At 65.8% G+C, this 56,898-nt stretch carries 51 protein-coding genes and 1 tRNA gene (2 of these 52 cut by a window edge); 17 read left to right on the forward strand and 35 right to left on the reverse strand.

Annotated elements, in window-relative coordinates:
• From AX724_RS14160 to AX724_RS14195, 8 genes are all read right to left on the reverse strand, one after another.
• Positions 1–569, reverse strand: partial view of an XrtA system polysaccharide deacetylase gene (locus AX724_RS14160; protein ID WP_066767555.1) — the 5' portion only. It extends 277 nt beyond the left edge of the window; 569 of the gene's 846 nt are visible here — the first part of the coding sequence; it begins with the start codon at positions 567–569; its stop codon lies off the left edge, out of view.
• Positions 570–585: 16 nt separating this feature from the next.
• Complete coding sequence (locus AX724_RS14165; RefSeq protein WP_066767556.1) at positions 586–2,115, reverse strand: XrtA/PEP-CTERM system-associated ATPase; 1,530 nt, start codon at positions 2,113–2,115, stop codon at positions 586–588.
• A gap of 22 nt (positions 2,116–2,137) precedes the next feature.
• Complete coding sequence (locus AX724_RS14170) at positions 2,138–3,691, reverse strand: hypothetical protein (protein WP_066767752.1); 1,554 nt, start codon at positions 3,689–3,691, stop codon at positions 2,138–2,140.
• 41 nt (positions 3,692–3,732) lie between these two features.
• Positions 3,733–4,650: an AAA family ATPase gene (locus tag AX724_RS14175; protein ID WP_066767754.1), complete on the reverse strand. Its 918-nt coding sequence runs from the start codon at positions 4,648–4,650 to the stop codon at positions 3,733–3,735.
• A gap of 22 nt (positions 4,651–4,672) precedes the next feature.
• Positions 4,673–6,190, reverse strand: a complete 1,518-nt coding sequence (locus AX724_RS14180) for an XrtA system polysaccharide chain length determinant (protein ID WP_066767558.1) — start codon at positions 6,188–6,190, stop codon at positions 4,673–4,675.
• Positions 6,190–6,834: an XrtA/PEP-CTERM system exopolysaccharide export protein gene (locus AX724_RS14185; protein ID WP_066767559.1), complete on the reverse strand. Its 645-nt coding sequence runs from the start codon at positions 6,832–6,834 to the stop codon at positions 6,190–6,192. The genes AX724_RS14180 and AX724_RS14185 overlap by 1 nt, the downstream gene beginning before the upstream one ends.
• A 132-nt stretch (positions 6,835–6,966) precedes the next feature.
• Positions 6,967–8,199: a pyridoxal-dependent decarboxylase, exosortase A system-associated gene (locus AX724_RS14190; protein WP_066767561.1), complete on the reverse strand. Its 1,233-nt coding sequence runs from the start codon at positions 8,197–8,199 to the stop codon at positions 6,967–6,969.
• Entirely contained in the window at positions 8,196–9,725 is a 1,530-nt protein-coding gene (locus AX724_RS14195) for an acyl-CoA ligase (AMP-forming), exosortase A system-associated (protein ID WP_231736692.1), read from the reverse strand. Before AX724_RS14195 ends, AX724_RS14190 begins: the two co-directional genes overlap by 4 nt.
• A 67-nt stretch (positions 9,726–9,792) precedes the next feature.
• On the opposite strand from AX724_RS14195, the gene AX724_RS14200 reads away from it, so the two are divergent.
• Together AX724_RS14200 and AX724_RS14205 are read left to right on the forward strand one after the other, a co-directional pair.
• A complete protein-coding gene (locus AX724_RS14200) occupies positions 9,793–10,803 on the forward strand; it encodes a GNAT family N-acetyltransferase (protein ID WP_066767562.1) in 1,011 nt (336 codons plus the stop codon).
• Positions 10,804–10,830: 27 nt separating this feature from the next.
• Positions 10,831–11,130 carry an acyl carrier protein gene (locus tag AX724_RS14205; RefSeq protein ID WP_066767563.1) on the forward strand — a complete coding sequence of 100 codons (300 nt, stop codon included), beginning with the start codon at positions 10,831–10,833 and terminating at the stop codon, positions 11,128–11,130.
• Positions 11,131–11,153: 23 nt separating this feature from the next.
• Here the strand turns inward: AX724_RS14205 and trxB are convergent, their stop codons facing one another.
• Both trxB and bla read right to left on the reverse strand, forming a co-directional pair.
• The gene (trxB, locus tag AX724_RS14210) at positions 11,154–12,116 is read right to left on the reverse strand and encodes a thioredoxin-disulfide reductase (RefSeq protein ID WP_066767564.1); all 963 of its coding nucleotides are present in this window, start codon (positions 12,114–12,116) and stop codon (positions 11,154–11,156) included.
• A gap of 316 nt (positions 12,117–12,432) precedes the next feature.
• Entirely contained in the window at positions 12,433–13,293 is an 861-nt protein-coding gene (bla, locus tag AX724_RS14215; protein WP_156448087.1) for a subclass B3 metallo-beta-lactamase, read from the reverse strand.
• Positions 13,294–13,447: 154 nt separating this feature from the next.
• Here bla and AX724_RS14220 point away from each other — a divergent pair, with 154 nt between their 5' ends.
• Positions 13,448–14,329, forward strand: a complete 882-nt coding sequence (locus AX724_RS14220; protein WP_066767568.1) for a LysR family transcriptional regulator — start codon at positions 13,448–13,450, stop codon at positions 14,327–14,329.
• Positions 14,330–14,353: 24 nt separating this feature from the next.
• Here AX724_RS14220 and AX724_RS14225 read toward each other — a convergent pair whose 3' ends face one another.
• Together AX724_RS14225 and AX724_RS14230 are read right to left on the reverse strand one after the other, a co-directional pair.
• Positions 14,354–15,970, reverse strand: coding sequence for an FAD-dependent oxidoreductase (locus tag AX724_RS14225; RefSeq protein ID WP_066767570.1), 1,617 nt, complete (start codon positions 15,968–15,970; stop codon positions 14,354–14,356).
• A 134-nt stretch (positions 15,971–16,104) separates the two neighbouring features.
• A complete protein-coding gene (locus AX724_RS14230; protein WP_066767572.1) occupies positions 16,105–17,118 on the reverse strand; it encodes a fatty acid desaturase family protein in 1,014 nt (337 codons plus the stop codon).
• A 280-nt stretch (positions 17,119–17,398) separates the two neighbouring features.
• Between AX724_RS14230 and AX724_RS14235 the strand changes: the two genes are divergently transcribed.
• Positions 17,399–19,675 (forward strand): FdhF/YdeP family oxidoreductase, encoded by a 2,277-nt coding sequence (locus AX724_RS14235; protein WP_082733540.1) that lies wholly within the window; start codon positions 17,399–17,401, stop codon positions 19,673–19,675.
• Between the two features lie 146 nt (positions 19,676–19,821).
• Here AX724_RS14235 and AX724_RS14240 read toward each other — a convergent pair whose 3' ends face one another.
• Complete coding sequence (locus AX724_RS14240) at positions 19,822–20,136, reverse strand: hypothetical protein (protein ID WP_066767577.1); 315 nt, start codon at positions 20,134–20,136, stop codon at positions 19,822–19,824.
• A 74-nt stretch (positions 20,137–20,210) separates the two neighbouring features.
• Positions 20,211–20,720, reverse strand: coding sequence for a MarR family winged helix-turn-helix transcriptional regulator (locus AX724_RS14245; RefSeq protein WP_066767756.1), 510 nt, complete (start codon positions 20,718–20,720; stop codon positions 20,211–20,213).
• Between the two features lie 124 nt (positions 20,721–20,844).
• Here AX724_RS14245 and AX724_RS14250 point away from each other — a divergent pair.
• A tRNA-Gln gene (locus tag AX724_RS14250) sits at positions 20,845–20,919 on the forward strand.
• Positions 20,920–20,980: 61 nt separating this feature from the next.
• Here AX724_RS14250 and AX724_RS14255 read toward each other — a convergent pair.
• Positions 20,981–21,739, reverse strand: a complete 759-nt coding sequence (locus AX724_RS14255) for an enoyl-CoA hydratase-related protein (protein WP_066767581.1) — start codon at positions 21,737–21,739, stop codon at positions 20,981–20,983.
• Positions 21,740–21,840: 101 nt separating this feature from the next.
• Between AX724_RS14255 and AX724_RS14260 the strand changes: the two genes are divergently transcribed.
• From AX724_RS14260 to AX724_RS14275, 4 genes are all read left to right on the forward strand, one after another.
• On the forward strand, positions 21,841–22,830 hold the full coding sequence (locus tag AX724_RS14260) for a bile acid:sodium symporter family protein (protein ID WP_066767761.1): 990 nt from the start codon (positions 21,841–21,843) through the stop codon (positions 22,828–22,830).
• 59 nt (positions 22,831–22,889) lie between these two features.
• The gene (locus AX724_RS14265; RefSeq protein WP_066767582.1) at positions 22,890–24,500 is read left to right on the forward strand and encodes a phytoene desaturase family protein; all 1,611 of its coding nucleotides are present in this window, start codon (positions 22,890–22,892) and stop codon (positions 24,498–24,500) included.
• 41 nt (positions 24,501–24,541) lie between these two features.
• A complete protein-coding gene (locus AX724_RS14270; RefSeq protein WP_066767583.1) occupies positions 24,542–25,537 on the forward strand; it encodes an aspartate carbamoyltransferase catalytic subunit in 996 nt (331 codons plus the stop codon).
• 68 nt (positions 25,538–25,605) lie between these two features.
• Complete coding sequence (locus AX724_RS14275) at positions 25,606–26,829, forward strand: dihydroorotase (protein ID WP_066767584.1); 1,224 nt, start codon at positions 25,606–25,608, stop codon at positions 26,827–26,829.
• A gap of 46 nt (positions 26,830–26,875) precedes the next feature.
• On the opposite strand, the gene AX724_RS14280 is transcribed toward AX724_RS14275, so the two are convergent.
• Positions 26,876–28,099: a polyhydroxyalkanoate depolymerase gene (locus tag AX724_RS14280; protein WP_066767586.1), complete on the reverse strand. Its 1,224-nt coding sequence runs from the start codon at positions 28,097–28,099 to the stop codon at positions 26,876–26,878.
• A gap of 127 nt (positions 28,100–28,226) precedes the next feature.
• Between AX724_RS14280 and AX724_RS14285 the strand changes: the two genes are divergently transcribed.
• Positions 28,227–28,883: a glutathione S-transferase gene (locus tag AX724_RS14285; RefSeq protein WP_066767588.1), complete on the forward strand. Its 657-nt coding sequence runs from the start codon at positions 28,227–28,229 to the stop codon at positions 28,881–28,883.
• 145 nt (positions 28,884–29,028) lie between these two features.
• The gene (locus AX724_RS14290; RefSeq protein ID WP_066767590.1) at positions 29,029–30,705 is read left to right on the forward strand and encodes a M28 family metallopeptidase; all 1,677 of its coding nucleotides are present in this window, start codon (positions 29,029–29,031) and stop codon (positions 30,703–30,705) included.
• Positions 30,706–30,711: 6 nt separating this feature from the next.
• Here AX724_RS14290 and AX724_RS14295 read toward each other — a convergent pair whose 3' ends face one another.
• From AX724_RS14295 to acnA, 4 genes are all read right to left on the reverse strand, one after another.
• Entirely contained in the window at positions 30,712–32,064 is a 1,353-nt protein-coding gene (locus AX724_RS14295) for a glycoside hydrolase family 27 protein (RefSeq protein WP_156448088.1), read from the reverse strand.
• Positions 32,065–32,102: 38 nt separating this feature from the next.
• Positions 32,103–32,810: a glutamine amidotransferase gene (locus tag AX724_RS14300; protein WP_066767593.1), complete on the reverse strand. Its 708-nt coding sequence runs from the start codon at positions 32,808–32,810 to the stop codon at positions 32,103–32,105.
• An 89-nt stretch (positions 32,811–32,899) separates the two neighbouring features.
• On the reverse strand, positions 32,900–33,610 hold the full coding sequence (locus tag AX724_RS14305) for a hypothetical protein (protein WP_066767594.1): 711 nt from the start codon (positions 33,608–33,610) through the stop codon (positions 32,900–32,902).
• 133 nt (positions 33,611–33,743) lie between these two features.
• Positions 33,744–36,413, reverse strand: coding sequence for an aconitate hydratase AcnA (gene acnA / locus AX724_RS14310; protein ID WP_066767596.1), 2,670 nt, complete (start codon positions 36,411–36,413; stop codon positions 33,744–33,746).
• Between the two features lie 275 nt (positions 36,414–36,688).
• Between acnA and AX724_RS14315 the strand changes: the two genes are divergently transcribed.
• Entirely contained in the window at positions 36,689–36,922 is a 234-nt protein-coding gene (locus AX724_RS14315) for a hypothetical protein (RefSeq protein ID WP_066767598.1), read from the forward strand.
• Between the two features lie 12 nt (positions 36,923–36,934).
• Here AX724_RS14315 and AX724_RS14320 read toward each other — a convergent pair whose 3' ends face one another.
• The 4 genes from AX724_RS14320 to AX724_RS14335 form a co-directional block, all read right to left on the reverse strand.
• Entirely contained in the window at positions 36,935–38,689 is a 1,755-nt protein-coding gene (locus AX724_RS14320; protein ID WP_066767604.1) for a DUF885 domain-containing protein, read from the reverse strand.
• Between the two features lie 42 nt (positions 38,690–38,731).
• Positions 38,732–38,932 carry a DUF5818 domain-containing protein gene (locus AX724_RS14325; RefSeq protein WP_066767605.1) on the reverse strand — a complete coding sequence of 67 codons (201 nt, stop codon included), beginning with the start codon at positions 38,930–38,932 and terminating at the stop codon, positions 38,732–38,734.
• A 4-nt stretch (positions 38,933–38,936) separates the two neighbouring features.
• Positions 38,937–39,122, reverse strand: a complete 186-nt coding sequence (locus tag AX724_RS14330) for a DUF1328 domain-containing protein (RefSeq protein WP_066767762.1) — start codon at positions 39,120–39,122, stop codon at positions 38,937–38,939.
• A 74-nt stretch (positions 39,123–39,196) separates the two neighbouring features.
• Positions 39,197–40,195, reverse strand: coding sequence for a 2-hydroxyacid dehydrogenase (locus AX724_RS14335; RefSeq protein ID WP_066767606.1), 999 nt, complete (start codon positions 40,193–40,195; stop codon positions 39,197–39,199).
• Positions 40,196–40,298: 103 nt separating this feature from the next.
• Here AX724_RS14335 and AX724_RS14340 point away from each other — a divergent pair, with 103 nt between their 5' ends.
• Positions 40,299–40,796 (forward strand): SH3 domain-containing protein, encoded by a 498-nt coding sequence (locus AX724_RS14340; protein WP_082733543.1) that lies wholly within the window; start codon positions 40,299–40,301, stop codon positions 40,794–40,796.
• Positions 40,797–41,019: 223 nt separating this feature from the next.
• Here the strand turns inward: AX724_RS14340 and AX724_RS14345 are convergent, their stop codons facing one another.
• The 3 genes from AX724_RS14345 to AX724_RS14355 are packed head-to-tail and all read right to left on the reverse strand — an operon-like array spanning position 41,020 to position 45,304.
• Positions 41,020–42,348, reverse strand: coding sequence for an amidohydrolase family protein (locus AX724_RS14345; RefSeq protein WP_066767612.1), 1,329 nt, complete (start codon positions 42,346–42,348; stop codon positions 41,020–41,022).
• Between the two features lie 35 nt (positions 42,349–42,383).
• The gene (locus AX724_RS14350) at positions 42,384–43,784 is read right to left on the reverse strand and encodes an amidohydrolase (RefSeq protein WP_066767614.1); all 1,401 of its coding nucleotides are present in this window, start codon (positions 43,782–43,784) and stop codon (positions 42,384–42,386) included.
• Positions 43,781–45,304: a peptide MFS transporter gene (locus tag AX724_RS14355; protein WP_066767616.1), complete on the reverse strand. Its 1,524-nt coding sequence runs from the start codon at positions 45,302–45,304 to the stop codon at positions 43,781–43,783. The genes AX724_RS14350 and AX724_RS14355 overlap by 4 nt, the downstream gene beginning before the upstream one ends.
• 143 nt (positions 45,305–45,447) lie before the next feature.
• Between AX724_RS14355 and AX724_RS14360 the strand changes: the two genes are divergently transcribed.
• Entirely contained in the window at positions 45,448–46,026 is a 579-nt protein-coding gene (locus tag AX724_RS14360) for a nitroreductase family protein (RefSeq protein WP_066767766.1), read from the forward strand.
• A 71-nt stretch (positions 46,027–46,097) separates the two neighbouring features.
• On the forward strand, positions 46,098–46,442 hold the full coding sequence (locus tag AX724_RS14365; protein WP_066767617.1) for a GntR family transcriptional regulator: 345 nt from the start codon (positions 46,098–46,100) through the stop codon (positions 46,440–46,442).
• Between the two features lie 7 nt (positions 46,443–46,449).
• On the opposite strand, the gene AX724_RS14370 is transcribed toward AX724_RS14365, so the two are convergent.
• The 8 genes from AX724_RS14370 to AX724_RS14400 all read right to left on the reverse strand — a co-directional run bounded on the left by AX724_RS14370 (position 46,450) and on the right by AX724_RS14400 (position 55,625).
• Entirely contained in the window at positions 46,450–48,486 is a 2,037-nt protein-coding gene (locus AX724_RS14370) for a tetratricopeptide repeat protein (protein WP_066767618.1), read from the reverse strand.
• A 3-nt stretch (positions 48,487–48,489) separates the two neighbouring features.
• Entirely contained in the window at positions 48,490–49,854 is a 1,365-nt protein-coding gene (gene prsR, locus AX724_RS14375; RefSeq protein ID WP_066767621.1) for a PEP-CTERM-box response regulator transcription factor, read from the reverse strand.
• Positions 49,854–51,926 carry an XrtA/PEP-CTERM system histidine kinase PrsK gene (gene prsK / locus AX724_RS14380; protein ID WP_066767623.1) on the reverse strand — a complete coding sequence of 691 codons (2,073 nt, stop codon included), beginning with the start codon at positions 51,924–51,926 and terminating at the stop codon, positions 49,854–49,856. The genes prsR and prsK overlap by 1 nt, the downstream gene beginning before the upstream one ends.
• A 15-nt stretch (positions 51,927–51,941) precedes the next feature.
• Entirely contained in the window at positions 51,942–53,330 is a 1,389-nt protein-coding gene (locus AX724_RS14385) for a TIGR03013 family XrtA/PEP-CTERM system glycosyltransferase (protein WP_066767768.1), read from the reverse strand.
• Between the two features lie 192 nt (positions 53,331–53,522).
• On the reverse strand, positions 53,523–53,798 hold the full coding sequence (locus AX724_RS14390) for a hypothetical protein (RefSeq protein ID WP_066767626.1): 276 nt from the start codon (positions 53,796–53,798) through the stop codon (positions 53,523–53,525).
• Positions 53,799–53,849: 51 nt separating this feature from the next.
• Complete coding sequence (locus AX724_RS14395; RefSeq protein ID WP_066767770.1) at positions 53,850–54,491, reverse strand: sigma-70 family RNA polymerase sigma factor; 642 nt, start codon at positions 54,489–54,491, stop codon at positions 53,850–53,852.
• 117 nt (positions 54,492–54,608) lie between these two features.
• Positions 54,609–54,740 carry a hypothetical protein gene (locus tag AX724_RS24740; RefSeq protein WP_269454159.1) on the reverse strand — a complete coding sequence of 44 codons (132 nt, stop codon included), beginning with the start codon at positions 54,738–54,740 and terminating at the stop codon, positions 54,609–54,611.
• Positions 54,741–54,833: 93 nt separating this feature from the next.
• Positions 54,834–55,625, reverse strand: coding sequence for a response regulator (locus AX724_RS14400; RefSeq protein ID WP_066767627.1), 792 nt, complete (start codon positions 55,623–55,625; stop codon positions 54,834–54,836).
• 346 nt (positions 55,626–55,971) lie between these two features.
• Here AX724_RS14400 and AX724_RS14405 point away from each other — a divergent pair, with 346 nt between their 5' ends.
• Both AX724_RS14405 and AX724_RS14410 read left to right on the forward strand, forming a co-directional pair.
• Complete coding sequence (locus AX724_RS14405; protein ID WP_066767628.1) at positions 55,972–56,193, forward strand: NepR family anti-sigma factor; 222 nt, start codon at positions 55,972–55,974, stop codon at positions 56,191–56,193.
• 85 nt (positions 56,194–56,278) lie between these two features.
• Positions 56,279–56,898: the beginning of a sensor histidine kinase gene (locus tag AX724_RS14410; protein WP_066767772.1), read on the forward strand. Its footprint extends 889 nt past the window's final position; only the first 620 of its 1,509 coding nucleotides appear in the window; the start codon lies at positions 56,279–56,281; its stop codon lies beyond the right edge, outside the window.

Below are 56,898 nucleotides of genomic sequence, written 5' to 3' on the forward strand. Positions count from 1 at the left end.
GCCGCCAGCGTACGGCCGCCAAGCTTCGCGGTCGTGACAGGCAGTTCGACCAGGAGAGCATCCTTCACCGGCTTCCAGGCGAACCGTGGCGAGTCGGGCCAGCCATAATGATCGTGCCGGACGGGCGCCACGCTGGAGGAATAGCGATAGCCTTCCTCCGCCAGGATCGCATGGGCCCAGGGCGTGCGCGCGTCGATGGAGAAGCTGGGCGCGCGGTAGCCCGTCACTTGCTGTCCGCTCGCCTCCTCCAGCATAGCGCGGGACTTGCGCAGGTCGGCGCGGAACTGGTCCGGCGTGAAGGTGAAGACGCGCGCATGATCATAGCCGTGGCTCGCCACTTCATGACCAGCCTCGGCGATGCGGCGCATGAGCGCAGGATAGCGTTCCGCCACCCAGCCCAGCGTGAAGAAGGTCGCCTTGACCCCCGCATCGTCGAACAGTTGAAGCACCGCGTCAGTGTTCGCCTCAACCCTGTGAGCGAGCCCGTCCCAATCGCTACGGTCGATCGTGCGCTCGAACGCGCCGACCTGAAACCAGTCCTCGACATCGACGGAAAGCGCGTTGAGCATCGGACTGTCCGTCCTTTCAGGCAATGGCCTGCGCGTCGGCGTGCGGACCTTCCTGCTCGACCCAGTCGACCAGCAGCGTCAGCACCCGCCGCAAAGCACTGTCCTGTTCCTCGGCGCGGAATTCCAGGGCGGCGAGCCGTTCCTCGATCAGCGTGAAGCAGCCCTTGAGCGCTTCAGGATCGATCTGAGACTCGACGGGCTGCGCGAAAGGCGCATGCGACTGCATGGCGCGGAGGGAGGCGATTTCCGCCCGCAGCCCCTCTATCTCCGCCAGCATGTCCGATCGCAAGGTTTCGGCCTCTTCCGCGACAACGATGTGGACAGTTTCTGCGGCTGACGCGTCATCCTGTTCTGAGACAGCGACGTGGACAGCTTCGATTGCTTCGTCATCCTCTTCCGAGACAGCGACGTGGACAGCTTCATGCTCATGCGATTCCGCGTCTTCGGCCTCTTGCTCGTCTTTCAAGGCCGGCTCCCAAACGGCCTCGGGCGCAGCGAAAGCGGGACGCTGGAATAGCGGCGTCACCACATTGGAGGCGACGGGATGGTCAGGCTGTCCACCCTCTTTATCCTCAGCGATATCCTGTGCGATGTCCGCCGGGTCTGCATGATCCTGGACGGAAACGTCCGCGTGATCGGTCGATTCTTCCATGGCGCCGGCTTCCTGCACTGGGAAGGCGTCCGCATCCTCCACTGCGTCCAGCGCCGAAGCGGCCGTCGGCGCGGGCGTCAGGTCGATGTCCAGCCCCATATCGGCCACCACCGCCGCCACGACATCCTCGTCCAGCACGGCAATCTGTTCGATCGCACCCAGCAGCAGGACGCGGCTGGTCAGCGCATTGAGGCGGCGCGGTACGCCAGCGGTGGCCGCGTAGAGCGCAGCAAAGGCGCCCGGCGTGAAGGTTGGCGTGCCGGTCCACCCCGCAACGGTCAGCCGATGCAGGATATAGGGTTCGATTTCCCGCTCCATCATGGGTTCCAGATGATGGGTCGCGATGACGCGCTGGCGCAGCTGTTCCAGCTCCGGCGACTTGATGAGGTCGCGAAACTCGGGCTGTCCGAGCAGGAAAATCTGAAGCAGCGACTGCCCGCCCAACTGGAAGTTGGAGAGCATCCGTAACTCTTCGATGGCAGAGACGGGAAGGTTCTGCGCTTCGTCCACGATCAGCAGGGTGCGCCGCCCGGCGCGCGCCTGCGCATAGAGGAACGATTCGATCTGCCGCAGCGTCGCCGCCTTGTTCTGGCCGTCCGTCGCAAGGCCGAAGCTCTGCGCCGCAAGGCGCAGCATGTCGTCGCCCTCGACCTGGGTCGACACGATCTTGACCGCCGTCAGCCGGGCGGGGTCGATCGTCTGCATCAGGTGACCGACCAGCGTCGTCTTGCCTGCGCCAATGTCGCCGGTGATGACGATGAAGCCTTCACCCTGCGCAAGGCCATAGCCAAGATAGGACAGCGCCTTGCGGTGCGTCGCGCTCTCGAAATAATAATGCGGGTCGGGCGTCAGCTGGAAAGGGCGGCCCCGCAGTCCGTAGAATTGGTCGTACATCTCGTCTTCTCCCCGGCGGCCCTTAGAAGCTGTAGCGCAGGCCGACCTGCCCCATCAAATTGATGAGCGTTTCCAGATCGTCCGCCTTTACCCCGTCGATCCCCAGCGAGGCCGACGCAGACAGGTTGCGTCCGATATTGCGATTATAGCTGCCGAACGTGCCGTAGTTCAGCACGTCTGGCCGATTGCCGCTGGCGTCAAAATAATTGAGATAGGTGACGACATCGATGCTGTCGCGGCTGCTAGGCGCATAGCTCATCGTGCCGATACCATACCAGTTCTCATCGCGCGAACCGCGGATGAGGACGGTCTGGCCGTTCGGCGTGATGAACTTGCGCTGCGAATAGCCAAAGCCAAGGCCATAACCCCACTGGCCGTGTTGCAACGCATATTGCGCCGCCACGCCGCGATAGCGGAAGTTGGCGCCGGTGATGCCCGCAAGCGCGTCGTTGAAGCACTGGCCACCCCCCGTCGCGGAGAAGGCACAGCCGGTGATGTCGCCGGTGAACGGGTTGCGCGCAACGTTGAACTGGCTGCCGGAGAGTGCGGCCACGTTGCCCGTGACGATGCGGCCGAAACTGTCGATCCCGTCGAACAGAACCAGCGCGAAGCTGCTATCGCGACCCTGCCAGTTGAAGCTGCCCTGATAGGTCATGCCGCCATAGCGTTCGCCCACCCGCGCTTCCAGGCTGGTGCGGCGGCTGGGCCGCCACAGGACGCCCACATCCCATATGATGTCGTCGAAATCATAGATCAGCGCGCGCGGCGAACTTTCGTCCGTCACATAGCGGCCACCACGGATGACCGGCAGGCCGTTCGCGTCCAGCAGCGGCGAGCGCTGGCTGATCTCGATATCCTCATAACCGATGCCGCCCACTGCCGCGAGCGTGGGCGACAAAGGCACCGTCGCGTCCACCCGGCCCCACGCATCCTCGAACCGCTGGTCGAGCTGGCTGGCGTCTTCCCGGTCATAGCCGGCGCTCGCGACCAGGCCGACGCCCGGAATCACCGTATCGGGTGCGAAACCGACCGACCCGAGCAGGCTGTGTGTCCAGCTGTCGGCGAAGGCGTCGCTGAGCTGCGCGCCTGGAAAATCGCGGTTGGTGCTGTCGTCGATCCGTGCATAGCCAAGGCGGTAAGCGGCATTGATGTCGAAATCGCCGATCCTGGTCGTATAGGATGGACCGACATAGCCGGCATAGACCTGCGTCGAGAGGCTGCCGCGTTGCGCGAAGGCGCCGCTATAGCCGTCCGTGCGAGCGCGGGTCGCAAGCCCGCCCGCCTGCAGCGACAGGCCGCGCGTCACCATGATGTTGGCGGTGGCTATGCCGCTGATCGTGTCCTGATCGGTCGCCTGCCGCCCCCAGCCGAAACTGTGGTTATACTGGACGTCGATCGCCGCCTCGACCCGGCGGGTGCGGACGTCCGCCGCGACCCCGGCTGTGACATTGGTGTAGGTGAGCACGTCGCCTTCACCCTTGATGGGGGCAATGACGACCTGATCGACCCCAAGATAGGGCGTGACGTTGACGCGCTTTTGACTGACCGACTGGGCCATTGCCGGCGTCGCCGCCATCGCGGCGAGCGACGCGCCCGCCAGGAAGAACCGGGCGATGTTCACTGGGTTTCCCCTTCGGAATAATAGCCGCCGAACCGGCGGCGGCCGCTGTTGAAGCGCACGGCATTGAGCAGCAGACGGATCTGCGCCCCGCCCTTCACCATGCCGATGGCGTCGCGCAGAGCACCTTCGGATGTCCGGTCGGCGCGCACGACCATCAGCGCGACCGCCGCATGGCTGGCCAGCACGGCGGCGGCCGACGCCGCCAGCAGCGGCGGCGAATCGAAGATCAGGATGCGGTCGGGACGGCCTTCGGTAAGGCGGTTGAGCAGCTGTTCCGTGCGCGCGGACGCGAGATATTCGGTGTCATTGTTGCTGGGCGCACCGGCCGGCAGCACGGCGAGCGAAGCGATGTCCGTGCGGATCACGCAATCCTCGATCGCGATCATCGGATCGACAAGCGCGTCCATGAGACCGGGACCAGCCTGCAAGCCGAGCGCTTCGGGAATGCCGCGCTTGCCGAAATCGGCGTCGACCAGCAGGATTTCCCGGTCCTTCTCCGCCGCCAGACTGAGCGCAAGGTTGATCGCACAGAAACTCTTGCCCTCGCCGCTGTTGGCGGAGCAGACAAGGATGCGATTGCCGCGCGGATGACCTTGAAGCTGGGGCAGAAGATCGCGCTTCAGCAGCCGGAATTCCTCGCTCATCGCCGTGACCGGGCCATCGGGACGCAGGAAACCGGCTTCACCCAGGGCGATGCGATCGATCGGCTGGACGGGCCCGGTCCAGGCCGGCGCGCGATACGGCGCCGCGACGGCGGACGGTTCCTCCGACGGGGCAGCCGGCATGGGATCGACCATGGGCGGCGCATCGACCGCGGGTGCGGCTCGACCACGCAGCGCGGCCTGGAAATCATAGATTTCCGTGGCCCTCTCGATCAGCGATCCACGGCCCTTCATCGCGCTATGCTGGTTCATATTGTCTGCTTCCCTGCCCATCTCAGGCCATGCCACGCTGGACGAATTCGACCGCGATCAGCAGCAGGCAGGCTGCGGCCAGCCCACCGCTGGCGCCTGCAAACCATTTGAGCCGCTGCCGCTCCAGCGCGACCTGCGCACTGGTGAGCGTTTCGCTGATCGACCCGGCCACCGGCAGGCCCAATGTCCTTTCCAGCCGTGCGGCCGTCGGGAATGTGCCCTTGAGCTGGCTCATGGCGAAGGCAACGCCAACGCCCGCCGCGATGCCCAGCACCAGCACGCCAAGCAGTAGCAGCGGCCGGTTTGGCGCGGACGGGGCGGAGGGCGTGTCGGGCGGGGTGATGACACGGAACTGGACGGCGCCGGTTTCGGTCTTTACCTCTCCACGCAGGCGCAGATCCTCGCGATCGGCGGTCAGCTTGTCATATTGAGCCTTGAGCGCAGCGTAATCGCTATCGAGCTTTTCCTGTTCGGAGGCAACGCCGGGTTCGTCGGCCTGACGGCTCATCATCGCGTTGAGATCGGCCTGAAGCTGCGCCTTGCGTGCGCCCAGCGCCTGCACGGTCGCGGCACGTTCGGCCTGCATCGACTTGATCGACAGATAGGCCGGATTGGGCGTGCCGCCGCCCGCGGAACCGCCCCCACCCGTGCGGCGCAGGGCATCGACCTCCCGCTGGGCGGCGACGACGTCCGGATGGTTGGCGGTCCAGCCACGCGCGCGCATTGATGCAAGGTTCGCCTGCGCCTGTGCCAGCGGCGACGCACCGCCCGACGCGGACACGCCAGGCAAGCTTTGCGGCGTCCCGGCCAGCTGCCCGTTCATGGCCGACAGGGCGCTTTGCGCCTGCACGAGTTGCGAGTCGATCTGGTTGATCTCCATGCGAGCGGCATCCATCCGCTGGCTGATCGATCCTGCGCCGGGCAGAAGGCCCATATAGCGCTGCGCGAATTCGGCGCGACGCTGGTCAGCCGCCGCCAGTTGCTTGCCGCGCACGGCGATCTGCTGATCGAGGAAGGCCAGGCTCTGCTTCGTCTCCCGACGGTCGCCGGAGAGATTTTCCTCCTGGAAGATGTCGATCAGCTTTTGCACGACCTGCTGCGCGATGCGGGCGTTCGCGCCGTCCGACAGGGTTGAATCCGCCGATACGGCGCTGATGTCGATCATGCTGGGATCGGCCTGCGCCATCACCGTGATATTCTCGCGCAACTTCGTGATCTTTGCCGCGACATCGGCCGGACCGGACACGGATTGCGACAGGTCAGTCGAACGGACCACCTTTTCCAGATTGTCGGCACTCGTCAGCGTCTGGCGCAGCCGGTCGAGATCCTGCTGCGACTGGACCTGGGTAATGCCGACCTTGTCTTCCAGCAGGGACTGGGTGTTCACATAGACCCGCGCTTTGGACTGGTAGCTGTTGGGGATGAACGCGACGCCCAGCCAGCCGAGCATGCATACGCCCCAGGCCACCGCCAGCGCGATCCAGCGGCGGCTCCACAAGCCATGGAGCAGGACGCGCAATTCGTCGTACAAACCGGCCATCAGAACATGCTTTCCGGGATGATGATGACGTCGCCCGGCGCGAGCATGACGTTGGCGCGCGTGTCGCCCTTCTTCAGAAGGTCGCCCAGGCGCACCTGAAATTCCTTCTGCTTCCCGCTTTCCTTGTCGAAGCGGACGAGGCGAGCCCGGTTGCCGGCCGCATATTCGGACAGGCCGCCGACCGCGATCATCGCGTCGAGCAGCGTCATGTTGGCGCGATAGGGGATGGATGCCGGCTTTTCAGTCGCGCCCACGATCCGCACCTGTTGGCTGAAGGTGCCGCTGAAATTGTTGACGATGACCGACACAAGCGGATTTTCGATATATTGCGATAGCGCAAGCTTGATGTCTTCCGCCAGCATCTTGGGCGTCTTGCCCACGGCCGGCATGTCGGTGATGAGCGGCGTGGTGATGCGGCCGTCCGGGCGCACCTGGACCTTCGCACCCAGTTCCGGATTGCGCCACACGAAGATGGTGAGATCGTCGAGCGGGCCGATCACATATTCCTCGCCCGGTCCTTCCTGCGTAGAGACGAAGGATGCAGGCGGCAGTTGCGGTCCCGATCCGCCGGAGGCGCAGCCCGAAAGCGCGACGGCCGGCAATGACGCGCCGATCAGAAGTCGGGAAACCGTCAGGAAACGCATAGACAAACCCCTTCATCGGGCCGTGCGCGAACCGCCGCCGACTCCGGTTCGGCGACTTGGCGGCACATGGCTTTGGGCATCTTCTTGCCGGTAAAGGGTAAAAATAGCGTTAGGAGTTAAGTGCGCGCGAAATCAGCCAAGTAAAAGTTCGCGAGGACTTGGATGACCAAGAAATGCCGCCGGGCTGGCCGACGCGCCATAGGCCCCGGCCAGGAAGATGGCGATGAAGTCCCCTTCCTGCACGGGAGGCAGGGCGACCTTGTCGCCAAGCCGGTCGAGCGGCGTGCAGAGGCAGCCGACGACCGTCACAGGATTGGCGGCAGGCGACATGCCAAACCGGTTGGCCACCGCGATCGGATAGTTGCGGCGTACGACGGTGCCGAAATTGCCGCTGGCGGCGAGCTGGTGATGCAGCCCGCCGTCGACCACCACGAATGTCTCGCCCTGACTGACCTTCACATCGATGACGCGAGTCAGATAGACGCCCGATTCCCCCACGAGCCATCGGCCCAGTTCCAGCGCCATGCGGCTGTCGCCCAATATGTCCGGCAGCCTGTCCATTTCGCTGTTCAGCGCCACGCCGATGGGGCGGATATCGAGCGGCGTGTCGCCGGGGAAATAGGCAAGGCCGAACCCCCCGCCCAGATTGACGAGCGGCGGGGCAGCGCCGACCCCGTCCGAAAGGCGCGCGGCGAGCGCGATCGTCGCCGACTGTGTTTCGATGATGGCGAGGGGATCGAGGTTCTGGCTGCCAGCGAAGATATGCCAGCCGCGCCACTCCGCCCCCGCGTCGATCATCGACCGTGCCAGTTCGGCGGCGCGGTCCGCGTCCACGCCAAAGGGCTTGGCCCCGCCTCCCATCCGCATGCCGGATCCTTTGAGGTCGAAATCAGGGTTTACGCGCACTGCGAGACGCGGCGTCTTGCCCAGCCGATCGGCGACCGCCAGCGCGCGCCGCCCTTCCCCTTCGGATTCCAGGTTGATCGTGGCACCCGCGAAGATGGCGGCTTCCAGTTCGTCGTCCCGCTTGCCCGGTCCTGCAAAACTGATCCGATCAGGAGCCATGCCAGCGGCCAGCGCCATCTCGAGTTCGCCGCCCGACGCGATGTCGAAGCCATCGACCTGCCCCACCATGCGAGCGAGCAGAGGCGCAAAGGGATTGGCCTTGATCGCATAATGGAGGTGGAGTCCGTCCGGCATGGCTTGGCGAAAGCGCCGGACCTGCGCTTCCACTATGTTCATGTCATAGGCGAAGAGCGGCGTGTCGCCTGCCTCATCGACAAGCGCCGCCGCGCCGCAGCCGGCGATCAGCAGCATCCCTTCCTCCGCAGCGAACCAGGATGGGATCGGTCCAGTCGGTTTCATGCGCCATAGTCCTTCGCCAACGCGACCCGGTCGATCTTGCCATTGGGATTGCGGGGAAATTCGGAAAGGAGGAGAATATCCTTGGGCTGCATGAAATTGGGCAGTTCCTGTTTGACATGCACGGCCACGGCTTCGACCGTCGCAGGATCGCTCGCCCGAAGCAGCAGGCGCACGGCCTGGCCGAGCCGGTCGTCCTTCACGCCGAGCGCGACCGCCTCTGCGACGCCGGGCACGGCAACGGCGGCTTCCTCTATCTCGGTCGGGCTGATGCGGTTGCCGGCGGACTTGATCATCGCGTCGTCCCGGCCGACGAAATAAAGCAGTCCTTCCGCATTCCGCCGCACTGTGTCGCCCGACCAGACCGCCATGCCGCCATAGCGCGATGCGGGCGGCGCGGGCCTGAATCGTTCGGCGGTGCGAGCGGGATCATGCCAATAGCCCTGAGCGACCAGCGGGCCGCAATGAACCAGTTCGCCCGGTTCGTCATCGTCAGTGACACTGCCATCGGGGCGGACCACCAGTATCTCCGCAAAAGGGATGGCGCGGCCCATGGAATCGGGGTGGGCGTCCACCAAGGCTGGCGAAAGATAGGTGGAGCGGAAGGCTTCGGTCAGGCCATACATGGGATAAAGGTCTGCGTTCGGGAACAGCGCGCGCAACTTGGCCACGAGTGGCCGGGTCAGCGCCCCACCGCTGTTCGTCAGCCGCTGGAGCTTCGCGGCGACCTCCGCCGGCCAGTCCAGTTCGGCAAGCTGGACCCACAGCGGCGGGACGCCGGCCAGCGTCGTGATATCGCGCCGGTCCACCAGCTTCATGACGTCGCGAGGCGTCAGATAGTCGAGCGGATAGACGCAACCGCCCGCATACCAGGTGGAAAGCAGCTGGTTCTGGCCATAGTCGAAGCTGAAAGGCAGGACGCAGGCGGTGCGATCCTCCGGCGTCAGCTTCAGATAGCCGGCGACGGCGACCGCGCCGAGCCAGAGATTGGCGTGGGTGAGGACCACGCCCTTGGGTCGTCCGGTCGATCCGCTGGTATAGAGGATGGCGGCGATGGCGTCCGGCGCGACGGAGGAAGGGCGAAGCGGATCGCCCCCACTCATCGCACAGGCTGCGTCATCCTCCCGATGAAGATGGCAATGGGCGGGCACATCCCCTTGCCCCAGCGTATCGAGCCGGGCGGCGGTGCCGATCAGCAGGCGCGCGTCGCAATCGGACAGGATGTGCGATACCTGCGCATGTTTGAGCAATGGGTTTATGGGTACATGGACAAGTCCGGCGCGCGGCGCGGCGAGCGGCAGCAGCGCAGCCACCGGCCCCTTGGCGATCCAGCTCGCTACCCGATCGCCCGGTGCCAAGCCGAACCCGGCAAGCCAGGCGGCGAGGCGACCCAGAGCCCGCTCCAACTCCGCATAGTCATAGCTGCCCGAACGGCCGTCCAGCGCCGGACGGGCGGGTTCGCCGCGCAGCAACAGATGGTCGATCGGACGCACCTCTATCCCGTCGATTAACGGATGGGCTTCAGTCACGGGCGCTTAACTCCATGGCGATCTTTTGGTCCTAAAGGTGGCGCGAGCGTGCGGTGGAGATAGTCGGTTGCTGGCGTCAAGGGAATATCACAGCATGGAGGAAGTGCGGCGCATGCTTGCGCCCCGGCTGACCCATGCGCCGCCCCCTTCCCTGTTCGACCGGATCGAGTGGCATGAGGCGCTGCACCGCCACTGCCTCGCCGGAACATCGCTTCGCATCGTGCAGGCGGTGGAAGGGAGCGCGGAAGTCTGGCTGATGCTGGTGTCGCCAGAACCGCGTCAGGCGACCGCGCTGGCCAACTGGTACAGTTTCCGCTGGGCGCCGCTGTTCCTGGGCGAGCCGGATGAAGAAACACGGTTGCGGTTGCTGGAGGCGGCGATGCGGCAGATGCTGTGCAGATGCGCGCATGTGGACCTTTATCCGCTGGAAGCGACCGACGTTCTGCTCGCCGCGCTGCGCCGCAGTGGTTGGTTCGCGGTGGCAAGGCCGATGGGCGGACGGCACCTGTTGCAGGTCAACGGACGCAGCTTTTCCGATTACTGGACGGCAAGGCCCGGCCGATTGCGCGCGCTGGTTCGGCGCAAGGGCCGGGGAAGTCCTTTCGCGCTGTCGATCCATGACGCCCTCACCGACGCGCTGTGGGCCGATTATGTCGCGGTCCATGAGCGCAGCTGGAAGGAGGCGGAGCCGACGGGCGGGCTGGCGCTGCTGCGCGAGATCGCGGAGCGGGAGGGCGTGGCAGGACGGCTGCGGCTGGGCTTCGCGCGGCAGGACGGCCGCCCGGTAGCGGCGCAACTATGGACGGTGGAGGGTGGCGCGGCGTTGATCCACAAGCTGAACCATGATCGCGCGCTCGACGCACGTTCGCCGGGCACGCTGCTGAGCCACGCCATGTTCGCCCATGCGATCGACGTCGATCGGGTCGATACGATCGATTACGGCACCGGCGACAATGCCTACAAGACCGACTGGATGGATGTGCGCATCCCGCTCCACCGCATCGACGCCTTCAACCCGCGCTTCGTTTCGGCCTGGCTACCGGCGGCGCGGACCGCGATTTCCGCGCTTGTCGGCTAAGCCGGGAGCCATTACGTAGCGCGCACCATGCAAGCCCATCAATCCCAGCCGGTCGACCGGATAGCCGATGTAGAAACCCAGCTTCGCACGCTGCTGCGCGACGTGCTTGGTCTGACGCAGGAGCGCGTTGACGGCTTCGATGCCGGGACAGCCCTGTTCGGCGCGCTGCCCGAACTGGATTCCATGGCCGTCGCCGGGTTGCTGACCGAGATGGAGGACCGGTTCGGCATCCTCATCGAGGATGAGGATATTGACGGCGACACGTTCGAGACATTCGGATCGCTGCTGGCCTTCACGACCACCAAAGTTGGCGCAAAGGCCGGCTGACCTTCCGCCCGCCTGGCGAAGGCTTACGCCTCCACCAGTTCCTCGAAATCCTGTTCCTGCAGGAAGCGTTCAACGTCGAGCGCGGCCATGCAGCCCATGCCTGCCGCCGTCACGGCCTGGCGATAGATTTTGTCGGTAACGTCGCCCGCCGCGAAGACACCGGGAATGGCGGTGTGGGTCGTGCCCTTTTCCACCACGATATAGCCTTCGTCGAGCGGCAGCTTGTCGGCGAACAGTTCGGTCGCGGGATGATGGCCGATGGCGACGAAGCCGCCATCTGTGGGAACATGGCTCTTCTCGCCCGTCACCGTATCGACCAGGTCGACGCCGACCAGCCCTTCCGGCGCGCCGCCGCCGACAAAGCGTTCAACCGCCTTGTTCCACAGCACCTTGATGTTCGGATGGGCATGGAGACGCTGTTGCAGGATTTTTTCCGCGCGCAGCGAATCGCGGCGGTGGATCAGCGTCACGTCATGGCTGTGGTTGGTGAGATAGAGCGCTTCCTCGACCGCGGTGTTGCCGCCGCCGATCACCACGACCTTCTTGCCGCGATAGAAGAAGCCATCGCAGGTGGCGCAGGCGGAAACGCCCTTCCCCTGAAGATGCTCCTCGCCCTCCACGCCCAGCCATTTCGCCTGCGCGCCCGTGCAGATGACGAGCGTGTCGGCGACATAAAGCGTGCCGCTGTCGCCGCGCAGGCGGAAGGGCCGTTCGGACAGGTCCACGTCGACGATCTGGTCGTACATCATCTGCGCGCCGACATGTTCGGCCTGTGCCTGCATCTGCTCCATGAGCCAAGGGCCCTGGATGACATCGCGGAAGCCGGGATAATTTTCGACATCGGTGGTGATGGTGAGCTGGCCGCCCGGCTGCATCCCCTGCACCACGATCGGCGCGAGACCGGCGCGCGCGCCGTAGATGGCGGCGGACAGGCCCGCGGGACCGGAACCCAGGATCAGCATGCGGGTGGAATGGGTGGCGCTCATGTCAGGCTTTCACTTAGATAGCGATTCGATAGGGGGCAGAGATAGGCAGGAGGCCGCCCCGCGCCAAGCGAAGGATTTGCTTGGGGGCAGACAAGCGGCGCTGGGGCGGATTTTCGCCCGCACTGCGAAGTTCATACCGTCTGGCCCCGGAAATCCGCCAAAAACGGCCGCAAAGCGTCCCCGAAGCGCCGCCGACGCGTCCCCGACGCGCTTCCGACGCGCTCGCGACGCGTCTTAGGCCGGAAGGCAGACCGGCATGGCCAGAGGGTGCACGGATGGAACACCGTGCGCGCCTCCCCCCTTGCGCCGAACAGATTTACGGGCGCTTCCGCTCGGCAGCCAAACGGTCGTGCAGCAGACGCCGGGCCCGTTCGACATAGCGGTGGCAGGATCCCGGCGCGCTGGCATAGCGGCCGGCCCCGGCGTTGTCGGGATGCGCGGCTATCAAAATGTCGCAGCGCAGCGCCTCCATGCGCCGGTAGCTGGCCGCGAACCCCTTCCGAAGGGGCGCGCTGGACGGGTCAGTGAAGCGATATCCCGGCGCGGACACCGGATTGAGGCTGGAAGCGAAGACGATTTGCCGGCAGCTCCGGCCCTCGCATGCGTTCCAGCTCCAACTCATGCTGCCCATCGTGTGACCGGGCGTAGCGTGCGCCGTGATCGACGTACGGCCCAGCGTCACCCGATCGCCGTCCCGGACCGTTCGCACCTGCGCCACAGCGGGCCAGGTGCCGCCATAGCCATGTTGCGGGTCATCCGCCGCATGGCGACCGCCGCGCAGCCCCTCCGCCCCCTGCACGCTCGCCACCACGACAGCGCCGGTCGCGCGCACCAGAGCGGCAATGCCCCCCGAATGGTCGTAATGCGGTTCCGTGCTCAGAATAAATTTGATGTCTTTGGGGTCGAAGCCAAGTTTGCGAACATTGGCCAGGATGGCGGGAGCCGCCTGCGGCAATGCGGCGTCGATCAGCACCAGACCAGCGCCCGTATCGATCAGCGCCACGCTCAATCCACCGAAACCCACCAGATAGGTGCGACCGAAGACCCGCTGCGGCGGCAAGGGAGCGAGCCATTCCGCCGCCCTGTCGACGGCCATCGGCCGGGTCAGCGGATCGTCGGCCGAAGCGGCGCCGTCGACGGCCGCCGAAGGAAGAGCCCCCGCTACTCCCGCCGGCATAACCGCGGCGCCAGGGTTCAACACGGCAACCGCCACTGCGAAGCGCAACAATGAAGACATTTCTTTCTCCCTTCGCCACGGAGATGCCGATCCCGCGAGGGCCGCACAAAGCATCATTCCTCGACAAAGCCATGAGATTATTTGATGACACATCATGGATCGCGCCCAACTCCCCCTCAACGCCCTGCGCGCCTTCGAGGCGGCGGCGCGACACCTGAACTTCACGCGGGCCGCGATCGAACTGTGCGTCAGCCAGGGCGCGGTGAGCCATCATGTGGCGCAGCTTGAACGCCGGATCGGCGCGCGCCTGTTTCATCGCCTGCCGCGCGGACTGGCGTTGACGGACGAGGGGCATGCGCTGGTCCCGGTCCTGGCCGATGCGTTCGACCGCATGGGCGCGACGCTGGACCAATATAGCGGGGGACGCTTTCGCGAAGTGGTCAAGATCGGGGTGGTCGGGACATTCGCGACCGGCTGGCTATTGCCGCGGCTCGACGCGTTCGCGCGCGCGCATCCGACGATCGACCTGCGGATTTCCACCAACAACAACCGCGTCGACCTGGCGGGCGAAGGGCTGGATTTTGCGATCCGGTTCGGCGACGGCGCATGGCATGGCACCCATGCCGACCCGATCATGGACGCGCCGCTGACGCCGCTCTGCGCCCCGGCCGTCGCCGCCCGGCTGGTTTCGCCCGCCGATCTTGTCCAGGAGCGGCTGCTGCGGTCCTATCGTCCCGACGAGTGGGCGCTCTGGTTCAAGGCGGCGGCCGTGGCCGGCCCGCTGCAGCGCGGCCCGATGTTCGACAGTTCCGCCCTGATGATCTCCGCAGCGACAGCAGGATTTGGGGTCGCCCTCGGGCCGCCGGCGATGTTCCTGCGGGAACTGGCGGCGGAACAATTGATCCAGCCCTTTCCCATCATGATAGACGCGGGCAGCTATTGGCTGACCCGCCTGATGTCGCGGCCGGAGAATGAGGCGATGCGGTGCTTTTGCGAGTGGATCATGCAACAGGCCGCAGGGACGAGCGTCCCGTGAACAGGCGCGCGCCAGACATCGGCCCTAGCCGTTCAGATAATCCCAGACCCGGGAGATGACCACCGATCCTTCGCCCACCGAGGATGCGACGCGCTTCACCGATCCCGCGCGGACATCCCCTACCGCAAAGATGCCGGGACAGGATGTGGCGTAGGGCGATCCGCCCTCGACCGGATCGCCCGTGATCACGAATCCCTTGTCGTCCAGCGCGACCAGCCCCGTCAGCCAGTCCGTATTGGGCGCCGCGCCCACCATGACGAACATGACGCAGGTCGGCACGGTCTCTTCCTCCGCCATGCCTTCCCGCCGGATCGTCACGGCGTCCAGCGTCCCCGATCCGTGCAGCGCCACGACCTGCGCGCCATATTCGATGCTGATGGCAGGATCAGCCTCCAGCCGGCTGGAGAGATAATGGGACATGGACGTAGCGAGGGTGTGACCCCGGACCAGCAGCCGCACATGGGCGGCGGTGCGGCTGAGATACATGGCCGCCTGCCCCGCGCTATTGCCGCCGCCGATCACGATGGCCTCCGCACCCTGGCAATAGCGTGCTTCATGGTCGGTCGCGGCATAATAGATGCCCGCGCCTTCAAATTCGGCAAAGCGCGCGATGGGAAGGCGGCGATATTGCACCCCGGTCGCGACGATGACGGCCCCTGCCCGCACCTGATGCCCATTGTCGAAAGTCGCGCAGAACTGGCCGTCGTCCAGCCGGTGGAGCTGGTCGACCCGGCGCGGCATCACGAAGCGGGTGCCGAATTTCATCGCCTGCACTTCGCCCCGCCAGACCAGGTCCGCGCCCGATATGCCGGTGGGAAAGCCCATATAATTTTCGATCCGGCTGGACGTGCCGGCCTGACCGCCGATGGCGATATCCTCCACGACCAGCGCCTTCAGTCCTTCCGCGCCGGCATAGACGCCCGCCGCCACGCCGGCGGGGCCGCCGCCGACGATGAGCACATCGAACGCCTCGCATTCGCGCACGTCGCGGTTGAGGCCCAGCAATTCCGCCACCTTGTGCGGCGTGGGATCGTCGATCACCCGGTCGCGCCCGAATATCACGGCCGGTCTGTCTGAAGGGATGGCGCAACTGGCGGCGATGCGATCCGCTTCCGCGCTGCCGATGGGGTGGGAGGCAAAGGGCAGGCGATTGCGGCTGGCGAATTCGGCGATGCAGCGGATGTCGCGGCTCTCCTCCTCCCCAATGAGGACGAGCGCGCCGTCGCGATTGTCCAGCTGCCGCCGCCGCCGGGCGGACAGGACGGTGATGATGATGTCGGACATTTCCGGCATTTCCGCCATCAGCCGCAGCATGGCGTCGCGCGGCACCTCCGTCACCTGGGTATCGCGAACGGCGCGCATGGGCATGGTCCACACGCCGCCGCTCAGGAAGGAGATTTCCGCCATGAACTGCGTGGGGCCAAGCGTCGAGGAACCGTAGCGCCCGCCGGTATAGGCATCGACCACCTCGATCTCGCCATCGTCGACATAGACGAACCGATCCACGGGGTCGCCCGGCTGGACGATCGTCCAGCCCGCCGGGTAACGGGCGGGCGCGCCCGCCGCGCGCAACGCCTGGACATGGTTGGGCGCGAGCGGCACCCGCTGCATCTCGTTAAGGTCGCGGCCGATGCTTTCCATCAGGGGCGCGCCATGGGACGGAAGCAACGACGGACCGAGGGTGGGTGCGGGCTGGTCAGCTTGCGTCTCCGTGGCGGGGGTTGCTGCCCGAGACTATCGTCCACGACGACGCTGGCCGCAACCCGTATGTGGCGTCAGCTGTCGACCTTCGGCGTCGGCAATGCGGGCTGTCCGCCCGCCGCGGCGGGCGGCATCAATTCCCGGATCACGCCCCAATAGCCCTGCGAGATATGGGCGTGCGCGACAAAAGCGGGATCGGTCATCAGATGCCGGTGGAGCCGGCGCAGGTTGGTCCAGGGGACCGACGGGAACAGATGATGTTCCAGATGATAGCTGACATTGAGGGGGGCGATGAGGAAGCGGTCGAGCAGCGTCGGGATGATCGTGCGCGTGCCGTTCAATTCCCGTTCGTTGGCGACGCCATTATGCTCCGCGATCGCCCTGATCCGGTTGAAGACGTTGGCCCAGATGAATTGCGGGATCAGCAGCAGGCCCAATATCTGCCAGCGCCACGGCAGGCACAGGATCGCGCCGTAGAAGGCCACCGCCCAGACCACGTAGCGGATGCGCAGCGCCAGCGGATAGTCATAGCCGAAGCGGCCGGGATTATGGAAATTGGCGAAGGGCGCCCAAATGCGGCTGTCGCGGGCCATGCGATGGAAGTTGAGGCCGGTCACGCTGCGCACCAGCAGCCAGGCCATGGCGGCGGGGCTTTTGGGAAAATGCTGGTCCGGGTCGCGCCGCTGCACGCGATAGTCGCGGTCGCGCAGCGTGTTGGTGTAGCGGTGGTGATAGAGATGGTTGGCGCGGTAGAGGTGGATGCTGAAGCCGAGCGGATAGGCCACGAACAGGTCGCCGACCAGATCGTTGACGCGGCGGTTGCTGAACAGCATGCCGTGGCAGGCATCGTGCATCATCACCGCCAGCACCTGAATGCGCGAACCGATGACGAAGCCGGCCAGCAGATAGACCGGCACGCTGTCGATGGCGATGGCGAGCGCGCAGACCGCGATCATGATGGCCCATTGGAGCACGAGCAGGATAGCGTTGCGGGAATCATCGATGACGGACAGCTGCCGGATCAGCGGCAGCGTGCCGCGCCGGGAATAGCGGTATCCCGGTGGACGCTGCTCAGCGATGTCCTCCACGGGCGAGTGTCTCCGATGCCGCAACAAGCCGTTCGGATTCCCTATGGCCGGCGCCGGGCGGCGTCAAGCGCCCGGCCCCCAGTCGCGACGGCGCGGGACGGGCATGGGCAGCCCCGTCGCGCGCGATTAAAAATTGCCTCCCCTGCCCGTTTCCGGCAACCAGCAATGGGCGCAATGGTTGTCTCGCCCGAGCGGGACGACCGATGCGTCCGCCCTCGATTCAAGGATCGGTCGCGCCGCATGTCCGATGCGCCATCGATCGAGCCAGGAGACTGCCCGGATGGCCAAGGCGAAGGACACGGTCCATTACAAGGGCACCGAAGGCGGATGGGGATCGCTGAGGGGCATAGCGGAAGTCGCCTGGCGCGAACGGCCCACGCCGGCCGTGCTGGACACGCTGCGCCGGCAGAACAAGGCGGGCGGCTTCATGTGCGTGTCCTGCGCATGGGGGAAGCCCGAACATCCCCATGCCGCCGAATTCTGCGAGAATGGGGCGAAGGCGACGCTGTGGGAACTGACCAGCCGCCGCTGCACGCCCCAAGTCCTGGCCCGGCACAAGGCGAGCGAGCTGCGGACGTGGAAGGACCATGATCTCGAACAGCTTGGCCGCCTGACCCACCCGATGCGGTTCGATGCGGCGCAGGATATTTATGTCCCCTGCTCCTGGGAAGAGGCCTTCGCGGCGATCGGCCAGGAATTGAAGGCGATCGACCCCAAATCCGCGATATTCTACGCCTCCGGCCGGGCGAGCCTGGAGACCAGCTATCTCTACGCGCTGTTCGCCCGCGCCTATGGCCACAACAACCTGCCCGACAGTTCCAACATGTGTCACGAAACGACGTCGGTGGCGCTGAAGACGGTGATCGGATCGCCGGTGGGCACATGCGTCCTGTCCGACTTCGACCATTGCGACGCCATCTTCTTCTTCGGCCAGAATACCGGCACCAACAGCCCGCGCCTGCTGCATCCATTGCAGGAAGCGGTGAAGCGCGGCGTCAAGATCGTCACTTTCAACCCGATCGTCGAGAAGGGGCTGGAGGTATTCAAGAATCCGCAAAACCCGGTGGAGATGCTGACGCCCAAGGCGACGCGCATTTCCAGCCTCTATCTTCAGGTCAGAACGGGCGGCGACATCGCGGCGATCACCGGCCTCATCAAATATGTACTCGCGGCCGAGGAACGGCGATGGGCACAGGAGCATGCCCATGTCCTCGACATCGACTTCATAGAGCAGCACACTGCGGGTTTCGCGGCGATGAAGGCGCATGTCGACGCGACCGGCTGGGACGAGATAGAAGAGGAAAGCGGGCTGTCCCGCGCCGATCTGGAAGCGGCGGGGCAAATCTATGTCGAGGCGCAGCGGGCGATCTGCATGTGGGGCATGGGGCTGACCCAGCATGTCCATGGCTTCGACAATCTGACGATGCTCACCAACCTGTGGCTGCTGCGGGGCAATGTGGGCCGCGAAGGGGCCGGCATATCGCCGGTGCGCGGCCATTCCAACGTGCAGGGGCAGCGCACGGTCGGCATATCGGAGAAGCCGGAGCTCGTGCCGCTGGACCGGATCGCCGCGCAATATGGGTTCGAGCCGCCGCGCGAGGAGGGGCTGAATACGGTCGAAGGCTGCGAAAAGATCCTGTCGAGTGACGTGCGCGCCTTCATCGGGCTGGGCGGCAATTTCCTGCGCGCCATTCCCGAGAGCGAGAGGATGGAGGCGGCCTGGACCAAGCTGAACCTGACGGTGCAGATCGCGACGAAGCTCAATCGCAGCCATCTTGTCAACGGCAAGGTCGCCTACCTCCTCCCCTGCCTCGGCCGGTCGGAGCAGGACATGCAGGAGAGCGGCGCGCAGGCCGTGACGATGGAGGATTCGCTATCGTGCATCCATGGTTCGCTGGGCAAGAACAGGCCGGCGTCGGCGCAGCTGAAATCGGAAGTCGCGATCGTTGCGGGCATGGCGAAGGCCACGCTTGCCCCCAATCCGAATCTGGACTGGGATGGCTGGACCGCCGACTATGCCCGCATCCGCAACGCGATCGAAGCCACCTATCCCGAGCAGTTCCACGATTTCAATGCCCGGATATTCACGCCAGGCGGTTTCCATCGCGGCAATAGCGCGCGGGAGCGGATATGGAAGACGAAGAGCGGCAAGGCGCAGTTCACAGTCCCGACCAGGATGAACGCCCTGGGCTTTGCTGCAGCGGAAGGGCGTTACCGGCTGATGACCCTGCGGTCGAACGACCAGTTCAACACCACCATTTACGGCTATTCCGACCGGTTGCGCGGGATTGAGGGCACACGCGACGTGGTGCTGATGAACCCGGACGACATGGTCGCGGCGGGCCTCCAACACGGACAAATCGTCAGCCTGACGAGCGATGCGGGGGACGGCGTCCATCGGCAGGTCGACGGCCTTTCCGTCACGCCCTTCCTGCTGCCGCGCGGTTGCCTCGCGGGCTATTATCCCGAGCTCAACCCGCTGATCCCGCTATGGCTGCACGACGAACAGTCGAAGACGCCGGCGTCGAAAGGCGTGCCGGTCCGCATCCTCCGCTGACCGGCATGTCGCAGCATCCGGCCCCTGGGCCAAGCGCGGCCTGGAGCGGAGGGCACTGCATTCAGGCGACGCGCGCTTGCCCGAGCGCCAGCCCTGAAGCGATCCGGGCGCAGAGCAGGTCCGCGCCCGGAGCAAGCCGACGTCGATCAGTCGTTCTTCATGTCTTGGCCCGCGCGTTCCAGGGCACCGCCCACATCGCGCTTGGCCTCGCCTGCTTCCCGCTTGGCATCGGCCGCCGCATTGTCGGTGGCGGCGCCAACCCTGTCCGCGCCATTGTCGATGGCGTTGCCTGCCCGGTCGAGGCCGTTGTCGATCTTGTCGCCCGCGCTGTCGACCGCGTTGCTGACATCATTGCCGATGGCCGATCCGGCATTTTCCAGATTGTCCTGGGCCTTTTCCGAGCAGGCGGACAGGCCGGCGACGGCCAGGACGGCCAATCCGGTGATCAGGGTTTTGCGCATTGATATCTCCTCTTACCCCATTGATGATGGAGCGGGTTAAGCGCCGGAAGGGGAATAAAGTTGCGTAAAGGCAACTATCGCCCGCGCAGGCCGAAGACCATCGACCTATCGGCTTCGGGGATAAGTCCTTCCAAAACCCGCCAGAATCCGGTCACGGACCCCTGCCCCGCCAGCGCATAGGCGGCCGCCATCTTTTCCCGCAACGCGCGAAAAAGCTCGGCCTCCAGCGCCTGACCGGCGGGGCTGAGCCGCAGCAGCTTCTGTCGCCGGTCGATCGTACCGGCGCGCGTTTCGATATAGCCGCGCTCGACAAGGTCGCCCAGCACCCGGCCAAGCGACTGTTTGGTGATGGCGAGCAGGCGCAGCAGATCCTTGACCGTCAGGTCCGGCTGGCGCGAAATGAAGTAGAGCGCCCGATGATGCGCGCGGCCCAGCCCCTCCGCCGCGAGTCCCTCGTCAATCGAGCGGGTGAGCGCGGAATAGCCGAAATAGAGCATCTCGATACCGCGGCGTATCTCATCTTCGCGCAGGAACAGCGGCGATGCCGGCGAAATCTGGGCCGTGGGCGGAGGCGATGCGGACATGACGATGGCTATCCAACGGGAAAGGGCAGCCGCCATATTGGCCGCATCAAACTATCATGACTAGGCTTTCCTTTCCCCACCGACGCGTTATATGGCGGTCCGCACCGGCTGACGCCGGTTCTGCTGGGGCGTAGCCAAGCGGTAAGGCAGCGGTTTTTGGTACCGCCATGCGGAGGTTCGAATCCTCCCGCCCCAGCCAGACATTGTCCGCCATCCTTGATGCCCGGCGCTCGCCTCGCGCGGCCTGGGACCGGTTTGCCCTAGCCCCTCCTGAATTGCGGCGGACGCTTTTCGAGGAAGGCGGCGAAGGCCTCCTGCGCTTCGGCGGAACCCAGCGCCGCGCGGAACAGGGTGGCTTCCTCCTCTATGCGCGCGGCGATCGCGCCACGGTCGCCGCGCAGCAGCCGCCGCGTATCGGCGAGGGCACGGGGCGGCTTGGCGACCAGCGCGGCAGCCTTGGCGCGGGCGTGATCGAGCAGGTCGGGCGCGGCGACGATGGCCGTGACAAGGCCGGCGCGGTCGGCGGCGTCGGCATCCAGCGGTTCACCGAGCAGCAGCATCGCGGCCGCCTTCGCATGGCCCAACAGCGCCGGCGCGAGCAGGCTCGATCCGGCTTCCGGCACCAGCCCCAGATTGACGAAAGGCATGACGAACCGGGCGTCGGGCGCGGCATAGACAAGGTCGCAATGCAGCAGCATGGTGGTGCCCACGCCCACCGCCAGACCCTGGACCGCGGCGACGATCGGCTTGTCGAAAGCGGCGATCGCCTGAATGAAGGCGAAGGCGGCAGCGGCACCTTCCGGTCCGGCCATGAAATCGGCGAGGTCGTTGCCGGCGCAGAATGCGTCGCCCCGCCCGGCGATCAGCACCGCTGCCACGTCACTGCGTTTAGAGGCCTGCGCCAGCGCGGCGATCATGGCGCGGTACATCGCGGCCGTGACGGCATTCTTCTTGTCGGGGCGGTCGATGTGGATTTCGATCACGCCGTCCTGATCGACGATGACGATGGCTTCGTTCATGACGCATCCTCTGCTTGTCCCGGTTCAAGGGGAATTTGTTGGCGCAGCCGGAGCGCGACGTCTATCCCCCGCCCAAGCCCCTTCCGATCAGCGATCCCGTGATGAACCGCCTCCGCCAAGCACTCGATCCCTTCCTGCTGTTGCTCGTCGCGACCGTCGCCCTAGCGTCCGTGCTGCCCGCGCAGGGCCTGGGCGCGCGCATTGCGGACGGGATGGCCGACGCCGGCATCGTGCTGCTTTTTTTCCTCCATGGCGCCAAATTGTCACGCGAGGCGATCTGGGGTGGAGCAAAGGCGTGGAAGCTGCACCTGGCGACTCTGGGGACGACCTTTATCGCCTTTCCCATAATGGGGCTGGTCATTGGGCGAATCGGGCTGGTGCCCGCCGACATGCGAGCCGGTTTCCTGTTCCTGACGCTGCTGCCCTCGACAGTGCAGTCGTCCATCGCCTTCACCGCCATCGCGCGTGGCAATGTGGCGGCGGCGGTGGTGAGCGCGTCCTTTTCCAACCTGCTGGGCATCGTCGTGACGCCACTGCTGGTGGCATTGCTGATGCAGCGGGGCGGGACAGGCGGGCTCATATCGCTGTCCTCGGTCGAGGGCATCATATTGCAGCTCCTGCTTCCCTTCATCCTGGGGCACCTGCTGCGGCCGTGGATTGGCGGTCTGGTGGACAGGCACAAGCCGATGCTGGCCCGGGTCGATCGGGGATCGATCCTGCTGGTCGTCTATGCGGCCTTTTCGGCGGCGGTGGTGGAAGGGTTGTGGAGCAAGGTGTCGGCGGAAGAACTGGCGGCGCTGGGCGCGGTCTGCGCCACCATGCTACTGGTGATCCTGCTGTTCACCTACGCGGTCGGGCGAATGCTGGGGCTGAGCCGCGAGGATGCGATCGTGCTGCAATTCTGCGGATCGAAGAAGAGCCTTGCGTCGGGCGTGCCGATCGCAGGCGTGCTGTTCCCCGCGAGCGTGGCGGGTCCGATCCTGCTGCCGGTCATGCTGTTCCATCAGATCCAGCTGATGGCCTGCGCCTGGCTGGCGCGGCGATATGGGGCGCGGGCGGACAGGGAAAGAGACAGCGACCTGGACAGCTGATACGCACTATGCACCATGTCTGTTTTACATAGGTAAAATAGCGAAGCTGGAGGGCGGCAATGGCGGGAACCCGGAGCGCGGTCATCATAGGCGCAGGCCATAACGGGCTGGTCTGCGCCTTCTACCTGGCGCGGGCCGGCTATCGCGTGCGCCTTGTGGAGCGGCGGGGAGTCGTCGGCGGCGCTGCAGTGACGGAGGCGTTCCATCCCGGCTTCCGCAACTCGACGGCCAGCTACACCGTCAGCCTGCTCCATCCCAAGGTCATCCGCGACATGAAGCTGGTGGCACATGGCTATCGCGTGATCGAGCGGCCGATCAGCAATTTCCTGCCCCAGCCCGATGGCGGCTATCTGAAGCTGGGCGGCGGCCTCATACGGACGCAGGCCGAATTCGCGCGGTTCAGCGCGAAGGATGCTGCGACGCTGCCCGCCTATCTGGACGCGCTGGAGGTGGCGGCGGACCTGCTGCGCGATCTGGTGCTCACATCGCCGCCCAATGTGGGCGACGGCATGGACATGATCGTCGCCGCGCTGAAGCAGGGCCGGCGGGTCGCGCGGCTTTCGCTGGAGCAGCAGCGCGACCTGCTGGACCTGTTCACCAAGTCGGCGCGCGATGTCCTGGACCGCTGGTTCGAGAGCGAAGCGGTGAAGGCCGCGTTCGGCTTCGACGCGGTGGTCGGCAACTATGCCAGCCCCGACACGCCGGGCAGCGCCTATGTCCTGTTGCACCATGTGTTCGGCGAAGTGAACGGCAAGAAAGGCGCATGGGGCCATGTGATCGGCGGCATGGGCGCGATCACGAAGGCGATGGCGCGGGTGGTGCAAGCCATGGGGGTCGAGATCAGCCTGGAATCGCCGGTCGCCCGCGTGCTGGTGGACGGCGGCCGCGCGGTTGGCGTGGCGCTGGACAGCGGCGAGGAGATCATGGCCGATGTGGTGGCCGCCAATGTCGGGCCGAAGCTGCTTTACCAACAGATGATGGCCGCGTCGGACCTGCCGGCCGACTTCGTGAAGCGAATCCATGGCTTCAAGACGGGATCCGGCACGTTCCGAATGAATGTGGCGCTGTCCGCCCTGCCCGATTTCACCTGCCTGCCCGGACCGGGCGAGCATCACCGGTCGGGCATCATCATCGCGCCGACGCTGGACTATATGGACCGGGCCTTCATGGACGCCAAACGCGATGGATGGTCGAGGCAACCGATCGTCGAGATGCTGATCCCCTCCACGGTGGACGACAGCCTGGCGCCCGAGGGCGCGCATGTCGCCAGCCTGTTCTGCCAGCAATTCGCGCCCGCTCTGCCGGATGGTCGAAGCTGGGACGATGAGCGGGAGGCAGCGGCGGACGCGATCGTCGCGACGGTCGACGCGCATGCGCCGGGTTTCGCCAGGAGCGTGATCGCGCGCCAGATCCATTCGCCGCTGGACCTGGAAAGGAAGTTCGGGCTGGTCGGCGGCGACATCATGCACGGCCACCTGTCGCTGGGCCAGATGTGGGCGGCCCGCCCGGTGCTGGGCCATGGTGCCTATCGCGGGCCGGTGAAGGGCCTCTATATGTGTGGCGCGGGCACGCATCCCGGCGGTGGCGTGACGGGCGCGCCGGGGCATAATGCGGCGCGCGCGATATTGAAGGACGGCAGCCTGACCGGGCGGTGGAAACGGCGGGGCTAGCGCCTTGCCCTGCCCCGCAACCTGTCCTAAAGCACCGGCTCATGCCCGACATCTTCATTCCCGACGACGCCCCCGACCTGAGCGGGCGGGCGTTGTTCCCGCACAGGCATCTGCTGTCGATCGCGGACCTCAAACCCTGGGAAATCCGGTTCCTGCTGGATGAGGCCGAGCATTGGGCGCAGGCGAACCAGGGCCGCGCGCGCAAGCATGACGACCGGCTGGCCGGGATGACCCAGATCAACGCCTTTTTCGAGAACAGCACACGCACGCTGCTGTCGTTCGAGATTGCGGGCAAGCGGCTGGGCGCGGACGTGGTCAACATGGCGGCGGCGACGTCCAGCGTGAAGAAGGGCGAAACGCTGATCGACACGGCGATGACGCTCAATGCCATGGCCGCCGACGTGATCGTGATCCGACACGCCAGTTCGGGCGCGGTGGCGCTGATCGCGGACAAGGTCGATTGCCCGGTGCTGAATGCGGGCGACGGGTGGCACCAGCATCCCACCCAGGCGCTGCTCGACGCGCTGACCATCCGCCGGCGCAAGGGCGGGTTCGAGGGGCTGGTGGTCGCGATCTGCGGCGATGTGCTGCACAGCCGGGTCGCGCGGTCCAACATGCTGTGCCTTGCGGCGCTCGGCGCGCAGGTCCGCGCGGTCGCGCCGCCCACATTGCTGCCGCCCGAGGTCGAGATGCTGGGTGCGACCCCCTATACGCGCATGGACGAGGGGCTGGACGGCGCGGACGTCGTCATGATGCTGCGCCTGCAGAATGAGCGGATGGACGGCGCCTTCATACCGTCCGCGCGGGAATATCACGCGCTTTACGGCCTGACGCCGGAACGGCTGGCCATCGCCAAGCCCGACGCGCTGGTGATGCATCCTGGCCCCATGAACCGGGGCGTGGAAATCAGCAGTTCGGTGGCGGACCATCCCGAACGGTCGGCGATCACCGAGCAGGTGGCGATGGGCGTGGCGGTGCGCATGGCGTGCCTGGACGTGCTGACGCGCGGAGCGCGGGGCGTGGAGGGATGGTCTTGAGCATCCCGACCGACAAGGAAAGAGGGATGGTCTTGAGCATCCCGACCGACAGGGAAAGAGGGATGGGCATGAGCCGGATCGCCATCGTCAACGGGCTGCTGGCCGATCCGGCGGGCGATGCCCTTTCGCCGGGCAGCGTGCTGATCGAGGGCGACCGGATCCTTTGGGCGGGAGCGACGGACGTCCCGGCCGACGCGGAGCGGATCGACGCGCAAGGGCTGGTGGTTGCGCCTGGACTTGTCGACCTTGGCGTATTCGCGACCGACAAGCCCGCCTTCCATTTCGGCGGGATCACGCGCGCGGCGCTGATGCCCGACCAGAGCGCCCCGCTGGACGATGTGGGCCTCATCCGGCAGGCGACGCGGGCGGGCAAGCCCGATTTCTGGGTGCATCCGATCGCAGCAGCCACGCGTGGGCTGGCCGGCAGGGAGATGGCCGAAATCGGCCTGATGCAGGCGGCGGGCGCGAAGGCGGTGGGCACCGGGCGGCAATGGATTGCGGATTCGGGCGTGATGCTGCGTATCCTGTCCTACGCCAGCGGCCTTGGCCTGACGGTGATCGCCCATGCCGAGGATGGCGGCCTGACGGCGAAGGCGGTGGCGACGAGCGGGGAGACGGCGACGCGCCTTGGCCTGCCCCACGCACCGGCCTGCGCCGAGGCGATGGCGATCGCGCGCGATCTGATGCTGGCGCGGCAGACCGGCGCGGCCATCCATTTCCGGCTGGTGACGACGCGGGCCGGGTTCGACCTGATCCGCGCCGCGAAGGCGGAAGGATTGCGCGTGACGTGCGGGATCAGCCCTGCCTATCTGTTCCTGAACGATCAGGCGGTGACGGATTTCCGAACCTTCACCCGCCTGTCGCCACCGCTGCGCAGCGAGGAGGACCGGCAGGCAAGCCTGGCCGCCGTGGCCGATGGAACCGTGGACGTCATCACATCCGGCCACGATCCACGCGGACCGGAGGACAAGCGCCTGCCCTTCGCGGACGCCGCGCCTGGCATGGCGGGGGCGGAGACGCTGCTGGCGCTATCGCTCAATCTGGTGCGCGACGGGCTGGTGTCGATGGGGCGGCTGATGGCGCTGCTATGTGCCAATCCGGCGCGGATATTGGGCGTGGAGGCGGGCAGCTTGACGAGTGGCGCGGCCGCCGACCTGATCTTCGTCGACGCCGACGCGCCGTGGATCGTGGATTCAGGCAGAATGGCTGCCGCGGCCGGCAACACGCCGTTCGACCGGCTGCCGGTGCAGGGCCGGGTACGGCGGATCATGAAGGGCGGGCAGTTCCTCTGACGCGCCCTCTTCCGCGCCGGGAGAAAGCCTACCCGGACGCGCGGGGTCAGTTCATCGCGAGGATCATGTTGCGCACCTGCGGATAGATTTGCTTTTCCCATTTGCTGCCGGAAAAGACGCCGTAATGGCCGACGCCCAGTTGCAGATGGTGCCGCTTGAGATGGGGGCGCAGGCCCGAGCAGAGCGCATGGGCCGCCGAGGTCTGGCCCACGGCGCAGATGTCGTCACGCTCGCCCTCCACGGTGAGCAGCGCGGTCCGGTGGATCGCACCGGGATCGACCCTGCGCCCGCGCACCATCAGTTCCCCCTTGGCCAGCAGCGTCCGCTGGAACACCATGTCCACCGTTTCGAGGTAGAATTCCTTCGTCAGGTCGAGGACCGCGAAATATTCGCCGTAGAAATCCTTGATCTTGTCGGCCTCGGCAGTCCGGCCGTCCGCCAGCAGCTGGTAGAGTTCGCGATGCTGCGCGCTGTGCCGGTCCATGTTCATCGACATGAAGGCAGAGAGTTGCAGGAAGCCCGGATAGACTTCGCGGCCGCGCCCCGCGAAGCGGAACGGCACGACCGAAATCAGATTATCCTCGAACCACTTGATCGATTTTTCATTGGCCAGATCGTTCACGGCGGTCGGCGCCGCATTCGGATCGATCGGCCCGCCCATCAGTGTCATGGACCGCGGCGTCGCCTCATCCTTGTCTTCCGACATCAGCGCGACCGCCGCGAGCGCGGGCACGCAGGGCTGGCATACGGAGACAAGGTGCGAGCCCGCCCCAAGTTCGCGCAGGAAGGTCATGACATAGTCGACATATTCGTCGAAGCCGAACCGTCCGGCCTCCAGCGGGACATCGCGCGCATTCTTCCAGTCCGTGATGTACACGTCATGGTCGCGCAGCAATGTTGCGACCGTGCTGCGCAGCAAGGTCGAGAAATGGCCGGACATGGGCGCGACGACCAGCACCTTGGGCTGCGCCGCCTCCACTTCGTCCTTTGCGAAATGGAGCAGGTCGCCGAAGGGCATGTCGAGCACGACCTCTTCCCGCACCGCCACATTCGCGTTGCCGCTCTGCACCTGATGGATGCCGTAGCCGGGCCGCTTGTGCGTCAGTTTCGCGCCCTGAAACACGTCCATCAGCGCGAACATGCGGCGCGGCATCGCCCAGTCGGCCATCGGACCCATGCGGTCGCGGAGGCGCAGTGCCCATTCCGCGCCCAGCCGAGCCGGGGCCAGCATGTCGTTCCAGGCCTGATAGCCGCTGTAGAGCATCCGCATCGTCGCAAAATTGCCTTATACTGAACCCATGAATCGAATCGGTCTTCGACCAAAACGCTATACAGGCATTTTGTGTTGCACTGCATCATCATAAATGTGAGTTAATCGGATCAGCGGGAGGACGGCCATGGCTATCGCGGAACTCACACTGTCGAGCAAAAATTATTCATCCTGGTCGTTGCGGGGATGGCTGCTGTGCCGGCTCGCCGGCCTCGACGTGCGCGAGAAGATGGTGGCACTCGACAATCCCGACAACAGGGCGGAATTGCTGCTGCTATCCCCTTCCGTGCTGGTGCCGCGGCTGACGCATGAGGGCGCGAGCGTGTGGGACACGCTGGCCATCGCGGAATATCTGCACGAGCTCTACCCCGACGCGGGCATGTACCCCAAAGACCGGATCGGCCGCGCCCATTGCCGGTCGGTGTCGGGCGAGATTCATTCCGGCTTCACCAACCTGCGGTCCGCCCTGCCGATGAACCTGAAGGTGCGCCATGCACGCTTTCCGATCTTTTCGGGGGCCAAGCCCGACATCGAGCGGGTCGAAACCATCTGGAAGGAATGTCTGGAAGTTTACGGCGGCCCCTGGCTGTTCGGGGACAGGCCCACCGTCGCCGACGCGATGTTCGCGCCAGTGGCGCAGCGGTTCCTGACCTATGCCGTGCCGCTGTCCCAGGAGGCGGCCCGCTATTGCCAGACGGTCAATGGCTGGCCGCTGATGCGGGAGTGGATCGAGGCCGCGCGCGCCGAGCCGGACGAACTGATCGAATTGGAGACGGAGTTCTAGAGCATGATCCGTTCATACTGAATCGCATCCTGCTCTAATTATCTTTTATTTTCCGCATTTTCCCTGGCAGCGGGCGACGCCGTCCGCTTCGAAAATGCGCCAGACGCCCCTTCCCCCCTTGGGCGGCGCGGCGTAAGGTCGGGCGATGACTAAGCGCTCACCTGCCCTGGCTTCCCGCCTGATCGCCGCCCTGACCGTCACCCTGCCGCTCGCTTCGCCCGTCCATGCCCAGACGATCGAGCCACAGCGGCTTGAACAATCGGTCCGCACCCTCGCGTCCGACCTGTTCGAGGGCCGCGCGCCCGGCACGGTGGGCGAACAGAGGACGATCGGCTATCTGGTCGCGCGGTTCGAGGCGCTGGGGCTGGAACCTGGCGGACCGGACGGGCAATGGGTGCAAACCGTGCCGTTGCTCCACACGAAGCTGGGCACCGCCCAAAAGCTGGGCGTGGCGCAAGGCGGATCGACGACGCCCTGGACCTTTGGCAAGCAGGTCTATCTTTCGACGCTCCAGCCCAAGGACAGCGTCGCCATCGACAATGCGCCGCTGGTGTTCGTCGGGCATGGCGTGTCCGCGCCGGAACGCGGCTGGGACGATTTCAAGGGCGTGGACCTGAAAGGCAAGGTCGCCATCTTCCTGATCAACGACCCGGATTTCGAGGCCGCCAAGGGCGAGGATGCCGCCGGCCGGTTCGGCGGGCGCACCATGACCTATTATGGACGCTGGACATACAAGTTCGAGGAAGCGGCGCGGCGCGGCGCCGTCGGCGCGCTGATCGTGCATGACACGCCCGGCGCGGGCTATGGCTGGAACGTCGTGATCAGCCCGAATGGCGAGAATTACGATCTGGTACGCCCGGCCGCCGCGATCACCAGCCTGCAGATGCAGGGATGGATCGAGGGCGCGGCCGCCGACGCGCTGTTCTCCGGCGCGGGGCTGGACCTCGCCGCGTTGCGCAAGCAGGCGCGGTCGAAGGGGTTCCGGCCCGTCGAATTGAAGGGCGCGACCTTGTCCGCCGCCTTCCCCGTGACGCAGGAAGTGGTGAAGAGCGCCAATGTCCTCGCCCGCATTCCCGGCGCCAAACGGCCGGATGAAACGGTGATGTATGGCGCGCACTGGGACGCCTATGGCAAGGGCGCGCCCGACGCCAAGGGCCGCGTCTATCGCGCGGGCGCGAATGACGACGCCCTGGGCATCGCGTCGCTGTTCGAGATCGCCCGCGCGTTCAAGGCCGGCCCCGATCCCGACCGGTCGATCCTGTTCGCCGCCTGGACCGCGGAGGAACGCGGGCTGCTGGGGTCCGAACATTATGCGTCGAACCCCGTCTGGCCGCTGGACAAGACCGTCGCCAACCTGACGATCGACATCCTCCAGACCGCCGGCAAGGCGAAGGACGTCATCCTGGTCGGCAAAGGCCAGGACACGCTGGAGGACGATCTTGCGCGCTTTGCTGCGCAGCAGGGCCGTGTCGTGACGCAGGAAAGCCTGCCCGAACGCGGCCTCTTCTATCGCGCGGACCATTTTTCGATGGCGAAGCGCGGCGTGCCCGTGCTGTTGATGATGGGGATCGCAGGCGCGTCCGACCTGGTGGAAGGCGGCAGGACGGCCGGGCAGGCGTGGGTCGATGCCTATACCGGCCAATGCTATCATCAGGCCTGCGACGTGGTGGACGAGACGTGGAAGCTGGACGGCGCGGCGCAGGATGTCGGGCTGATGCTGGACATCGGCCGGGATCTCGCGGGATCGACGCGCTGGCCCCAGTGGAAAGCCGGATCGGAATTCAAGGCAATCCGCGACCGGAGCGCGGCCGCGCGGCGATAACGGCGCTCAGCTCAGCCGGTACAGCGCGCTGCCGTGCGGCGGCAGGGTGACGGCGACACGTTCGGACTGCCGGCCGATCGCCTTGCCCGCCCACAGATCGCGCACGGACACGGAGCCAGCGATGCCAAGGTCGCGCAGCGGAAGGCCCACCTCGCGCGGCGTCTTGCCAGTGTTGAACAGGGCGAGATAATGATCGGCGCTGCCCTCCGCCCGCGCTGACCAGATGCGGGTGGCGTCCTCGACGAAATGGGGCCGATTGTCGCGGCTCGCCTGATTGACGGCCAGAACCTCCCGGTTGGTGAGCAAGGCCAGCGTCGCGGCGTCCAGATGGCGCAGGTCGCCGCCCATGATGAGCGGCGAGCGCGCGATCGCCCAGAGCGTCATCAGCGTCCGTTGTTCGTCAGGGGTGAAGCGCGTGTCGCGCTCGCCCAGCGCAAGACGGCCAAGGGGCAGCATGTCGGCATCCGGCCAGCTGCCCGGGCCGCGATAGGGCGTCCAGTTTTCAAGGCGCGTGAACTGCGCCTCCAGCATCGGCCATTCGTCCCAGAAATCGTCGGAGATGCGCCACATCTGCGCGTGGCGGCGGACATGGTCGCCGCGGATGACCGGAGTCTCTCCGGGTGACAGGCTGAGGATGATCGGCCGGCCGGTCGCCTGGATCGCCTTGTGCGCGGCCTCGATCTCCGGCGCGTGGGCATCATAGGGACGGCTCATATCGTCCATCTTCACGAAATCGACGCCCCAGTCGGCATAGAGGCGGAAGATGCTGTCATAATAGGCCTGGCCGCCCGGATGACGCATGCTGACGCCGTACATGTCGGGGTTCCACGAACAGATGCTGTTCCTGTCGGCGATGTCGGCGGCGCGATAGCGGGTGCCCAGAACCGGCAGGTTGCGCTCGACGGCAGCGCGGGGGATGCCGCGCATCACATGGATGCCGAATTTGAGGCCGAGATCGTGGACCGCCTTCGCCAGCGGCGCGAACCCCTTGCCCCCTGTGCTGGAGGGGAAGCGGTTGGGCGCGGGAATCATGCGGCCATATGCGTCCATCGCCGGCTTGGGCGCGGCATTGTAGGTATAGCTGGACGCCTCCGGTTCATACCACTGGATGTCGACGGTGAAGATATCATAGCCGGCGGGCAGCAGCTTGTCTGACATGATGGCGGCGATCTCGCGCGCCTGCGCTTCGGTGATGGTGGTGGCGAAGCTGTTCCAGCTATTCCATCCCATGGGTGGTCGCGGCGCGAGCTTATCCTGCGTCCCCGCTTCCTGCCCTTTCCCTGCGGATGCCACGGCCACCGCCGTCAGACTGGCCACGCCGCCGGCAATCAAATCCCGGCGGCTCGCTTTCACGTCTATCTTCATTTGTCAGAGTAGATAGCAAGCGAGCGCCGAGATCAAGTCTTGGTTTCGATGCCGCCCAGCCATTGCGCGATCATCGCCCTGCCCGCCGCGACCGCAGACGGGCCGTGGCGGTCATGATCCTGCCGCAGCGCATGGATGCATTGCCGGGCGGTGTCCAAGTCCGCCCAGAAATGCGTCAGCCAATCCTCGAAGCGCGGATCCTCCCCCATTTCCGCATGGAATTGCAGCGCCAGGAGGTTGGCACCGCGCCGGAATGCCTGATGCGGATAATGCCCGGTGGACGCGAGCAGTTCGACATTGCAGGGCAAGTCGAACGTATCGCTGTGCCAATGGAGCACCGGCACCTCATCGATATGGCGCAGGGGCGAGGCGCGCCCGGCCGCATTGAGGCTGACCGGCGCGAAGCCCAGTTCCATGTGGCCGCCAGGATAGACCGGCGCGCCCAGCGCCGCGGCGATCATCTGGCTGCCAAGGCATACGCCCAGCGTCGGCCGGTCGGCGGCCAGACGCGCGGCGAGCTTTTCGATCTGGGTCGGGATCCAGGGATGGATGTCGGCTTCATAGACGCCCATCGGGCCGCCCATCATGATGAGGAGATCCGGATCGCACAGGTCCACCCCGGCGAAGTCCGGGCTGGAGACATCAATCCGATCTATCCGGTAGCCGGCCGCCTCGATCGGCTGGAGATATCCCGCAGCGCCTTCCCGGGGAACATGACGGACGATAAGAGCGGTTTTCATTGCTGAGCAGCGGGATAGACAATTAAATGCCGCTACACCAGTCCCGCTCTTTTTGCTGGCGCTAAACCGTTGCTATCCCTATTCCTCGATCAGCCTGCGGTGCCCGCACGGCGATCGTACAGGGCTTCCGCCAGCAAGCCGCGCAGGCGGGTGCGATCAATGGCGAGCCTGGCATTCTCTCCGCCTGCAAGACAGGAAGACAATGCGGGCATGACTTGCCGATAGGCGCTTTTCTCCGCGACGCTGCCCGCTTCCGCCCGCAGCACGGCGTCCGCACCAGCGGGATCCCGCGCCGCGACACAGGATGCATAGGCCAGATAGGGCGGTCTGCCGGCCGAACTATCTGCGGGCGCGTCCGGCCTTGCCGCTTCCGTCACCGCATCGGGATAGCTGCGCAGATAATATTGCTCCGCGATGGCGCCGCGCATCCAGTCGCCCTTCATCCGCAGGCTTCCGCTTTGCAGGCAGCCGTTCCGCCGCGCAGCAAAGCCGCTCAGGATGGCGCGTTCCGCCGCAGAGCCAGGCACACTGGCGAGCAGCGCCCGCGCCTTGCCACCCTGCCCTCGAACGACGCATTGCGCGAAGCTCCGCATGACCCGTTCCGCCTGCGCGCGATCCGCCGGAGGGAGAAGATCGCGGGTGCTGGATGCCGTCCCTAGCCGATCGGCGCTGCTGCGGACCTGCGAGGCCGTGACCGCGTCGAACGGATTGGCGGCAGCGGCATGAACCTCCCGCTGCGCGGACGCGGCGGACGGAAGCGCCAGGATCGAGAGACACAAGGCTGCACGAATCACCATCATACGCTCTCCTGCAATCCGGGCAGAAGATGCGATGATGGCGTGCCGGGATCAAGTCGGACGCGCATCCGTTTGTCGCACGCGGATCACAAGGGGCTCCCCCGGTCAAGGAGGAGCCCGTTGTGCAGTCAGCCGATCAAGCAGCCAGCTTGCGCAGCACGTACTGAAGGATGCCGCCGTTCAGGAAATATTCCAGTTCGTTGACGGTATCGATGCGGCAGAGCGCGGTGAAGCTGAAGGTCGAGCCGTCCGCGCGGGTGACGTTGACGGTCACGTCCTGCCGGGGCTTGAGGTCCGCCACGCCTTCGATGGTGAAGCTGTCGTCGCCCTTGAGGCCGAGCGTATCGCGGCTTTCGCCATTCTTGAACTGAAGCGGGAGGACGCCCATGCCGACGAGGTTCGAGCGGTGGATGCGCTCGAAGCTTTCGACGATGACCGCGCGGACGCCGAGCAGGTTGGTGCCCTTGGCCGCCCAGTCGCGCGAGGAGCCGGTGCCATATTCCTTGCCGCCGATGACGACGAGCGGCGTACCGTCCGCCTTGTGGCGCATCGCCGCGTCGTAGATCGGCATGATTTCGCCCTTGTAGAGCGTCATGCCGCCTTCCACGCCGTCGAGCATCTGGTTCTTGATGCGAATATTGGCGAAGGTGCCGCGCATCATCACTTCATGATGGCCGCGGCGCGCGCCGTAGCTGTTGAAGTCGGCCTTGCTGACCTGATGCTCCTGCAGCCACTTGCCCGCCGGGCTGTCGACCTTGATCGAGCCGGCCGGCGAGATGTGGTCGGTAGTGATCGAATCGCCGAAGATGGCGAGCGGCTTGGCCCCGATGATGTCGGTGACGGGCGCGGGCGTCATGCTGAGCCCTTCGAAATAGGGCGGATTGGCGACATAGGTCGATCCCGCGCGCCAGGTGTAGGTGTCGGACCCGGTCACCTCGATCGCCTGCCAGTGGGCGTCGCCCTTGTAGACATTGGCATAGCGCGCCTGGAACATGCCGCGATCCATGCAGCCTGCCATGGTGGTGGCGACTTCGTCATTGGTGGGCCAGATGTCCTTGAGATAAACGGCTTCGCCGTCCTTGCTCGTGCCGATCGGCGTGGTGATGAAATCCTCGATCACCGTGCCCTTGAGCGCATAGGCGACAACCAGCGGCGGCGAGGCGAGGAAGTTGGCGCGCACGTCGGGCGACACGCGGCCCTCGAAATTGCGGTTGCCCGAGATCACGGCGGCGGCGACGAGGCCGTTGTCGTTGATCGCCTTGCTGATCGGTTCGGCCAGGGGACCGGAGTTGCCGATGCAGGTGGTGCAGCCATAGCCGACAAGGTTGAAGCCGATGGCATCCAGATGCGTCTGCAGCCCTGCCCTTTCGAGATAGTCGGTGACGACCTGAGACCCCGGCGCGAGGCTGGTCTTGACCCAGGGCTTGGGCTTGAGGCCGAGTTCGTTCGCCTTCTTGGCGACGAGGCCCGCGGCGACCAGCACGCCGGGGTTCGACGTGTTGGTGCAGCTCGTTATCGCGGCGATGGTGACATCACCGTCGCCAATGTCGAAATCCTTGCCTTCCACCGGAACGCGCTGCTGCGCCTTCTTGTAGGTCTTTTCCATGTCGGCGTTGAACACGTCATCGACTTCCGGCAGCGCGACGCGGTCCTGCGGGCGCTTGGGACCGGCGAGGCTGGGAACGACGGTCGAAAGGTCGAGTTCCAGCGTGTCGGTGAAGACAGGTTCGACCGCCGGGTCGATCCAGAAGCCCTGCTCCTTCGCATAGGCTTCGACCAGCGCGATATTTTCCTCGGTGCGGCCGGTCAGGCGCATATAGTCGAGCGTCTTGTCGTCGATGCCGAAGAAGCCGCAGGTCGCGCCATATTCGGGCGCCATGTTGGCAAGGGTCGCGCGGTCAGCGAGGCTCAGCGAGGCAAGACCGGGGCCGAAATATTCAACGAAGCGGCCGACGACGCCGCGCGCGCGCAGCATCTGGGTGCAGGTGAGGACGAGGTCGGTGGCGGTGACGCCTTCCTTGAGTTCGCCGGTGAAGCGGAAACCGACGACTTCGGGGATGAGCATGGAAACAGGCTGGCCCAGCATCGCGGCCTCCGCCTCGATCCCGCCGACGCCCCAGCCGAGCACGCCCAGGCCGTTGATCATGGTGGTGTGGCTGTCGGTGCCGACACAGGTGTCGGGATAGGCGACGGTGACGCCGTCGGGGCCTTCGCTCGACCACACCGCCTGGGCGATGTTTTCCAGGTTCACCTGATGGCAGATGCCGGTGCCGGGCGGGACAGCGTAGAAGTTGGCGAGGCTCTTGCTGCCCCATTTGAGGAAGTCGTAGCGCTCCATGTTGCGCTGATATTCGATCTCCACATTCTGCTCGAACGCCTTGGGCGTGCCGAATTCATCGACCATGACCGAGTGGTCGATGACGAGGTGGACGGGCACCTGCGGGTTGATCTTGCTGGCGTCGGCGCCCAGCGCGTTCATCGCGTCGCGCATTGCCGCCAGGTCGACCACGCAGGGAACGCCGGTGAAATCCTGAAGCAGCACGCGCGCCGGGCGATACTGGATCTCGCGTTCCGACTTGCCCCGATCATTCTGCCATTCGACGATCGCCTTGATGTCTTCGGTGGTGACGGTCACGCCGTCTTCGAAACGGAGCAGGTTTTCGAGCAGAACCTTCATCGAGAAAGGCAGGCGCGATACATCGCCCAGCTCGGCCGCGGCCTTCTTCAGCGAATAATAGGCGATGTCCTTGCCGCCGACGTTCAGCGTGTCGCGCGTGCCCAGAGTGTCCTGTCCGATGGCGGTCATAAGATGTGCGTCTCCTCGCATGGCCCGGCCAGAGGATGACGCGATTCCACCAGAAGCTCGCCGGTTGAGGCAAGGTGGCGGGCAAAGCGCCCCAACCACTGGTCGAAGCAGGTATGTCCCGATGCTGCGGTGCCATACAGATTGAGAGGGCCAAGTCAAATGGACAAAACGGCCTGGTTCCGCTGACCGGAGGTCATTTCCGATCGGTAGCGCTACCAAGGAGGAAACATTTTGGCCCAGGGACGTTGGGCGCAGATACGAGGGGGAACATGCCCATGACGCTGACCATATCGGCTTCTTCCGCGGAACCGTGCGTGCCGATGCGGTCGTACCGCCCCGGCCAAGCCATTCCCTGCCCTGCCTGCGGAGAGCGGCAATGGCTGGTCGGCCGCATCATGGCGGAATGCGCCTGCTGCGAAACCGCGCTGCCCATCGACCTTGGCTATCGTGGGTGGAGCGTCATCGGCAGCCTGCCGCCAAAGCGCCGGCAATTGTTTCCGACTGCCTGAAAGCCGGTCGCTTCACCGCGCCTGCTCCGCCGCGATCCACCCGTCGATCTGGCTTTCCAGCACCGTCAGCGGAACCGCGCCCTGCGCCAGCACGGCGTCGTGGAACCGGCGCAGGTCGAACCTGGACCCAAGCGCCGCTTCCGCCTTCGCCCGCAACGCCCTGATCTTGATCTCGCCCAGCTTGTAACCAAGCGCCTGCCCCGGCCAGCTGATATAGCGGTTCACCTCCGCATCGATGTTCGCGTCCGACAGGGCGCTGTTTTCCCGCATGAAGGCAACGGCCCTCGCCTTGTCCCAGCCTTTCGCATGGATGCCGGTGTCGACCACCAGGCGGCAGGCGCGCCACATTTCGTAGGAGAGGCGACCCATCATCTTTTCGGGCGTGTCGTAGAGGCCCATCTCCTCGCCCAGAAATTCGGTGTAGAGCGCCCAGCCTTCGACATAGGCGGTGAAGCCGGCGAGATATTTGCGGAAGGGCGGCAGGGGCAGTTCCTGCTGGAGCGCGATCTGGTTGTGGTGGCCCGGCACGGCTTCGTGCGCGGTGAGCGCCGGCAATTCCCAGAAGGGCCGCTGGTCGAGTTTGGAGGTATTGACGAAATAGGTGCCGGCGATGCCGCTTTCGGGCGCGCCGGGCATGTAATAGGCAGTGGTCGTCCCCTCCGCCTCCGCCGCCGGAATGGCTTTCAGGCCATAAGGCAGGCGCGGGAGGGTGCCGAAATAGCGGGGCAGCAGGCCATCGATGGCCTTGGCCTGCCGCGCCGCGACCCGCAGCAACTCCTCCGGCGTCCGGGCATAGAAGGACGGATCGGTGCGCAGATGCTGGATATAGGCGGCGCGGCTGGGATAGCCGGCCTTCGCCGCGATCTCGTCCATGCGCTTGCCGATGCGGGCGACTTCATCGAGGCCGATGCGGTGGATCTGGTCCGGGGTCAGGTCCGTCGTGGTGTGCGCCTTCACCCGCGCCGCATACCAGGCCGCGCCGCCCGGCAATGCGGAGGCGCTGTCGCTCTTGCGGCAATGGGGCAGATAGTCGGCCAGGAACAGGTCGTGCCATTTGCGATATTCGGGCTTCAGCACGTCGCGGATCAGCGCGACGGCGCGCGCCTGCATCGCGGACCAGTCGGCTTCGCTGATGTCGCGTGGCCGGGGCCGTTTGAAGGGATCGTAGAAGCGGGTGTCTTCCGGCTTGCCATCGACGATGCCGCTGATGGTCGAGGCGTAGTTTTGCAGAACGGAACAGGGCTGGACATAGCCGCCCTTGATCGCCTGCCGCGTGATGGCGAGCGCATCCCCGTTCATCCTGGGATAAAGGGCGAGGCGCTTGAGATAGCTGTCATAATCGGCGCGATTGTAGAAGGGCAACCCGTCCGCCATGCCGGAAAAGCCCTGATGCCAGCTATAATAGGTGGTGAAGAGCATGAGCCGTTCGGCCTGGTGCCGGTTGCCCTCGATATCCTCCCGCAGCATCCAGAGCAGCACGTCGCGGTTGACGCGGTCGGCGGGCGTCAGGCCATCGGCCGGGACAGCGTCCAGCCGGGCGGCGAAACTCCGCTCCTTGTCGATCTGCGCATCGCGGGCGGCAAGGGACATGTCGGCGATGCGGTCGTCGTAGGTGCGCACGCCCCTGGCCGTGGCTTCGACAGGACAGGTCGAGAGATACCAGGCCCAATGATCGTCGATAATTTTGGAGAGTTGTTCCGGGGGGCCTTGGACCTGCGCCATTGCGGGCGTGGCGACAGCGATGAGGAGAGACAAAATCTTGCGCATGGGCGCAATGGTTCGCGCGTCCCGTCTCATTTGGCAAGAGGATCAGGCGGGCGCCACGCCGTCCGCCTCGACAATGCCATCGCCGGCGTAAAAGCCGCGTACCCGCACCCGCTTTTCGACATGGTCCACAGGGACACGCAGCAGCACCAGCCGGTAGCTGCCGCCGAGATCGCGCTGGAGCAGGAAGCCGGCCTCGTCGCGCAGCAGCCTGCCGGTCTCGTCCACTCCAGCGCCGATCTCCATGGCGTCAGTCGATCGCGTCCTTGACGCCCTTACCCGCCAGGAGGCCGAGCACGAGGAACAGGACGAAGACGGCGAGCGCGATGAAGAAGAGGATCTTGGCGATGCCGACGAAGGTGCCGGCGGCGCCGCCGAAGCCGAGCAATGCCAGCACGGCCGCGATGACGAGCGAGATGATCGCAAGCTTGATCATGAAGAAATCCTTCCGATGAAACAGATATGTTTCCAACGGACGGGCCGGAGCGTTGTTCCAGCCGCGCAACGGGATCAGACCCAGCCTTCCAGCACCTGATTGGGGGGGCGGTGGCCGTCGACCCAGGTACGGATATTGGCGATGACCCGCGCCCCGGTGGCATCCCGCCCCTCGAACGTCGCGGAGCCCATATGGGGCAGCAGCACGACGTTGGGCAGCGCCAGCAGGCGCGGATCGACCGCCGGTTCGTGGGTGTAAACGTCCAGCCCCGCGCCGGCGAGCCGCCCTTCCTCCAGCGCGGCGGCGAGGGCGCGTTCGTCCGTGATCTCCGCGCGGGACGTGTTGATGAGATAGGCGTCCGGCCGCATCAGCCCGATCCGCCGTTCGTCGATCAGGGCGCGGCTGTCGGCGTTGAGCGGGCAATGAATGGACAGGATGTCGCTTTCGCCCAGCAGGGCGTCGACATCGCCATGCCATTGGGCTTCCAGTTCCTGCTCGACTTCGAACGGCAGCCGGTTGCGGTTGTGATAGGCGATCGACACGCCGAAGGCCCGGGCACGGCGGGCGACCGCGCGACCGATGCGGCCCATGCCGATGATCCCCAGCCGCTTGCCGCCGATGCGATGGCCAAGCATGCCCGACGGGCTCCAGCCGCGCCATTCACCGGCGCGCACCAGCTTCTCCCCCTCCGCCAGGCGGCGCGGCACCGACAGGATCAGCGCCATCGTCATGTCGGCGGTATCCTCCGTCAGGACGCCGGGCGTGTTGGTGACGATGATCCCCTTTCGCCGGGCGGCGGCAAGGTCGATATGGTCGACGCCGCTGCCGAAGCTGGCGATGAGTTGCAGCCGGTCGGATGCGCCCTCCATCAGCGCGGCGTCGATCTGGTCCGTGATGGTGGGCACCAGCACATCGCACCGGCTCATCGCCCGTGCCAGTTCCGCCCGGCTCATCGGCGCATCGCCCACGTTGAAGCTGGCGTCGAACAGTTGCGCCATCCGCGCTTCCACATTGGGAGGCAGGCGGCGCGTCACGATGACGCGCGGCTTGGCGGGGCGCGGTTGAGGAGCCATGCCCACGCCGCTATTCCCCGGCGTCGCACGGGTCAAGCGGATATGGCGCCGCGGCGCATGGAAAGACTGTCGCCGCCCGGCGCGAGGCGCTATGGACGGCGATATGAAGGACAGCGGCGACAAGATGCGCATGAAGCGGATATGGGCAGGCGTGGCCGCATTGGGACTGACGGCGGCGGCCAGCGCGGCCGTGGCGGCTCCGGCAAGGCCCACGCCCTATTGGGCGTCGATATCGCAGGATGAGGCGCGGATGCGCGTGGGGCCGAGCCTGGATTACCCGTCCAACTGGGTCTATCGCCGCCGCGACCTGCCGGTGAAGGTGGTGCAGGTTCTGGGCCAGTGGCGCAAGGTCGAAGATCCCGACGGGGTGCAGGGATGGATGCACGTCCGCCTGCTGAGCGACACGGCGACCGCGATCGTCCGGGCGGGCGAAGCGCCGATGCGGGAATCCGCCAGCGACGGCGCGCGCACACTGTTCCGGGCGGAGCGCGGCGTGGTGGGCCGGCTGTCCGATTGCGGCGGCGGATGGTGCGCGATCGACGTGCATGGACAGCGGGGATATGTGAAGGCCAGCGACCTGTGGGGCGCGACCGACAAATAGGATTTCCGGCGCTTAACTTCGCATATGTCCCGCAGAACACGACATTGAATGTCCTATGTTGGACATTTTCGGAATGTCGCCCTGACCCTGACCCTATCTCGGCCATAGCGCCGAGAGGCCGGATAGGACAGGCACCGGCAGGATCAGCGGCGGCGGACGACCGAGACCGGGAATTTGGGCGTCAGCGCGCAATCGCATTGACGCCCCCTTCCCCCCTTTTTCGTCACCATTCATAAGCCTTGGGCAGCGCACCTTCGGCCGGGTTGGCGTAACGGTCGCGCAGGCGGGTCTGGCGGTTGTCGAGCGATTGTTCCACCCCGTCGATCCATACACCGATCGGGGCCGAGGTCATTTCCAGCGGATCGCCGTCCCAGATCACCACGTCCCCCGCACGGCCCGGCTGGAGCGAGCCGATCCGGTCGCCAAGGCCCATCGCTTCGGCGGGGGCGGAGGTGATGGTGCGCAGCGCCTGCCCCCAGCTCAGCCCGGTCGCGCCCGGCACCTTCGTCAGCGCGACCATATTGCCCGCCTGTTGCGTCGCCACGCGCAGTTGCAGCGCGTCGTCGCCGGTCAGCATCCCCATGGAAACGCCGACGCCCGCCTTCACCATGCGGCCCACATTGCTCTGGGTCGCGGCGAGCTTTTCGAAGCTGGAGGGCAAATCCTCAAGCCCCGCGGTGATGACCGGGACTTTCGCGGCGGCGATCTGGCTTGCCACCATCCAGCCTTCGGTCGCGCCGGCAAGGATGAGTTTCAGCGCCGGAAACTCCTGCCGCAGGGCGAGCGCGGCGAGGATGTCGCGCGCACTTTCGGCATGGATCATCAGCGGGATCGCGCCGGTGACGACCGGGACCAGCGCTTCGGCGTCGACACGATTGAGCAGCGCGTCCCGGCTGTTGCCGTCATAGGCGGCCGGGGCCTTCGCATAGTCCTGCGCCTGTTTCAGCATCATGCGGAAGGTCAGGATCATCGCGGCACGGCTGCCGCCCGCCTCGGCCGATCCTTCCTCCCCCATTTCCACATATTGGAAGGCGCGCGCCCTGGTGATCGGGTTCATGTCCGCACCCAGGTCTATCACCGCCCCCTGCCCCGCGAAGATCGAGGTGCCGGCGGCCGGCGCGACGACGGCACGGGTGATGCCGGCGGTGCGGCTGATCGCGATGGGATTGGCGAGCGGGTTGATCGCGGGCGCGACGTCGATCGCGGCGGAGAAGGGCGAGCGGGCCGCGCGGGTATCGTTCGTTTCCCGCACGGCAGGCACTTCGGCAAGGCCAACGCGCGAGAAGCCGGAGACGAGGCCGGGCGTCACCCATTTTCCGGCGGCGTCGACGGTCTTCGCGCCGGCGGGAACGGCGACGCCAGCGCCCGCCGCCACGACCTTTCCGGCGGAAATGACGACTGTCCCGCCCCTGATCGGTTCCGACCCGTCGCCGATGGCGAGGGTGGCGTTGGTGATGGCGATGGACTGGGCAAGCGCGGGGGTGGAGAGCGCGAGGGCGAGAAGGGCAAGGCCCGCTCGCTTCGATCGCCGCAGGGAAGCGGTTCCCGACATGCCCGAACCGAACGCAAATTTGGGAGCTATCTTCTTCATTTCACGTCTCCCGATCCGATCTGGCCCAGTTCGAAATCGACCACCGGCCGCATCTTGGGATTGGCGCTGTCATACATCAGCGCGCCGTCGATCCAGACCTTTTCGGGCCGCGTGTAGGTGCTGAAGGGGTTGCCGTTCCACAGCACGACATCGGCCATCTTGCCGACCTTCAGACTGCCCGTGCGGTCCGCGATGCCCATCGCCTTTGCCGGATTGATGGCGAGCCAGGTCCACGCCGTTTCGTCCGATATGTCGATGCCCATGCGACGACCCGCGCCCAGCGCCTTGGCCGCTTCCTGGTTCAGCCGCTGGATGCCGTCCTGATCGTCGCTGTGGACGATGGCGCAGGCGCCCGCGCGGTGGACCAGCGGAATATTTTCCTTGATGCCGTCATAGGCTTCCATCTTGAAGCCATACCAGTCGCCCCACATGGCCGAGCAGATGCCATTTTCCCGCAGGAGGTCCGCGATCTTGTAGCTTTCGACCGCATGGTGGAAGGCGGCGACCTTGTAGCCGAACTCCTTGCTCATATCGATGACGTTGGCCATCTCGTCGGCGCGGTAGCAGTGGTTGTGGACCAGGATCTTGCCCTCCAGCGCGTCCGCCAGCGTTTCCATGGCGAGATCGCGGGTCTGTTCCTTCCCGGCGGCGCGTTTCTTCTGATATTCGCGCGCCTTGATCCAGGTCTGGCGGTTGACCGCCATATTGCCCATGCGGGTGGAAGGCTCGCGCCCCTTCGCGCCATAGACGCGCTTGGGATTTTCACCGCACGCCATCTTGAGACCCTGCGGCGCGCCGGGGAACTTCATGCCCTGCATGGTGCGGGCGGGAACGTTCTTGAGCGTCACGCTGCGGCCGCCGAAGAGGTTGGCGGAGCCGGGCAGGATCTGAAGCGTGGTGACGCCGCCATTGGCGAGCGCGCGGGTGAAACCGGCATCCTGCGGCCAGATGCTATGTTCCGCCCAGACATGCGGCGTGACGGGCGAGGTCGCTTCGTTGCCGTCGGACAGCGCCTCGACGCCGGGCGAGGGATAGTCGCCCAGATGGCTGTGGATGTCGATAATACCAGGGGTAAGATATTTGCCCTGCGCGTCGATCACCAGCACATCGGCGGGGATCGGCGTGTCAGGGCCGCCGATCGCCGTCACCTTGCCGTCGGAGAAGAAGACAATGCCATTGTCGATGCGCGTGCCTTCGCCATCGAATATGGTCGCGCCGCGCAGCACGGTGGGACGGCCCGGATAGGGCTTGTAAGTGGAGGGATAAGGATTTTCCGGCTCGGCGGACGATCCTTGCGACGGCGAAGCCTCCTTTTCCTTCTTCGCCGCCAGCGGAGTCGCGATGCCCGCCAGCAATGCCGCCATCAGCAGCCACTTACCCCTGTTGCCCCCGGTCATGCCTGTTCCTCCGATCCGATGCTGTCCAGATGCATCATGCGCGTGACGATGGGCGACAGAAGCAGCACCACGCCCCCCACGATGACCGAGAACCAGCCTATTTGCGTATAGACGTCAAGAACTTGACTAATATCTCCCGCCTCGCCGCTGCCGGTGGCGCGGGCGATCAGGCCGGCGATGAAATTACCGGCCGCCATGGCGAGGAACCATGTGCCCATGACGAGGCCGACCATCGACGACACCGACAGGCGCGTCATGGCGGACAGGCCGACGGGCGAAAAGCACAGTTCCGCCATGGTGTGGAACAGATAGATGAGGAACACGAAGATGACGGGAGTGAGGCTTTGCCCCGCCATGGCCGCGCCCGCGACCAGGATCAGGAAACCCGCGCCGCACAGGACGAGGCCGATGCCGAACTTGGCCGGCGAGGACGGTTCGAGTCGCCGCCGGTCGAGGATCGTCCACAGCAGCGCGAACAGCGGCGCGAGCAGGATGATGAAGATGGAATTGACCGACTGGAACAGCGAGGCCGGAACCTCCCAGCCCAGGATCGACCGGTCGACATTGCGGTCGGTGAAGATGTTGAGCGACGAGCCCGTCTGTTCGAACAGCCCCCAGAAGAGCGGGTTGAGCGCGATCAGGAAGAGCGCGGCGAACATCCGGTCGCGATCCACGCGGGGCAGCGTCATCACGCTGCGCCAGACGATGTAGAGGATCGTCAGCGCCGAGAAGATGAGCAGCGCATAGCCCAGCAGCTCGGCATAGCGGATGACGCCCCAGATGGCGACGACGCCGAGCGCCGCACCGATATAGATGGTCCATTCGCGGTTGAGGCCGGCGGCGGTGCGCTGGCGCAACCGTTGCGGCTCTGGCGGCTCGCCCTTGCCCAGCAGCCAGGGCTTGAGCCACACGAAGCCGGCCAGGCCGAGCAGCATGCCCACGCCCGCCGCGCCGAAGCCCCAGCTCCAGCCCCACAGTTCGCCCAGCAGGCCGCAGACGACCGGGCCGAGCATGCCGCCCATGTTGATGCCCATGTAGAAGACCGAATAGGCGGGATCGCGGCGATGATCGTCGCGGGCATAGAGTTCGCCCACCAGCACGGAGACATTGGCCTTGAGGAAGCCGGTGCCCACGATGATGCTGGCGAGCGCAAGGTAGAAGCCGTTCAGGAAGAGGGGCTGCTGGCCCCCCGGTCCTTCTGTGATGGCGATCAGGAAATGGCCGATGGCGATGAACACGCCGCCCGCCGTCACCGCCTTGCGCGGGCCGAGGAAGCGATCCGCCAGATAGCCGCCGATGACGGGCGTGATATAGACCAGCGAGGTATAGGCCCCGTAGAGAAGATAAGCCTTGTCCTCGCCGAACAGGAAATGCTTGGTCAGGTAGAAGATCAGGATGGCGCGCATCCCGTAATAGGAGAAACGCTCCCACATTTCCGCGAAGAAGAGCAGATATAGTCCGCGCGGGTGGCCGAGCCAGGTCTTGCCCTGCCCGGCCGCCATCATGTCCGAAGATGCCATTGGGCGCCCTTTATCCCATTATGTCCGGCCTGCCATGTCGGGCGGCCGCGTGATGGGGCGCAGCCTAGAGCCTATGGGTTCATCCTGTCAAAAGGGCAGCCCGCCCTTGCGCCGGTGCGCGCATGTCGCCATGTGTCGAGGCGATGTTCAACGACCGCACCAGCCCCCTCTCGCTCCTCCAGACGCGCCGGTCCGGCAAGCCCCGCGACCTGATCGCCCCCGGCCCCGACGACGGTCAGTTGCGGCAGATATTGGAAGTGGCGCTGCGCACGCCCGATCATGGCAAGCTGGCTCCGTGGCGCTTCGTGATCGTGCCGCAGGAAAAGCGGGCCGCGCTCGGCGAGCTGCTCGCAGCGGCCTATCGCCGGGAAAAGCCCGACGCCGGGCGGCTGGAGATCGAGACGATGCATCAGTTCGCGCATCAGGCGCCGACGCTGGTCGTGGCGCTCTCCGCTCCGGTCTCGGGCAGCAAGATTCCGCTGTGGGAGCAGCAATTGTCTGTCGGCGCGGCGATCATGAACCTGCTGCACGCGACCCACGCGCTGGGTTTTGCGGGCGGTTGGCTGACCGGCTGGCCAAGCTATAATGAGGATGTGCGCGTCGCGTTCGCAAAGGATGGCGAAACCATTGCCGGATTTGTGTTCATCGGTACGCCTGGCAGACCGCAGGAAGAGCGGCCAAGGCCAGATTATGACGCAATAGTATCGACTTGGGACAGATAATTACTCTGACAAAATTCAGTGCGTAATTTTGCGTCTTGACCTGGCTGGCTGTGTTATGGCACTGATGCACTATGGCCGAAGACTCCAAACCTGTCTATCTCCGTCTGCGGGAGATCATTGCCGCATCCATCCTTGACGGAGAATTTGCCGATGGCGAGTTGCTGCCTTCGGTGCGGGCATTCGCCGCGGCGCAGGGCGCAAATCCGCTGACCGTCGCCAAAGCCTATCAGAGCTTTCAGGATGACGGGCTGGTCGTGGTGAAGCGCGGCGTCGGCATGTTCGTGGCCGAAGGCGCGACCCGGCGACTGCGCGAAGCGGAAAGGGAGCGGTTTCTGGAAACGGTGTGGCCCACCGTCGCGGCGCAGATGCGCCGGCTGGGCCTGCGAATCGCCGATCTCGACATGGCCAAGGCCTGATTTCATTTCAGAGGCGGGCGAGCGTGTCTCGCGCCTCCTGCTCGCCTGCAAAGCCCGGAGCCGCCAAGGCGCGGCCGAGCGCGACCCGTGCCTGCGCCTTGTTGCCCGCCGCGGCATAGGCCTGCCCCAGATGCAGCTGGAAGGCGGGGGCTTGCGGCGCAAGCGCCACCGCCTTTTCGAGCAGGTCGATCATCGCGGCCCCCTTTTCCTCTCGCCGCAGCATCACCCATCCCAGCATATCCGCAGTCACCGGATTGCCGGGCATCAGGCGATAGGCATGGGCGGCATAGGCGCGCGCTGCGGCGCCGTCGCCGCTTTCCATCGCCGCCCGCGCAAGATGGATCATCAGCAGCGCGTCATTGTCGCCGATGCGGGCGCGCGCCGCCAGAAGCAGGCGCAGGGCAGAACGCCAGTCGCCACGCGCCGCCGCCTGGGATGCGGACAGGCGCAACGCGTCGGGATCGCCGGGATTCTGGTCGAGATAAAGCCGCGCGACCTGCGCCGTCCGGGCGGCATCGCCCGCGCTGCTCCATGCAGCGGCAAGCCGGAGGGCGGCGGCGCGGTCGAAGCGGAGATTGGCGGCGGCCTCATAAGCGCGCGCTGCCTCGCCCGGTCGGCCGGCTGTATCGAGCGCGTCGCCCAGAACCAGCCAGGCATCGGGCGCGCCCGGATTGGCCTGTTGCAGCAGCCGCGCCCGGCCGAGCGCTTCGCCAAGGCGGCCGGTGGCAAGCAGCGCGCGGATATAGGGGATATTGTCGCTGGCGGTCGCCGCATCAGGTGGCGGGGCGTCGACCAGTTCGGCGTCCCTGGGACTGGCGATTGCATCGCTGGCGGCGCGGAGCGGAAAGCTGGCGCGGGCGAGCATGTCGGCGGCCATGAGCGGATCGCCCAGCGCCTCCTGCGCACGGGCGGCAAGCGTGAGCACATAAGGATCGGCGTCCCTCTGCGCGACCAGCGGCGCAAGGGTCGTTGCGGCATTGCCCGCATCGCCGGTCAGGAAATAGGCGCGGCCCAGCAGGGTGCGGGCCCGGCGATTGTCGGGTTGGGCATCGACCAGCGGCACCAAGGCTTCAACCGCGAGCAGTGGGTTGCCGCCCTCCATCTGGAGGATGCCGCGCAACAGCCGCGTGGCCGGCTCGCCGTCAAGCCGTCCCCCGGTGCGATCGAGCAGGCGGCGGGCAAGATCGTCATTCCCGGCCCGCGCGGCGATGACCGCCTGTATCATCCAGGCGCGCGGATTGGCTGGATCGAGCGCGAAGATGCGACGGCTGAGGGCCAGCGCCCGGCTGGCCTGTCCGGCATCGGCGAGCGTGGCGGCATAATGTTCGAGCGTCGCGACCGAATCCGGGTCGGCCGCCAGCGCCCGGTCGAACCATGGCAGCGCGGCGGTCAGGCCATATTGGGCCCGCGTCAATTCGGCGCGGAGCGACAGCGATTTGGCATCTTGGGGTGCGAGCGCGACGGCGCGATCCGCCGCCTGGATGGCGCCGGCCTGATCCCCCGCCGCCATATGCAGACGGCCAAGGTCCACCCAGTTTTCCGCATCGCGGGGCGCGGCCGTCAGGGCCTGCCGCAGCAGCGCCTGCGCGCCGTCGATGTCCCCCAACGCCAGCGAAGCGCGGGCCGCCACGCGATCGGCCGCGACCATAGAGGCAGGTGCGACATCGTCAGCGCGGGCTTCGTTCAGCGCACCCTGCGGATCGCCCTGAAGCAGGAGCGCCTGCGCCATGACGGCGCGGGTCAAGGCGGCGGGCTGGCCGAGAGCGCGGGCGCGCTCCACTTCGGCCTGCGCGCCGGGACCGTCGCCCAGTTCGGCAAGGGCACGCGCCTGGGCAGCGCGCGCTTCCATATTGCGGGGCGCGCCCTTGATGGCGTTCATCAATTCCACGCGGGCGGTGCGGGCGTCGCCCGCGTCCAGCGCGGCAAGACCGCGCGCGAGGGCGGCGCTGCCGTCGCGTTCGTGCGCGCGCCATTGCCATAGACCCGCGAGCGCGAGCAGCAATGCCGCAAGGCCGGCGATCAGCAACAGGCGGGACCGGCGCATGAATCAGCCCTGCATCTGATATTGTTTTAGCAGGTCGTAGAGCGTCGGCCGGCTGATCCCCAGCATCCTCGCCGCGCCCGAGATATTGCCGTCGGTCCGGGCGATGGCGCGGCGAATGGCCCGGCGGTCGGCCAGTTCACGCGCGGCCTTGAGGTTCACCGCCTCCCCGCCGTCGATCCGGTTCTCGTCCAGATCGAGGTCGGCGGCCGTGACCAGCTTGCCATCCGCCATGATGACGGCGCGCTTCATGCGGTTTTCCAGCTCGCGCACATTGCCGGGCCAGGACCAGGCGTCCAACGCGGCGAGCGCGTCGGGCGCAAGGCCCTTCACCTGCGGGTTCATGTCGCGCGCGTAGCGGGTCAGGAAATGACGGGCGAGCAGCGCCGGGTCGCCCGGCCGGTCCTTGAGCGCGGGAATGCGCACGACGATTTCGGCGAGACGGTAATAAAGGTCTTCCCGAAAGCTGCCCGCCGCGATCATCGCGTCGAGATCCTGATGGGTGGCGCAGACGATGCGCGTGTCCACCGCGATGGGCTGGCGTCCGCCGACGCGCTCGATCACCCTGTCCTGCAGGAAGCGCAGCAGCTTTACCTGAAGCGCGAGCGGGATGTCGCCCACTTCGTCCAGAAAGAGCGTGCCCCCCTGCGCCTGTTCGATCTTGCCGGGCATCGTCCTGACCGCGCCGGTGAAGGCCCCCTTTTCATGCCCGAACAGTTCGGTTTCGAGCAGCGTTTCGGGGATGGCGGCACAGTTGATCGCGACGAAGGCCCCGCTGCGGCGCGGGCTGGCGTCGTGAAGGCCCTGCGCCAGCAATTCCTTGCCAGTGCCGCTCCCGCCCAGCAGCAGGACGGACACGTCGGCGCTCGCGACCCGCTCGATGGTGCGGGCGACCTTCATCATCTCGGGCGCGCCCGTGATGAGCCGGCCGAGCACGCGGCCGTCCTCCGGCGCGGTGTCGGCGAGGCGGGCATTTTCCTGCTCCAGCGCATGAACGTGAAAGGCGCGGCGGACGATGAGGCCGAGTTCATCGATGTCGACGGGCTTCTGGTAGAAATCGTAGGCGCCGCCCGCAATCGCGTCGAGCGCGCTTTCCCGCGCGCCATGGCCCGATGCGACGATTACCTTCGTGTCGGGCTTGATCCGCAATATCTCCGCCAGCGTGGCGAAGCCTTCGCTCGTGCCGTCGCGATCGGGCGGCAGGCCAAGGTCCAGGGTAACGACATCGGGCGCCTCCGCGTGGAGCAGTTCGATCGCTTCCTCGCGATCGCCGGCGATGAAGAGCCGATAATCCTCATAGGCCCAGCGCAACTGGCGCTGCAGCCCCGGATCATCCTCAACGATCAGCAATTTGGGTCGGATGTCGCTCATCAGGCGGCCTTTTCCTGTCGGTTCTGCCGGAGCGCGAGCGGCAAGCGCAGGGTGAAACGGCTGCCCAGGCCCGGCTGGCTTTCCACCGTCAGGCTTCCGCCCATGGCTTCGGCAAGGCTGCGCGCCTCGAACGCGCCGAGGCCGAACCCCCCGGCCTTGCTGGAGGAGAAGGGCTTGAACAGATCGCGGCGGACATATTCGGCGCTCATGCCGCAGCCCTGATCGACGATGTCGAGCAGGACATGGGTCGCATCGGTCGACAGGCGCAGTTCGACCATGCTGTCGGCTGTGCTGGCTTCGATGGCGTTCTGGAGCAGGTGCGTCACGATCTGTTCGACACGCACGGGGTCGGCCAGCGCGGGCGGCGCGTCGCCGGACACGCGCAGCGGATGCTGGCGGGCGCGGATATGGACAAGCTGGTCGAGCAGCGGGCGCAGGCCGACCGCGCGCGGTTCTTCCGGCCGCGCCTTGTTATGATGAGACAGGCGGGCGAGCATGTCGTTCATCCTGCCCACCGACTCCCGCAGCGTCAGCACCATGTCGGCGCGGAAATCGGGATTGTCGGCATGCCGCTCGGCATTGCGGGACAGGAGGGAAAGCTGGCTCACCAGATTCTTGATGTCATGGGCGATGAAGGCAAAGCGACGGTTGAATTCGTCGAAGCGCTGCGCGTCGCTGAGCGCCTGCTGGCCGAGCGATTCGCTGATATAGGTCGCGGCCTGCCGCCCGGCGGCGCGCAGCATGTCGAAATCCTCCCAGTCCAGCCGGCGATCCACTGGCGGAGTGGCGAGCAGCACAGCGCCGATCAGCCGGCCATAATGGATGAGCGGCACCAGCGCCCATGCGCGCGGGTCCGTCACCATCCATTGCGGCAGGTTGCGCGCATCCGCCCCCTCTCGCGGGAGCGCGAAGTCGATGGTCCGGGCGTGGCGTTCGATCTGCCCGGCAGCGTCGGCGGAGACGGGCTCGACCCCCGGCGATACGTCCCGCCAGTTCCATTGCGTTTCAAGCGCCAGCGCCCCCCTGTCGTCGCGCAGCAGCAGCAAGGCGGCGGGGCTGTCGGTGATGTCGGCCACCGCCTTCGCCACCCGCTCGCCAAGCGGAGCGGCGTCCTGATCCGACCGGCCGATCGTATCGACGAAGCGCATCCATTCGGTCCGGTAGTCGTAGCGATGCTGGAAGAAATGTTTGGCGACCTGCACCTTCCAGAATGCGCGCAGGGCAGGCGTCGGCAGCAGCACCAAAGCGGTAACGGCCGTGAAGAAGACAGCGCCGATCTCGATCGCCCGGGCATAGGGCCCGGCGACCAGTTCGATGAGGACCGCAAGCGCCAGCAGCACCAGCACATAGAGGCCAGCGGCGGCGGCGGACAGCGACTGGAAGGCGATGGAGCGCGATAGCTGCAACCGGGCGCTCACGCCCCGCCGCAAGCCGATGGCGATGACCGGAACCAGCAGGGCCGCCATCAGGCCGCGCAGGGCATAAAGCGCGCTCACATTGTCGGGGGCCAGATACAGGAAGGCGTAAAGGATGAGATCGTAGGTCCACATGGCGGCCAGCGCGCCAAGCAGCAGCGATACGCCGCCCCGCTCGCGCGAGGGCCAGGCGGTGTAGAGATGATGGACCAGAAGGAGACCGCCGATCGCGCTCATCGTGTGCAGGATCACCGAACAGGTGACGAGCGCGACGTGCAGGTCGGAATGGGGAGGCAGCTGACGCCAGATGAGATCGACGAAGGTCTGCAGCAGCAATAGTCCGGCAACCGCCGCATAGACGGCCGCGACGGCGCCTATCGCCCCTGACCGCCCTGCCGGTCCACGCCGCAGCATGACGAACAGCGCAAGCAGCCAGGCTGCGTTGCGCACATTTTCCATGATGCCCGACAGCGACTTCGAAACGCCGCCGAAAGAGATGTACAGCGCCCAGCAGGAGGTCATCAACAGCGCGGCGGCGATAAGGCGCGGTTCAGGCGTTTCGTCCCTTCGCCGCAGCAGGAAAATGCCGAGCGCGGCGAAGAGGACCGCCGCCAGCGCGTGGCCCCAGTCGCCGACAAATTGGAGAAGCGCGCCCATCGGCCGATCGCCCCCTTACCGTGCGCCGTCGGACCAGAGGATAACCCGCAACGTCTGGATCAGGATCAGCAGGTCGAGGAAGGGGGTATAATTCTTGGCATAATAGAGGTCATATTCCAGCTTGTGCCGGGCATCCTCGATCGACGCGCCATAGGGATAGTTGATCTGCGCCCAGCCGGTGATGCCGGGCTTCACCATGTGCCGTTCGGCATAATAGCGCAGATGCTGTTCCAGATCCTCGACGAACTGGCGCCGTTCGGGGCGTGGCCCCACGAAGCTCATCTCGCCCTTGAGCACGGTCCATGTCTGCGGCAGTTCGTCGATGCGCAGCTTGCGCAGCCAATAGCCAAGGCGCGTGATGCGCGGATCGTCCTTTTCAGCCCAGACCGCCTGGCCGGACACTTCCGCGTCCTGCCGCATGGTGCGCAGCTTCACGATCCAGAATTCCTGGCCGTAAAGGCCGACGCGCTGCTGGCGGTAGAAAGCCGGCCCCTTGCTGTCGAGCTTCACCAGGATCGCCGCGATCAGGATGATCGGCCCGGTCAGCAGCAGCAGGATGGAGCTGGCGACGATGTCGAACAGGCGCTTTGCCATGCTGGACAGGCGGCGACCAGCCGAGAAGCCATCCGAGAAGATCAGCCAGCTGGGATTGACGCTGGCGAGATCGACGCGGCCCGTTTCGCGCTCAAGGAAGGTCGAAAGGTCGTTCACATGGACGCCGGTGGTCTTGATGCGCAGCAGGTCGGCCATGGGGATCGCATTGCGCCGTTCCTCCAGCGCCAGCACGACTTCGCTGGCGTTGAGGCGAACCACGAAATCGGAAAGATTGAAGATGGCATTGCGGTTGATCGCTTCCGGGATCACCTGCGCGCCGTCATTCATGGCTATGAAGCCGACGATGAGGAAGCCGGCGCCGCGTTTCTGTTCCAGTTCCTTGATCCGGTTGGCGCGATTGCCCGCGCCCAGGACGACCAGACGCCGCTTGAACGCCTCCCCGCCCAGCATGGAGCCAAGCAGCAGGCGGATCGCGACCAGCAGCACCAGCGACAGGCCCATGGCGTAGAGCGAATTGGAGCGCCACAGCGTCATGCCGGGGAGCAGGAAATAGAGCACGGAAAGGAAGATGACGCCGAGCGACACCGCCACCAGCAATCGCGCGACGGCGAAGCGGATCGACTGGAGCGACTGGGGGCTATAGACGCCCACGGCGATCATCGCGGTCTGCACCGCGGCGGCGAAGCTGAACAGAGGGCCGAGCCTAGTCACGATATGATCGACGTCCATGCCGATCTGGTGCGCGCGCAGCAGCCAGCCCCCCTCCGCAGCGCCCAGCAGGATCACGAGATCGAGCAGCCCCAGCAGCAGCACCGCGTGCGGCACATAATGTTTGAACAACCTGATCATCGTCACGCACCTTGCCGGCAGCCGGAACGGCGCCCTTCATTGATGCCGGATGCGCCTTACAACGGGTGTAAGATAATCCGACACAGGATGCACCGTGCCGGAAAATAACGAAGAAATGTTAAATGCCCTGTCAGAATTGGCGGGAAATGCCGGCGATTTAAAGCCGTCTCGGCCGCGGCGTTCGGCGCCGTTTCAGTCGGCGCGGCGCAAATCTTTCGCTGCGTTTCCCGCAGCGTCGCCCATGGCGCTTGCGGCGCGGTCCACCGACGCGGCCGCATGGGTCACCGCGTCCGCGCCGCGATCGCGCCGATCCCGGCCGGTCAGGTAAAAGAAAGCGATCGCGATCAGGAGCGCCACGGCGACCAACGCGAACACCACGCCATGTCTGGCCGGCTGGTCCTGGAGTCGGCCGCGCCGGTCGTCCTGGTCCGCAGCCTGCCGGACCTGTCTGTCGGCATCATGCCGCATCACCTGTCTCCCTACCCTTTAACAACGGGTGGGAGGCCCGGATCGTTCCGGTCAGTCGTCGGCGGAAAGGCTGCGGCCCCGGCTCAACCGGTCGACATCGTCCATGATCTCGTCCAGCACCGCTGTCTCGGTGGTTTCCTGACTGCGGCGGCTGGGCAGGTCGCCATTTTCGAGTATCTGTTCCAGCGCCGAGCGGCCGCGGGCGACGCGGCTCTTGATCGTGCCCACCGCGACGCCGCAGATCTCAGCCGCCTCTTCATAGGCGAAACCGCCCGCGCCGACGAGGATCAGCGCTTCCCGCTGTCGCTGCGGCAGTTGCAGCAGCGCGCGCTGCATGTCCGACAGTTCGACATGCTTGTCCTGGCCCGCGGGCGCAGCGAGGATACGATCCGCCGTCAGATCGTCCCAATCGCCACGGAAGCGCGACCGACGCATTTGCGAGAGATAATGGTTGCGCAGAATGATGAAGGTCCAGGCGCGCATGTTGGTGCCTGCCTGGAAGCGGCTGCGCGCCGCCCACGCTTTCAGAAGCGTTTCCTGAACCAGATCGTCGGCGAGGTCGCGATTGCCCGAAAGGGACCGGCCGAACGCACGAAGATGCGGGATGACCGCCGCAAGCTCCCGCTTGAAATCGGCGTCGGACAGCTGGGCCCGTTCCTCGATGACTTCGGGGCCGCCCATATCTTCATCCATCGCAACGTCCCCCGTGCCGGCAACCGTTCTCACCGCATGAACCGACATCGTCAAAGCCATCTGCGCGTCCGTCCCCTAAACCCATCATCAATGTCGATATCGAACCCGCGACCCGGCCTATCGCCAGATCACCAGCAGCATCGCGATGACGGCGAGCGCCAGCGAGATGCCGAGGACATAGCGGACGACATGCGGCGTCGAGCCGGCCCTCGCCTGGTCGGTGGCGATATGCTGTTCCTGATCCGCCATGGCGCATCTCCCGATCGTTACGCATCATTAACGCGGCGCACGAAGGGCGGTTCCCGATAAACTCGCGCCTGCCCGATCTCGGCCGGTTCGATCTCAGGCCGGCGCGGTCGCCTCGTCAAAGAAGAGCGCCTGCGAAATGGCGGCCTTGACCGTCGAACGCTGGAACGGCTTGGTGATGAGGAAGGTGGGTTCGGGACGCTCGCCCGTCAGCAGCCTTTCCGGGAAGGCCGTGATGAAGATGACCGGCACCGAAAATTCGGACAGGATGTCCTTTACCGCGTCGATCCCGCTGCTGTCGTCCGCCAGCTGGATGTCGGCAAGCACCAGGCCCGGCCGGTCCGCCATGGCTTCGCGCACGGCGTCTTCACGTGTCACGGCGATGGCAGTAACGTCATGGCCAAGGTCGCGCACGATGGTTTCGATATCCATCGCGATGATCGGTTCGTCCTCGATGATGAGAACCTTGGCCCGGGTCTGCGCCTCGATCTCGCCCAGAGCCTCCTCGACCAGCGCCTCGACCTCGGCCGTTTCCATGTCGATCAGGTAGGACACGTCGTCCACGGTGAAGCCTTCAAGCGCGGTGAGCAGCAGCGCCTGGCGCGGCAGCGGCGTCAGGCGGGCAAGGCGCGCCTGCGCGATCGCTTCGTGGCTGCCGCCGGGCGACACCGGCACATCCTCCAGATGCGACGAGGACCAGATGGCATGAAAGGTCTTGTAGAGGCCGAGCCGCGGATCGACATCGGCCGGAAATTCCTCCGGGGCCGCCACAATGGCTTCCAGAGCCGCGCGGACATAGGCGTCGCCATGCGCCTGGCTTCCTGTCAGGGCGCGAGCGTAGCGGCGCAGGAACGGAAGATGGGGGTGCAGTTGCTGTCCAAGCGACATCGTCAAATCGTCTCCCTGCCCAGTGTCGGGCGTTCACATCCCGAAGCATCGGCGTGAGCAGGAAGGATGGAATGTCCATGCCGCATTGGCAAGCCCCCGTCCCCCCTTTCGCCGGCCCCCGCGCAGGACGGGGATCGGGCAGCGTAAAAAATGCTTCGATGGCCGGAACCAACAAAGTGCGGATTTGTTTCGCTCCCACATGGTTTTTTTGCCGAGACGGCGACTTTGCGGGCCATGGATCCGCAGATATCGCCTGCTCCAGAATTGACGTCATGACAGAAAGCCGCAAATACTGCGCTTGCTGGCATGACACAGGCTTGCAGAGGGGCTGATTTTGGTTTCTTCAATGACGGAGCGGGGCACGTCTGATGGTGGCGAGGATGGCGTGTCGACGCCTTCCGAAACCTTGACGAAGACGCGCGCCAAGACCGCTTCCGCCTCGACCAAACGCCGCGATCGGGGCAAGGAGGAAGGCCATGTATCGGAGGCCCTGCGCACCGTCTATCAGCGCGCCATTGACGAGGATATCCCGTCTGAAATGCTGGACCTGCTGAAGAAGCTGGACTGAGACGTCCATGAGTGGAGGCAGTTCACCTCCCGCGTCGGGCGCCGTCCGGCGCCTCCCCGACCTTTCCCGCTCGACCGGCGTCAAGATGTTCCTCATCCTGACCCTGGCCCTCCTGCCGCTGGGCCTGATCGCTCTGATCGCATCGCTTCAGGCAATCCGCAGCGCCGACCTTGAGAAGGAAGCGCTGCTGCGCGTCGCCGTGACCCAGAGCGCGCGCAAGCTGACCGCTGATCTGCAGTCCGACAGGACCGCCCTGCAACTGACCGTCAACGCCTTCGCGCACAATGAGGTCGATTCGGGCATGTGCCGGCGGCTGGGATTTTTCCTGACCGCGAACGAAGACAGCGATGGGCGATTCTACATCTATGACCGCAATGGCCGCAGGCTTTGCGGTTCTGCACAGCCGGAACCCGCCGGGCTGGCCCCGGACCAGCGGTTCGGCAGGGAGCCGGTGTTGCTGCTGCCGCAATCGCGGCAACTGCTCAGCCGCGTCCGCAGCGATGATGGACGCATGGTGGCGCTCAGCTATTATTCGCGCGCGCATCTGGAAAGCGTCGCCGATCCGGCGACGGCGATACAGAACAGGCAACTGGTGCTGCATCAGGGGACGAGGCAACTGGTCGTCAGCCGCCCCGGCGCCTTGCTTCCCGGCCGCAGCAGCAGCCTGTCGGCGCGGCTGGACCCGGCCGACATCATCCTGACCAT

The organism is Sphingobium sp. CCH11-B1 (genome assembly GCF_001556865.1).
Classification (GTDB): Bacteria; Pseudomonadota; Alphaproteobacteria; order Sphingomonadales; family Sphingomonadaceae; genus Sphingobium.

What these genes read in the sequence shown, in the direction of transcription:
- AX724_RS14165 (WP_066767556.1), bottom strand. Translation starts at nt 2,115, where the DNA reads ATGTACGACCAATTCTACGGACTGCGGGGCCGCCCTTTCCAGCTGACG.
- AX724_RS14170 (WP_066767752.1), bottom strand. Translation starts at nt 3,691, where the DNA reads ATGGCGGCGACGCCGGCAATGGCCCAGTCGGTCAGTCAAAAGCGCGTC.
- AX724_RS14175 (WP_066767754.1), bottom strand. Translation starts at nt 4,650, where the DNA reads ATGAACCAGCATAGCGCGATGAAGGGCCGTGGATCGCTGATCGAGAGG.
- AX724_RS14180 (WP_066767558.1), bottom strand. Translation starts at nt 6,190, where the DNA reads ATGGCCGGTTTGTACGACGAATTGCGCGTCCTGCTCCATGGCTTGTGG.
- AX724_RS14185 (WP_066767559.1), bottom strand. Translation starts at nt 6,834, where the DNA reads ATGCGTTTCCTGACGGTTTCCCGACTTCTGATCGGCGCGTCATTGCCG.
- AX724_RS14190 (WP_066767561.1), bottom strand. Translation starts at nt 8,199, where the DNA reads ATGAAACCGACTGGACCGATCCCATCCTGGTTCGCTGCGGAGGAAGGG.
- AX724_RS14205 (WP_066767563.1), top strand. Translation starts at nt 10,831, where the DNA reads ATGCAAGCCCATCAATCCCAGCCGGTCGACCGGATAGCCGATGTAGAA.
- trxB (WP_066767564.1), bottom strand. Translation starts at nt 12,116, where the DNA reads ATGAGCGCCACCCATTCCACCCGCATGCTGATCCTGGGTTCCGGTCCC.
- bla (WP_156448087.1), bottom strand. Translation starts at nt 13,293, where the DNA reads ATGCCGGCGGGAGTAGCGGGGGCTCTTCCTTCGGCGGCCGTCGACGGC.
- AX724_RS14220 (WP_066767568.1), top strand. Translation starts at nt 13,448, where the DNA reads ATGGATCGCGCCCAACTCCCCCTCAACGCCCTGCGCGCCTTCGAGGCG.
- AX724_RS14225 (WP_066767570.1), bottom strand. Translation starts at nt 15,970, where the DNA reads ATGGAAAGCATCGGCCGCGACCTTAACGAGATGCAGCGGGTGCCGCTC.
- AX724_RS14235 (WP_082733540.1), top strand. Translation starts at nt 17,399, where the DNA reads ATGGCCAAGGCGAAGGACACGGTCCATTACAAGGGCACCGAAGGCGGA.
- AX724_RS14240 (WP_066767577.1), bottom strand. Translation starts at nt 20,136, where the DNA reads ATGCGCAAAACCCTGATCACCGGATTGGCCGTCCTGGCCGTCGCCGGC.
- AX724_RS14245 (WP_066767756.1), bottom strand. Translation starts at nt 20,720, where the DNA reads ATGTCCGCATCGCCTCCGCCCACGGCCCAGATTTCGCCGGCATCGCCG.
- AX724_RS14255 (WP_066767581.1), bottom strand. Translation starts at nt 21,739, where the DNA reads ATGAACGAAGCCATCGTCATCGTCGATCAGGACGGCGTGATCGAAATC.
- AX724_RS14260 (WP_066767761.1), top strand. Translation starts at nt 21,841, where the DNA reads ATGAACCGCCTCCGCCAAGCACTCGATCCCTTCCTGCTGTTGCTCGTC.
- AX724_RS14265 (WP_066767582.1), top strand. Translation starts at nt 22,890, where the DNA reads ATGGCGGGAACCCGGAGCGCGGTCATCATAGGCGCAGGCCATAACGGG.
- AX724_RS14270 (WP_066767583.1), top strand. Translation starts at nt 24,542, where the DNA reads ATGCCCGACATCTTCATTCCCGACGACGCCCCCGACCTGAGCGGGCGG.
- AX724_RS14275 (WP_066767584.1), top strand. Translation starts at nt 25,606, where the DNA reads ATGAGCCGGATCGCCATCGTCAACGGGCTGCTGGCCGATCCGGCGGGC.
- AX724_RS14280 (WP_066767586.1), bottom strand. Translation starts at nt 28,099, where the DNA reads ATGCGGATGCTCTACAGCGGCTATCAGGCCTGGAACGACATGCTGGCC.
- AX724_RS14285 (WP_066767588.1), top strand. Translation starts at nt 28,227, where the DNA reads ATGGCTATCGCGGAACTCACACTGTCGAGCAAAAATTATTCATCCTGG.
- AX724_RS14290 (WP_066767590.1), top strand. Translation starts at nt 29,029, where the DNA reads ATGACTAAGCGCTCACCTGCCCTGGCTTCCCGCCTGATCGCCGCCCTG.
- AX724_RS14300 (WP_066767593.1), bottom strand. Translation starts at nt 32,810, where the DNA reads ATGAAAACCGCTCTTATCGTCCGTCATGTTCCCCGGGAAGGCGCTGCG.
- AX724_RS14305 (WP_066767594.1), bottom strand. Translation starts at nt 33,610, where the DNA reads ATGATGGTGATTCGTGCAGCCTTGTGTCTCTCGATCCTGGCGCTTCCG.
- acnA (WP_066767596.1), bottom strand. Translation starts at nt 36,413, where the DNA reads ATGACCGCCATCGGACAGGACACTCTGGGCACGCGCGACACGCTGAAC.
- AX724_RS14315 (WP_066767598.1), top strand. Translation starts at nt 36,689, where the DNA reads ATGACGCTGACCATATCGGCTTCTTCCGCGGAACCGTGCGTGCCGATG.
- AX724_RS14320 (WP_066767604.1), bottom strand. Translation starts at nt 38,689, where the DNA reads ATGCGCAAGATTTTGTCTCTCCTCATCGCTGTCGCCACGCCCGCAATG.
- AX724_RS14325 (WP_066767605.1), bottom strand. Translation starts at nt 38,932, where the DNA reads ATGGAGATCGGCGCTGGAGTGGACGAGACCGGCAGGCTGCTGCGCGAC.
- AX724_RS14330 (WP_066767762.1), bottom strand. Translation starts at nt 39,122, where the DNA reads ATGATCAAGCTTGCGATCATCTCGCTCGTCATCGCGGCCGTGCTGGCA.
- AX724_RS14335 (WP_066767606.1), bottom strand. Translation starts at nt 40,195, where the DNA reads ATGGCTCCTCAACCGCGCCCCGCCAAGCCGCGCGTCATCGTGACGCGC.
- AX724_RS14340 (WP_082733543.1), top strand. Translation starts at nt 40,299, where the DNA reads ATGAAGGACAGCGGCGACAAGATGCGCATGAAGCGGATATGGGCAGGC.
- AX724_RS14345 (WP_066767612.1), bottom strand. Translation starts at nt 42,348, where the DNA reads ATGTCGGGAACCGCTTCCCTGCGGCGATCGAAGCGAGCGGGCCTTGCC.
- AX724_RS14350 (WP_066767614.1), bottom strand. Translation starts at nt 43,784, where the DNA reads ATGACCGGGGGCAACAGGGGTAAGTGGCTGCTGATGGCGGCATTGCTG.
- AX724_RS14355 (WP_066767616.1), bottom strand. Translation starts at nt 45,304, where the DNA reads ATGGCATCTTCGGACATGATGGCGGCCGGGCAGGGCAAGACCTGGCTC.
- AX724_RS14360 (WP_066767766.1), top strand. Translation starts at nt 45,448, where the DNA reads ATGTTCAACGACCGCACCAGCCCCCTCTCGCTCCTCCAGACGCGCCGG.
- AX724_RS14365 (WP_066767617.1), top strand. Translation starts at nt 46,098, where the DNA reads ATGGCCGAAGACTCCAAACCTGTCTATCTCCGTCTGCGGGAGATCATT.
- AX724_RS14370 (WP_066767618.1), bottom strand. Translation starts at nt 48,486, where the DNA reads ATGCGCCGGTCCCGCCTGTTGCTGATCGCCGGCCTTGCGGCATTGCTG.
- prsR (WP_066767621.1), bottom strand. Translation starts at nt 49,854, where the DNA reads ATGAGCGACATCCGACCCAAATTGCTGATCGTTGAGGATGATCCGGGG.
- prsK (WP_066767623.1), bottom strand. Translation starts at nt 51,926, where the DNA reads ATGGGCGCGCTTCTCCAATTTGTCGGCGACTGGGGCCACGCGCTGGCG.
- AX724_RS14385 (WP_066767768.1), bottom strand. Translation starts at nt 53,330, where the DNA reads ATGATCAGGTTGTTCAAACATTATGTGCCGCACGCGGTGCTGCTGCTG.
- AX724_RS14390 (WP_066767626.1), bottom strand. Translation starts at nt 53,798, where the DNA reads ATGCGGCATGATGCCGACAGACAGGTCCGGCAGGCTGCGGACCAGGAC.
- AX724_RS14395 (WP_066767770.1), bottom strand. Translation starts at nt 54,491, where the DNA reads ATGGATGAAGATATGGGCGGCCCCGAAGTCATCGAGGAACGGGCCCAG.
- AX724_RS24740 (WP_269454159.1), bottom strand. Translation starts at nt 54,740, where the DNA reads ATGGCGGATCAGGAACAGCATATCGCCACCGACCAGGCGAGGGCCGGC.
- AX724_RS14400 (WP_066767627.1), bottom strand. Translation starts at nt 55,625, where the DNA reads ATGTCGCTTGGACAGCAACTGCACCCCCATCTTCCGTTCCTGCGCCGC.
- AX724_RS14405 (WP_066767628.1), top strand. Translation starts at nt 55,972, where the DNA reads ATGACGGAGCGGGGCACGTCTGATGGTGGCGAGGATGGCGTGTCGACG.